Origin of the sequence: Escherichia sp. MOD1-EC6819 (assembly GCF_002965765.1) — a bacterium.
Taxonomy (GTDB): Bacteria; Pseudomonadota; Gammaproteobacteria; order Enterobacterales; family Enterobacteriaceae; genus Escherichia; species Escherichia ruysiae.
Map to the genome: position 1 here is coordinate 229,599 of NZ_PTRG01000007.1, position 42,449 is coordinate 272,047.

Sequence of the window (42,449 nt, forward strand, 5' to 3'; positions counted from 1 at the left end):
CCGATAGCCTTATTAGCGCCTTTGTCAGCGATCTTGAACGCCTGGCGGCGTTGCTCGACAGCGGTATTAACGACGCGGTGTATGCGGAAGTGGTGGGTCACGGTGAAGTGTGGTCGGCGCGCCTGATGTCTGCGGTGCTTAACCAACAAGGACTGCCTGCGGCCTGGCTTGATGCCCGCGAGTTTTTACGTGCTGAACGCGCCGCACAACCGCAGGTTGATGAAGGCCTTTCGTACCCGTTGCTGCAACAACTGCTGGTGCAGCATCCGGGCAAACGTCTGGTAGTGACCGGGTTTATCAGCCGTAACAACGCCGGTGAAACGGTGCTGCTGGGGCGTAACGGTTCTGACTATTCCGCTACCCAAATCGGTGCGCTGGCGGGTGTTTCTCGCGTAACCATCTGGAGCGACGTCGCCGGGGTATACAGCGCCGACCCGCGTAAAGTGAAAGATGCCTGCCTGCTGCCGTTGCTGCGTCTTGATGAGGCCAGCGAGCTGGCTCGTCTGGCGGCACCTGTCCTCCACGCCCGTACTTTACAGCCAGTTTCTGGCAGCGAAATTGACCTGCAACTGCGCTGTAGCTACACGCCGGATCAAGGCTCTACACGCATTGAACGCGTGCTGGCTTCCGGTACAGGAGCGCGTATTGTCACCAGCCATGATGATGTTTGTTTGATTGAGTTTCAGGTGCCCGCCAGCCAGGACTTCAAACTGGCGCATAAAGAAATCGACCAGATCCTGAAACGCGCGCAGGTGCGCCCACTGGCGGTTGGCGTACATAACGATCGCCAGTTGCTGCAATTTTGCTACACCTCTGAAGTGGTTGACAGCGCCCTGAAAATCCTCGACGAAGCGGGATTACCTGGCGAACTGCGTCTGCGTCAGGGGCTGGCGCTGGTGGCGATGGTCGGGGCGGGCGTCACCCGTAACCCGCTGCATTGCCACCGCTTCTGGCAGCAACTGAAAGGCCAGCCGGTCGAATTTACCTGGCAGTCGGATGACGGTATCAGCCTGGTGGCAGTACTGCGTACCGGCCCGACCGAAAGCCTGATCCAGGGGTTGCATCAGTCCGTATTTCGCGCGGAAAAACGCATTGGCCTGGTTCTGTTCGGCAAGGGCAATATCGGTTCCCGCTGGCTGGAACTGTTTGCCCGTGAGCAGAGCACGCTTTCGGCGCGTACCGGCTTTGAATTTGTGCTGGCAGGCGTAGTGGACAGTCGCCGCAGTCTGTTGAGCTATGACGGGCTGGACGCCAGCCGCGCGTTAGCGTTCTTCAATGATGAAGCCGTCGAGCAGGATGAAGAGTCGCTGTTCCTGTGGATGCGAGCCCATCCGTATGATGATTTAGTGGTGCTGGACGTTACCGCCAGCCAGCAGCTTGCCGATCAATATCTCGATTTCGCCAGCCACGGTTTCCATGTTATCAGCGCCAACAAACTGGCGGGAGCGAGCGACAGCAATAAATATCGCCAGATCCACGACGCGTTCGAAAAAACCGGGCGCCACTGGCTGTATAACGCCACCGTCGGTGCGGGGTTGCCGATCAACCATACCGTGCGCGACCTGATCGACAGCGGCGATACTATTTTGTCGATCAGCGGGATCTTCTCCGGCACGCTCTCCTGGCTGTTCCTGCAATTCGACGGTAGCGTGCCGTTTACCGAGCTGGTGGATCAGGCATGGCAGCAAGGGTTAACTGAACCTGACCCGCGTGATGACCTTTCCGGCAAAGACGTGATGCGCAAGCTGGTGATTCTGGCGCGTGAAGCAGGTTACAACATCGAACCGGATCAGGTGCGTGTGGAGTCGCTGGTGCCTGCTCATTGCGAAGGCGGCAGCATCGACCATTTCTTTGAAAATGGCGATGAGCTGAACGAGCAGATGGTACAACGGCTGGAAGCTGCCCGCGAAATGGGGCTGGTGCTACGCTACGTGGCGCGTTTCGATGCCAACGGCAAAGCGCGTGTTGGTGTGGAAGCGGTGCGGGAAGATCATCCGCTGGCATCACTGCTGCCATGCGATAACGTCTTCGCCATCGAAAGCCGCTGGTATCGTGATAACCCGCTGGTGATCCGTGGACCAGGCGCAGGGCGCGATGTCACCGCCGGGGCGATTCAGTCGGATATTAATCGTCTGGCGCAGTTGTTGTAAGTTCAGGAGCCCAATTAGGCATGATGCACATGCTTGTTGGGCTTATGGCCTTTAACACAATTTACCTAATTATCATTGAGTTGTAAGCCGGATAAGGTGTTCACGCTGCATCCGGCAAGAAACAATAAATCCGTCTGCTAGGTTTCTTGTAATTCCCATCCTGAATCTTTTTCATCTTCCCTGATTTTTCCTCACCATCATTGGTCATTTTTCGGTTGACGCCCCTCGGCTTTTCCTTCATCTTTACATCTGGACGTCTAAATGGATAGATGTTCACAACACAACATATAACTACAAGCGATTGATGAGGTAAGGTATGAGCTTTTTTCACGCCAGCCAGCGGGATGCCCTGAATCAGAGCCTGGCAGAAGTCCAGGGGCAGATTAACGTTTCTTTCGAGTTTTTCCCGCCGCGTACCAGTGAAATGGAGCAGACCCTGTGGAACTCCATTGATCGCCTTAGCAGCCTGAAACCGAAGTTTGTGTCGGTGACCTATGGCGCGAACTCCGGCGAGCGCGACCGTACACACAGCATCATTAAAGGCATTAAAGATCGCACCGGTCTGGAAGCTGCGCCGCATCTCACCTGCATTGATGCGACGCCTGACGAGCTGCGGACCATCGCCCGCGACTACTGGAATAACGGCATTCGCCATATTGTGGCGCTGCGTGGCGACCTGCCGCCGGGAAGCGGTAAGCCGGAAATGTATGCCTCTGACCTGGTGACGCTGTTAAAAGAAGTGGCGGATTTCGATATCTCCGTGGCGGCGTATCCGGAAGTTCACCCGGAGGCGAAAAGTGCCCAGGCCGATTTGCTTAACCTGAGACGTAAAGTCGATGCCGGCGCCAACCGTGCGATTACTCAATTCTTCTTCGATGTCGAAAGCTACCTGCGTTTTCGCGATCGCTGCGTCTCGGCGGGTATCGATGTGGAAATTATTCCGGGCATTTTGCCGGTCTCTAACTTTAAGCAGGCGAAGAAATTTGCCGACATGACCAACGTGCGTATTCCGGCGTGGATGGCGCAAATGTTTGACGGTCTGGATGACGATGCCGAAACCCGCAAGCTGGTGGGTGCGAATATCGCCATGGACATGGTGAAGATTTTAAGCCGGGAAGGGGTTAAAGATTTCCACTTCTATACGCTTAACCGCGCTGAAATGAGTTACGCGATTTGCCATACGCTGGGTGTTCGACCTGGTTTATAAGCATTGTGTCTTTTGTGAAAATCACACAGTGATTACAAATTTTAAACAGAGCACAAAATGCTGCCTCTAAATGAGGGTGGGAAAATAAGGTAGTCAGCCTTGTTTTCTCCCTTCTCCCTTGAAGGATGTGAAGCTAAAACACTTTTTTATAAAGTATTTGTCCTAAATCGGACATAATCAAAAAGGCTTAATTACGATCAATTTGATCTACATCTCTTTAACCAACAATATGTAAGATCTCAACTATCGCATCCGTGGATTAATTCAATTATAACTTCTCTCTAACGCTGTGTATCGTAACGGTAACACTGTAGAGGGGAGCACATTGATGAGCACGTCAGACGATATCCATAACACGACAGCCACTGGCAAATGCCCGTTCCATCAGGGCGGTCATGACCAGAGCGCAGGTGGGGGTACAACCACTCGCGACTGGTGGCCAAATCAACTCCGTGTTGACCTGTTAAACCAACATTCTAATCGTTCTAACCCGCTGGGTGAGGACTTTGACTACCGCAAAGAATTCAGCAAATTAGATTACTACGGCCTGAAAAAAGATCTGAAAGCCCTGCTGACAGAATCTCAGCCGTGGTGGCCAGCCGACTGGGGCAGCTATGCGGGCTTATTTATTCGTATGGCCTGGCACGGCGCGGGGACTTACCGTTCCATCGACGGACGCGGCGGCGCAGGTCGTGGTCAGCAACGTTTTGCACCGCTGAACTCCTGGCCGGATAACGTAAGCCTTGATAAAGCGCGTCGCCTGTTGTGGCCAATCAAACAGAAATATGGTCAGAAAATCTCCTGGGCAGACCTGTTTATCCTCGCGGGTAACGTGGCGCTGGAAAACTCCGGCTTCCGTACCTTCGGGTTTGGTGCCGGTCGTGAAGACGTCTGGGAACCGGATCTCGACGTTAACTGGGGTGATGAAAAAGCCTGGCTGACCCACCGTCATCCAGAAGCACTGGCGAAAGCACCACTGGGTGCAACCGAGATGGGGCTGATTTACGTTAACCCGGAAGGCCCGGATCACAGCGGCGAACCGCTTTCTGCGGCAGCAGCTATCCGTGCGACCTTCGGCAACATGGGCATGAACGACGAAGAAACCGTGGCGCTGATTGCGGGTGGTCATACGCTGGGTAAAACCCACGGTGCCGGTCCGACATCTAACGTTGGCCCTGACCCGGAAGCTGCACCGATTGAAGAACAAGGTTTAGGCTGGGCGAGCACTTACGGCAGCGGCGTTGGCGCAGATGCCATCACCTCTGGTCTGGAAGTGGTCTGGACGCAGACACCGACTCAGTGGAGCAACTATTTCTTCGAAAACCTGTTCAAATATGAGTGGGTACAGACCCGCAGCCCGGCTGGCGCAATCCAGTTCGAAGCGGTAGACGCACCGGAAATTATCCCGGATCCGTTTGATCCGTCGAAGAAACGTAAGCCGACGATGCTGGTGACCGACCTGACGCTGCGTTTTGATCCAGAGTTTGAGAAGATCTCTCGTCGCTTCCTCAACGATCCGCAGGCGTTCAACGAAGCCTTTGCCCGTGCCTGGTTCAAACTGACGCACAGGGATATGGGGCCGAAATCTCGCTACATCGGGCCGGAAGTACCGAAAGAAGATCTGATCTGGCAAGATCCGCTGCCGCAGCCGATCTACAACCCGACCGAACAAGACATTATCAGTCTGAAATTTGCGATTGCGGATTCTGGTCTGTCTGTCAGTGAGCTGGTATCGGTGGCCTGGGCGTCTGCTTCTACTTTCCGTGGTGGCGACAAACGCGGTGGCGCCAACGGTGCGCGTCTGGCATTAGCACCGCAGCGCGACTGGGATGTGAACGCCGCAGCCGTTCGTGCTCTGCCAGTTCTGGAGAAAATCCAGAAAGAGTCTGGCAAAGCCTCGCTGGCGGATATCATCGTGCTGGCAGGTGTGGTTGGCGTAGAGAAAGCCGCAAACGCCGCAGGGTTGAGCATTCATGTACCATTTGCGCCGGGTCGCGTCGATGCGCGTCAGGATCAGACTGACATCGAGATGTTCGAGCTGCTGGAGCCGATTGCTGACGGCTTCCGTAACTATCGCGCCCGTCTGGATGTTTCCACCACCGAGTCGCTGCTGATTGATAAAGCACAGCAACTGACGCTGACCGCGCCGGAAATGACCGCGCTGGTGGGCGGGATGCGTGTACTGGGTGCCAACTTCGATGGCAGTAAAAACGGCGTCTTCACTGACCGCGTGGGCGTATTGAGCAATGACTTCTTCGTGAACTTGCTGGATATGCGTTACGAGTGGAAAGCGACCGACGAATCGAAAGAGCTTTTCGAAGGCCGTGACCGTGAAACCGGCGAAGTGAAATACACGGCCAGCCGTGCGGATCTGGTGTTTGGTTCTAACTCTGTCCTGCGCGCGGTGGCGGAAGTTTACGCCAGCAGCGATGCCCACGAGAAGTTTGTTAAAGACTTCGTCGCAGCATGGGTGAAAGTCATGAACCTCGACCGTTTCGACCTGCTGTAATCTGACCTCCTTCAGCGACTGCCTTTCAGGCAGTCGCTGAAGTTTCTTTACCGGCGTATAGTGTCGCTAACAAAACTACTACACGCTGGATCTCTCATGCCTACTACGGGAAAGAGCAACCCACTGGCAATCAGTGGCCTGGTTGTGCTCACACTTATCTGGAGTTATAGCTGGATTTTCATGAAGCAAGTCACCAGCTACATCGGTGCCTTCGACTTTACCGCTTTACGCTGCATTTTCGGCGCTTTTGTTCTGTTCATCGTCCTTTTATTACGTGGTCGTGGAATGCGTCCGACGCCGTTTAAATACACCTTAGCCATTGCCCTGTTACAAACCTGCGGGATGGTTGGCCTGGCGCAGTGGGCGCTGGTCAGCGGCGGAGCGGGGAAGGTGGCGATCCTGAGCTATACCATGCCGTTCTGGGTGGTGATTTTCGCCGCGTTGTTTCTCGGTGAACGACTGCGGCGCGGGCAATATTTTGCGATTCTGATTGCCGCCGTTGGTTTATTGCTGGTGTTGCAGCCGTGGCAACTCGATTTTTCTTCGATGAAAAGTGCCATGCTGGCAATCCTCTCCGGTGTTAGTTGGGGGGCGAGCGCGATTGTTGCTAAACGCCTTTATGCCCGCCATCCGCGCGTGGATTTATTGTCGTTAACATCCTGGCAGATGCTCTATGCGGCGCTGGTGATGAGTGTGGTCGCTTTACTGGTGCCGCAACGTGAAATTGACTGGCAGCCCACCGTGTTCTGGGCGCTGGCCTACAGTGCGATTCTGGCGACGGCGCTGGCGTGGAGCTTATGGCTGTTTGTGCTGAAAAACTTGCCTGCCAGTATTGCCAGCTTAAGCACACTGGCCGTTCCCGTTTGCGGCGTACTCTTTTCCTGGTGGCTGCTCGGTGAGAATCCGGGGGCCGTTGAAGGTAGCGGTATTGTGCTGATTGTGCTGGCACTGGCGCTGGTGAGCCGTAAGAAAAAAGAAGCCGTCAGTGTAAAAAGGAGCTGAATTTTTTCTTCATGTGGGGCGATCTCTTATTTAACAAAATAACGATAATGCCCCACCATCCGCCAGCTAAACAGCACATCTTCTTCCTGCGCGCCTGCGCCAATGTTATGTATCACCAGCGGCGTACCGTCGCGGGCAATGCCATCTGACACAACACCGATATGTGCCAGCCCGTTATCTAATCGCCAGGAGACAATATCGCCCGCTTGATAGTCACTGGGGTTCTTGCTGGTGGGGCGTGTTTTATCGTGGCGGGTAAACCAGGTTTCCAGATTAGGCACCCGACGATGATCGATGTTGCTGTCCGGGCGCTTTAACTTCCACTTTTGCGGATAATCGGCAAAATTCTTCGCCATATCTTCATGCACCAGCTTCTGCAAATCGACCTTCTGGCTGCGCAATGCACGGATCACCACATCGGAACATACACCGCGTTCTTGCGGGACATCACCGCCAGGATAGGTAAGCTGCATATACGCCGGATCGTAAAATAGCGTGCTGCCGATTTGCTGTCTGGCACCGTCTGCGATGGCAAGGTTGGTGTTGGTCTGGATTTGTACCACGGTTGGTGGAACGGCGGGAGATTTTAAGGAGTGGCTGGTAAATCCCGTCAGAAGGCTGACCAACGCGAGTGAAGCTTTCATCTGTTTCGTCCGTGAAAATAATCGTCGCAGATTCGACCTTCCGGGCGTTTGAATGTTCTGTGGGGAAAATGTCCAGAAGCGGATAAAAAAACTCCGAACAACGCGGAATTTCAGATGGGTGACAAAGTAAAAAAGTGTCCGGACGGTTCCCTCACATCTTTGGGGAGAGGGCGAGGGGAACAGGCCAGCTCCGGCGCGAATATTTACCCTCACCCCGGCCCTCTCCCTGAAAGGGCGAGGGGGAAAACCGTGCCCTCAGTGACGAATGAGCCAGTTTGCCAGCAATTTCCAACACCTGGACAACGCAGGTGTTTCAGATGGCTGACAATGTATAAAACGTGCCCGGACGGTCCCCTCGCCCCTTTGGGGAGAGGGGAACAGACCAGCTCCGGCGCGAATATTTACCCTCACCCCGGCCCTCTCCCTGAAAGGGCGAGGGGGAAAACCGTGCCCTCAGTGACGAATGAGCCAGTTTGGCAGCAATTTCCAACACCCGGACAACGCAGGTGTTTCAGACGGGCGACAATGTATAAAACGTGCCCGGACGGTCCCCTCGCCCCTTTGGGGAGAGGGTGAGGGGAACAAACCAGCTCCGGCGCGACCCCGGCAAGGGGGAATACCGTGCCCACTTTGCCTGCAATCTCAAACTCCCGGACAAGCCGGGAGTTTGGCATAGGTTATTCCCACTCTTGCAGGAAACGCTGTCCGTACTGGTCGGCTACCAGCAGTGCGGCGTAAACCTGATCTGGCGTTGCGCCGCCTGGCATGTTGTGAATAGTTTCACCTTCTGCACAAGATGCTTCTGCGACAATCCGCATTTTCGCCGGAATATCTTCTTTAATATCCAGTTGCGCCAGGGTAATTGGCAGACCAACGGCATGACACAGCGCCGCTACGGTTTCGATTTCCTCAACCGGTGCGTTTTCCAGCACCAGTTGTGTCAGCGTACCGAACGCCACTTTTTCACCGTGATAATAGTGATGCGCGTCCGGGATAGCGGTCAGGCCGTTATGCACCGCGTGTGCCGCAGCCAGACCACCGCTTTCAAAGCCTACACCGCTCAAATAGGTATTCGCTTCAATCACGCGCTCCAGCGCCGGAGTTACCACATGCTGTTCGGCAGCAAGCATCGCTTTTTCGCCTTCTTCCAGCAGGGTGTTGTAGCACAGTTCAGCCAGCGCCAGCGCGGCCTGGGTGCACTTGCCGCCCGCCATCGTGGTCGCGCCACTACGAGAGCAGGCACGTGCTTCAAACCAGGTTGCCAGCGCATCGCCGATACCCGCCGCTAACAGACGTGCAGGTGCGCCAGCAACGATTTTTGTATCCACAATGACGCGTTCCGGGTTGTTCGGCAGCAGCAGATAGCGGTCAAACTCACCATCATCGGTGTAGATAACAGACAGTGCGCTGCACGGTGCGTCGGTAGAGGCTATGGTCGGTGCGATTGCTACCGGAACGCCCATAAAGTGCGCCAGTGCTTTGGCGGTATCGAGAGTTTTGCCACCACCGATACCGAGAATTGCGCCACACTGAGCTGTTTCCGCAATGCCGCGCAGACGGTCGATCTCATTTTGCGAACATTCACCGCCAAACGGCGCAATTTCTACTACCAGTCCAGCATCTTTAAAGCTTTTCTCGACAGTGGATTGAGCAAAGCCTAAAACAAATTTGTCACCCACCACTAACCAGCGTTCCGCCAGTGGCTTCAGGTATTCGCCCAGACGATTAATGACATCTGCGCCCTGGATGTATTTACCCGGTGATTGAATAATGCGGTCCATAATTGCTCCTTTAGAGATGAGTAGTGCCAAATGCGGCGTTCCAGTCGTGTTCGAACTTCTCTATTGCTGACTCTACCGCAGGCGTGTTGAGCATTTGTTGCGCTACATCTAAGGGCAGGGTGATGGATTCACATCCTGCCAGCAAACAATCCAGCGCCTGACGCGGTGTTTTAAAGCTGGCAGCCAGCACCATGCTTTCTGGCGCGTGCATTTCCAGCAATGCTTGCAACTCCTGAACCGTGCGAATACCGTCACCGCCCTGGGCGTCTACGCGGTTAACATACGGAGCAACATATTTGGCGCCTGCCAGCGCGGCTAATAACCCTTGTGCGGCGCTATATACAGCGGTGCCAAGCGTAGTAATACCTTCTTTTTTCAGTATTTTAATTGCTGCCAGACCTTCGGCGGTTACCGGGATTTTCACCACGATGCCCGGAATGGCGTCGCGCAGACGCTTCGCTTCTTCCACCATACCCTGCGCGTCACGGCTCATGGTCTGAGCAAACAGAATGCCCTCATCACCAATCGCTTTTTGCAGACGCGGCAGCACTTCCCAGATGGACTCCTTGCTGGCAGCGATGATGCTCGGGTTAGTTGTCACCCCGGCAATCGGGAATATGCGTGCCAGACGTTCGACTTCTGCGACGTTAGCGGTGTCCAGATACAGTTCCATGATGTTTCCTTTTACAGTTCCAGTTCATGTTGCAGCAGGCTGGCGATAGCGTCGGCAGAGGCGGCGTTAACCAGCGCGTTACGGAATTCTTCGTGCATGATGCGACGAGCGAGGCGCGAGAAAATGCGCATATGCTGATCGCCCGCAGCGTGTTTGTTCAGCGTTAACATAATGATGAATTGCGCTTCATCATCGCCCCAGCGCACCGGCGCTTGCAGACGCGCCACGCTGATGGTGGATTGCTCAATGTGTTCTGATTTGCTGTGTGGAATGGCAAAACTAAAGCCCAGACCGGTAGAGAAAACGGCCTCGCGCGCCCACAAGTCGGCTTCCAGTTTACGCGGATAGCGGCAGCGGCCTGCCAGCAGCAGGTTATCGGTCATGCCTTTGAGCACTTCTTCTTTGCTGCGCCAGTCGCTTTCCAGCGTGATGCACTCAGCGGTGACCAGCGGTGCGTCCTGTTGTGTCATGCGGAATTGTGCCAGCAGGTGTTCCACTTCCAGCGAAGTACGGCAGGCCATTGCCTGGTTGAGTAACTGGCGGCACTCACGGCTATCAAGTTGCGCCATTCGCGCTTTCGCCGCCGGAATTGACGGTGCGCTCATGCTGAGTTCATCCAGCCCTAAACCGACCAGCAACGGCAGCACTGAACCTTTCGCTCCCAGTTCACCGCACAGACCAATCCATTTCCCCTGGCGATGCACCGCCTGCACGGCGTAATCGAGCGCCCGCAAGAAGGCCGGATTCAGGCTGTTGTAGTGACGGGTAACTTTGGCGTTATCGCGATCTACTGCCAGCAGATATTGCGTCAGGTCATTACTACCGATACTAAAGAAATCAATCTCTTCGCAGCACTGATCGATGATGAACATCACCGACGGCACTTCCAGCATAATGCCGAGCTGGATCTTCTCATCAAACGGAATATGTTCGTTACGCAGTTGCTGTTTAGCTTCCGCCAGTTTTTCTTTCACCCATAAGATCTCTTCCATTGAGGAGATCATCGGGATCATGATTTTCAGGCTACCGTGAGCAGAGGCGCGCAGGATCGACCGTAGCTGCGTGGTAAACAGCGAGGCGTACTCTTCATAAATACGCACGGCGCGATAACCGAGGAACGGGTTAGCTTCTGCGGGAATGTTCAGATAATCAACGGGTTTGTCGCCGCCAATGTCCATGGTACGCACAATAATGCTGCGTCCGTTGGCGGACTCCAGCGCCTGACAAAAAATGTTGTACAGCTCGCTTTCGCCCGGTGCGCTGGTGCGATCCATATAGAGCATTTCAGTGCGGAACAAACCAACGCCTTCCGCACCATTGCCGAATGCGGCCTGCGCTTCCACGGAGTGAGCGATGTTAGCGGCAATTTCAATGCGGATACCGTCAGCGGTGCGGGCTTGCTGAGTCAGCCAGACACGTTGCTGCTCACGCAGGGCGTCCTGTACGCGGGCTTCTTGTTGATAATAACGCGCTACCGCGTCTGTCGGTTCGACCACAATCGCCCCGGCGTTGCCGTCGATATAAATCGTTTGCTGCTGCCACGGAGTAAGCGTGTCGATATCCACGCCAACCAGTGTCGGAATGTTGAACGAACGGGCAAGAATTACCGTATGTGAGGTGGTGCCGCCGCTTTTGAGTAACAAACCTTTGAGGTGATTTTTATCCAGTTCGAGGAACTGACTGGGGGTCAGTTCATCAGCCATACAAATGGCGGGCTGCGTCAGTTTGCCCGGTGCTGGAAAGCGTTGTTCACCGTAAATTTGCTGGAGTAACTGGAAGCAGACATCGCGCACATCCAGCGCACGTTCTTGCAGATAGCTGCTGCTGGAGCGGGCGAACTCTTCGCAAAAGTGATTCGCACTGGCGACAATCGCTTCGGCGCAGCTTAATCCGGCGCTGACACCTGCCAGTAAATGTTCGCGCAGGGAAGTATCGCCAGCCAGGGATCGGTGCGCTTCCAGAATCGCGCTGGTAGCACCGTCGCTATCCAGCAGACGAAACTCAATGTTTTTCAGTACCAGTGTCAGGCCGTTTTCCAGTGCGGATTGCTCGGCGTCAACGTCTTTGGCTGCGGGAAGATTACCCAGCGCGTTAAGATCTAAAGAAGAGATCGGCGTCAGAATGCCACCTGCGCTACCGCTGCATACGGTGCGGGCGCGGATAATTCTCGGATTCAGGTTGGTCAGTGAAACCGGCAACGGCTCCAGTTCGTCAGATTTAACTTCCGCCAGCGGCGCGTCGCAGTGGGGAAATTCATCGCGCAGCCATTGGCTTAAACGCTGGTGCGCTTCCTGTTCGTCGGCTCCGGAAATCAGTAACTGGCAGTTATCGCCCACCAGCGTGTCGGTGCCAATCAGCGCCAGTGCGCTTTTGGCGTTGCCTTTGCGATCGGTGCGCAGGTTATGCCACTCAATTTGTGATGAAAAAGTATTACACAGCGTTTCAACGTGGCTTGCCGGACGTGCATGTACGCCGTTAGGTAGCTCACAAATAAATTCTACAATCAGGGCCATTGCCTTTCTCCCGGTACGGTTTTCTGTTTACAGGATAAGAGCGCACGGCAACGGCCTGCCATGTGACAAATCTGCCAAAAGCTGGACAAATGTAATGTAACCGCCAATTTGCGACGCGTCTCACAAGACGCGCTACTCCGGCATGATTCCGAGTTAACGCAAGTTATGAGGCGGATCGCATTTTTGTACTGACATTACAAAAGTCCAGTAAATGGCCTTTTTATCCACTGTTTGACCTGCTTGCGATTGCCTATTGTTTCTCCCATCAAAAAATATGGACATAGGCTTGGGTAAGCCTGGGAGCGACTTATGAATGAGTTGGTACAGATCCTGAAAAACACTCGTCAGCACTTAATGACGGGCGTTTCACACATGATTCCCTTCGTGGTATCGGGCGGTATTTTGCTGGCGGTTTCCGTCATGTTGTATGGCAAAGGCGCAGTGCCGGATGCCGTAGCCGATCCGAATCTGAAAAAACTGTTTGATATCGGCGTTGCGGGTTTGACGCTGATGGTGCCTTTCCTCGCCGCTTACATTGGTTACTCCATTGCAGAGCGTTCTGCGCTGGCTCCGTGCGCTATCGGTGCCTGGGTCGGCAACAGCTTTGGTGCGGGTTTCTTTGGTGCGCTGATCGCCGGGATTATCGGCGGCATCGTGGTGCATTACCTGAAGAAAATTCCGGTGCATAAAGTTCTGCGTTCTGTCATGCCCATCTTCATTATCCCAATCGTCGGCACACTGATTACCGCTGGCGTCATGATGTGGGGGCTGGGCGAGCCGGTGGGTGCGTTGACTAACAGCCTGACCCAGTGGCTTCAGGGAATGCAGCAGGGCAGCATTGTTATGCTGGCGGTGATCATGGGATTGATGCTGGCGTTCGATATGGGCGGCCCGGTTAACAAAGTGGCTTATGCATTCATGCTGATTTGCGTTGCTCAGGGGGTTTATACCGTGGTGGCCATTGCCGCTGTGGGTATTTGTATCCCGCCGCTGGGTATGGGGCTGGCGACGTTGATTGGTCGTAAAAATTTCTCCGCTGAAGAGCGCGAAACGGGTAAAGCGGCGCTGGTGATGGGGTGTGTTGGCGTCACTGAAGGGGCGATTCCTTTCGCCGCCGCCGATCCGTTACGTGTGATCCCTTCCATCATGGTCGGTTCTGTTTGTGGCACGGTGACCGCAGCAATGGTCGGTGCGCAGTGCTATGCAGGCTGGGGTGGTCTGATTGTGCTGCCGGTGGTTGAAGGTAAGTTGGGTTATATCGCAGCAGTGGCTGTCGGGGCGGTTGTGACGGCAGTCTGCGTGAACGTGCTGAAAAGTCTGGCGCGTAAAAATGGGTCTTCGGCTGATGAGAAGGAAGATGACCTGGATCTGGATTTTGAAATTAATTAATTGAGGAACGAGCCATGACGAAAATTATTGCAGTAACCGCATGTCCTTCAGGTGTTGCCCATACCTATATGGCAGCAGAGGCGCTGGAAAGTGCCGCGAAAGCGAAAGGCTGGGAAGTGAAAGTAGAAACCCAGGGGTCAATTGGTCTGGAAAATGAACTGACAGCGGAAGACGTGGCGAGCGCCGATATGGTGATTCTGACCAAAGATATCGGCATCAAATTTGAAGAGCGTTTTGCTGGCAAGACTATCGTGCGCGTCAACATCAGCGACGCGGTAAAACGCGCTGAAGCCATCATGAACAAAATCGAAGCCCATCTGGCACAGACTGCTTAAGTTTTTAGCCCGCCTGAAACGGCGGGCTTGTTTTTTCCCTACAGGAGTTCCTCATGACGAATCGTATCTCTCGCCTTAAAACTGCGCTGTTTGCCAATACCCGTGAAATCTCGCTGGAGCGGGCGCTGCTTTATACCGCCAGCCATAAGCAAACCGAAGGCGAACCTGTGATTATTCGTCGGGCAAAAGCCACGGCGTATATCCTGGAACACGTTGAAATTTCGATTCGTGATGAAGAACTGATTGCCGGTAACCGCACCGTAAAACCTCGCGCCGGGATTATGTCACCGGAAATGGATCCTTACTGGTTGCTGAAAGAGCTGGAGCAATTCCCGACGCGACCGCAGGATCGCTTTGCTATCAGTGAAGAAGATAAACGTATCTACCGCGAAGAGTTGTTCCCGTACTGGGAAAAACGTTCGATGAAAGATTTCATCAACGGGCAGATGACGGATGAAGTAAAAGCCGCAACCAGCACGCAGATTTTCAGCATCAACCAGACGGATAAAGGTCAGGGGCATATCATTATTGATTATCCGCGCCTGCTGAATCACGGGCTGGGTGAGCTGGTGGCGCAGATGCAGCAACATTGTCAGCAACAGCCGGATAATCACTTTTATCAGGCCGCGCTGTTACTGCTGGAAGCTTCACAAAAACACATTTTGCGTTACGCCGAACTGGCGGAAACGATGGCGGCAAACTGCACCGATGCCCAGCGTCGCGAAGAATTGCTGACTATTGCGGAGATCTCCCGCCATAACGCGCAACATAAGCCGCAGACGTTCTGGCAGGCGTGCCAGTTGTTCTGGTACATGAACATCATTCTGCAATACGAATCCAACGCCAGTTCGCTGTCGTTAGGGCGCTTCGACCAGTATATGTTGCCGTTCTATCAGACATCATTAACCCAGGGCGAAGACCCGGCGTTCCTGAAAGAACTGCTCGAATCTTTATGGGTGAAGTGCAACGACATCGTGCTGTTACGCTCCACCAGCAGCGCGCGCTATTTCGCAGGTTTCCCGACCGGCTATACCGCGCTGCTCGGCGGTTTAACGGAAAACGGACGTAGTGCGGTGAACGTGCTTTCGTTCCTCTGCCTCGACGCCTATCAAAGCGTGCAATTACCGCAACCGAACCTGGGCGTGCGCACTAACGCCTTGATCGACACGCCGTTCCTGATGAAAACCGCAGAAACCATTCGCCTCGGCACCGGTATTCCGCAAATCTTTAACGATGAAGTGGTGGTGCCAGCGTTCCTCAACCGTGGCGTTTCGCTGGAAGATGCGCGCGACTATTCAGTGGTCGGTTGCGTGGAGTTGTCTATTCCTGGCAGAACTTACGGCTTGCACGACATCGCGATGTTTAACCTGCTGAAAGTGATGGAAATTTGTCTGCATGAAAATGAAGGCAATGCTGCGCTGACTTATGAAGGTTTACTGGAACAGATCCGCGCCAAGATTAGCCACTACATCACCCTAATGGTTGAAGGCAGCAATATTTGTGATATCGGCCATCGCGACTGGGCGCCAGTGCCGCTGCTTTCGTCGTTTATCAGCGATTGTCTGGAAAAAGGCCGCGATATTACCGATGGCGGCGCGCGTTATAACTTCTCCGGCGTACAGGGGATCGGTATTGCCAACCTGAGCGATTCTCTCCATGCGTTGAAAGGGATGGTTTTTGATCAACAGCGTTTAAGTTTTGACGAATTGTTGTCGGTATTAAAAGCCAACTTCGCAACGCCCGAAGGCGAAAAAGTTCGCGCTCGCTTAATTAACCGCTTTGAGAAATACGGCAACGATATCGACGAGGTGGATAACATTAGCGCCGAACTGCTGCGCCACTACTGCAAAGAAGTGGAAAAATACCAGAACCCGCGCGGTGGCTACTTCACGCCGGGGTCGTATACCGTTTCTGCTCACGTCCCGTTGGGATCGGTGGTTGGCGCGACGCCAGACGGTCGTTTTGCCGGGGAGCAACTGGCAGACGGTGGCTTGTCGCCAATGCTGGGCCAGGACGCACAAGGACCAACGGCGGTACTGAAATCAGTCAGTAAGCTCGATAACACGCTGCTGTCTAACGGTACATTGCTGAACGTGAAATTCACTCCGGCGACCCTCGAAGGTGAAGCGGGATTACGTAAACTGGCCGATTTCTTACGCGCATTTACCCAGCTTAAGTTGCAGCATATTCAGTTTAACGTGGTGAATGCCGACACGTTGCGGGAAGCGCAAAAGCGCCCACAAGATTATGCCGGGCTGGTGGTGCGCGTTGCCGGATATAGCGCCTTCTTTGTCGAATTGTCGAAGGAGATCCAGGATGACATCATCCGCCGGACAGCGCATCAGCTGTAACGTTGTGGAAACGCGCCGCGATGACGTGGCGCGCATTTTCAACATTCAGCGTTATTCGCTGAATGACGGTGAAGGCATCCGCACGGTGGTCTTTTTTAAAGGCTGCCCACATCTTTGCCCGTGGTGTGCTAATCCGGAGTCGATCTCCGGCAAAATCCAGACGGTACGCAGAGAGGCGAAATGTCTGCACTGCGCGAAATGTTTACGTGATGCGGATGAATGCCCCTCCGGGGCGTTTGAACGGATTGGTCGCGATATCAGCCTTGACGCGCTGGAGCGGGAAGTGATGAAAGATGACATTTTCTTTCGCACGTCCGGCGGCGGCGTCACGCTTTCTGGCGGCGAAGTGTTAATGCAGGCGGAATTTGCGACCCGTTTTTTACAGCGACTTCGGCTTTGGGGCGTCTCATGTGCCATCGAAACTGCCGGAGACGCGCCAGCCAGCAAGCTGTTACCACTGGCGAAATTGTGCGATGAAGTGTTGTTCGATTTAAAAATTATGGACGCGACTCAGGCGTGGGATGTGGTGAAGATGAACCTGCCACGCGTGCTGGAGAATCTGCGTTTGCTGGTAAGCGAAGGTGTCAACGTGATCCCGCGTTTACCGCTGATCCCTGGTTTCACACTCAGCCGGGAGAATATGCAGCAGGCGCTGGACGTGCTGATCCCGCTGAATATCAGGCAAATCCACCTGTTGCCGTTTCATCAGTACGGTGAACCGAAATACCGCCTGCTGGGGAAAACATGGTCGATGAAAGAGGTTTCTGCGCCCTCGTCAGCCGATGTGGCAACGATGCGCGAAATGGCAGAACGAGCCGGATTTGAGGTTACCGTGGGGGGGTAAAATGGCATACCTGGTGGCAGTAACCGCCTGCGTCAGCGGCGTGGCGCATACTTATATGGCGGCAGAACGGCTGGAAAAATTATGCCAGTTAGAGAAGTGGGGCGTCAGCATTGAAACCCAGGGGGCGCTGGGAACGGAGAATCGTTTAGCGGACGAGGATATCCGTCGGGCGGATGTTGCGCTGTTGATTACGGATATCGAGCTTGCTGGTGCCGAGCGATTTGAGCATTGCCGCTATGTGCAATGCAGCATCTACGCATTCCTGCGTGAGCCGCAGCGGGTAATGAGCGCGGTGCGCAAAGTGCTTTCTGCGCCGCAGCAAACCCATCTTATTCTGGAGTAGTCGGTTTTTCTGTCAGTTGGCTGTGGTATTGCCGACGATATTCTGACGGCGAGCGTTCGGTGTTTTTACGAAACAGGCGGCAGAAGTAGTTGCTGTCGACAAAGCCGCAGGCGTGCGCCACTTCTTTTACCTTCAGGTCATAGCCTTTCAACAACGTTTTTGCATGTTCCAGCCGTGTATGATTCAGGTATTCGTTAAAGCCCGTCGCACCCGTTTTTTGAAACAGGTGGGAGAGGTAATTGGGCGAAATATAGAATGCTTGCGCGACAGATTCACGGGTTAGCGCGGAGGCATAGCGTTCATCGATATAATCGCGAATCGCTTCAAATAGTGCCTGGCTGCGTGAGGCGGTCTGGATTTGACTGCCGAGCAAGTCGCGGCAGTGGCTAAGCAGGCTGGCGACGATAAGCCTTGCCGTTTGCTGCTCCTGTGGCTGCATTTGCATTTCATTGAGTGTTTGCAGCAAGAATGAACCAATGCGCGGGCCGCGTCGGGCGACGTGCTGCTTTGCCAGATTTTGGTATTGCTTGCCATCCCATTGTACGACGCTGAAGCCGAGTTGCTGTTTGCCAAACAGCACGCTAAAGGTGGTAGCGGGTGTTTGCCATTGCGGGAAGTTCCAGCCGCCAGCAGGGACGTACAGTACATCGCCGGGAACTAACGTTGCGCCAGCGCCGGTATCAACAAACTCGCCTTCCAGCACAATTTCCAGCCGTGGAAAATCGACCTGATATGCAAGATCGGGCGCCGGGCCGTTGCTACTGGCAAAGTAAATCTGGCGCAGGGACAGCGGGCCGTTGATCAGGCGGGAGAGCAGATAGCTGACGTCGTGATACATGTTATTCCCTTAGGTATGTAGATGGGAAAACAGTAACTGGCATTATGAAAAAAGGCCACCTGAAAAGTGTGGCCTGATGAGAGTTCGATGTAAACATTGCGGCAGTATCGCATCCGGCAAATAGCGCCAGACGCGATACAAAGGTCATTTACTGATTACCCACCTGATCGCCATACGGCAGAGTGTCGTAATCGATCAGCGCGTTTTTCTTGTACGGGTTGCCAATCCAGCGGGTGGTTTCTTTGAACTGCGGGTTCACCACCGAACGGGTTGGATCGTAACCGTCGTAAGATAAGCCCGCCAAATCCGACCAGGTGTGGATCAGTTCCGCCAGGCTGTATTTACGATCAACATCCTGTGAGAAATCACGCGGATGAGTCGCTTGCCATTTTTCCGACGTCCACAGCAGGAACGGAATGGTGTACATATGACGCGTCGGGTTGTCTTCGTTACGCCCCTGAGTTTTGTGCGGCGGCGTGTCGTAAACCTCTTCACCGTGGTCAGAGAAGTAAACCAGGAAACCGTTCGGGTCTGCTGCTTTAAAGTCTTTAATCAGGCTGGCAACCACATGATCGTTATACAAGTTAGCGTTGTCATAATCGTTATATGACTCCAGTTCTTCTGCGCTTAATCCCGGCGGAACATGATCGGTATTGCCATCAAACTTGCCCTGATTTTCCGGGTAGCGGTATTTGTATTTGATATGCGTACCCAGCAGATGAACGATGATCAGTTTCTTCGGCGCAGGGTCATTCAGCACTTCCTGGAACGGCTTCAGCACGTTGGTGTCGTATTCACGCGCACTCTGCGTACGTTGCTGGTTCATGTAGTACTGCTTGTCGGTCTGGCGCGAAAATACCGTCAGCATGGTATTGCGGGCGGTCATCGTCTGCTGGTTGGTGATCCAGAAGGTTTTATACCCCGCCTGTTTCATCATGTTCATCAGCGACGGTTGCGTCAGATACAGGTCAGGGTTCTTTTCGTTGGCAAAAGTCAGCGCCTGTTGCAGGATTTCAATGGTGTACGGACGAGACGTAACCACGTTATTAAATACGGTCAGATTCGGATCGGTTTTATGCAGCGCATCCAGTTCTGGCGTGGTTTCACGCGGATAACCATACAGACTCATACGTCCACGCTGGGTTGACTCGCCAATCACCAGTACCAGGGTGCGTGGTTCGTTGCCCGATTCATCTTTGAAATTAGCCAGCGGCGGTAATGCATTATTTTCATTCAGCAGCTTCGTCAGCGAGTTAAGTTGCTGGCGATACTGATAATAACCAGTCAGGAATTGCCACGGGGCGGCAGGCTCCATGCGCGATGCCAGGTTATTCAACGTTTTCTCAAACGGCTTGTTTTTGATAAACGTATTCATGGCGATCGGATGCAGAATCAAACCGTAAAGCAGGGCAAAAGAGACGATATAACGCCACGGCTTCGGAATATAGACCGGGCGCAGGCGTGTCCACAGCAGAACTGCCACCGCCGTATAGGCCAGCGCGATAAGCACAATCTTCAGGCTGAAATACTGGCTTAAATACTCGCTGGCTTCGTTGGTGTTGGTTTCAAACATCACAAACAGAACGCTCTGCGAGAACTCCTGACCGTAGATGACGTAGTAGCACAGCGCCGCCAGAGAGGCCGCCCACAGCACCACGCCGATCACTGCGGCAATAATTTTAATCCGCTTCGGAAAGAGGAATACCGGGATCAACCACAGCGAACTGAACAGCAGTGAGTCGCGAATGCCGTTGGTGCCGCTGTAGCCGCTGATGTAAATAATGGCCTGTAACAGGGTAGAGAAAAACCAAAAGTAGAGCAGTGCCCAACCCAGGGCTTTCCAGCTAAAAAGGGGTTTAGTCTGGACTTCAGTGGAATGCATAGTAAGAACCCGTTTTGGATAATAGCGCCGAATGTAAGGACAAAACCTTAAGGATATCTGAAGGGATATCCAGAATCTGGGTGAAATGCAGACAGAAATATATTGAAAACGAAGGTGTTAGAACAGAAGTATTTCAGAAAACCCTCGCGCTATTGCACGAGGGTTGATAGAGGATGGGGGTTAGCCGGTATTACGCATACCTGCTGCAATTCCGGCAATAGTGACCATCAACGCTTGTTCGACGCGGGGATCCGGCTCCTGGCCTTCTTTTTCTGCCTGGCGGGAGCGGTGCAGCAACTCTGCCTGCAGTACGTTCAGCGGGTCAGTGTATATATTTCGTAGCTGAATAGACTCGGCAATCCACGGTAGATCGGCCATCAGATGGGAATCGTTGGCAATTGCCAGCACCACTTTGATGTCTTCTTCTTGCAGATTGCGTAACTCTTTACCTAACGGCCACAGCTCTTTGTCGACCAGGCGTTGGTCATAGTATTCCGCCAGCCACAGGTCTGCTTTGGCGAAGACCATTTCCAGCATTCCCAGACGCGTTGAGAAGAACGGCCAGTCGCGGCACATGGCTTCCAGTTCGCTCTGTTTGCCATCTTCCACCACTTTTTGCAGCGCAGTACCCGCGCCCAGCCAGGCTGGGAGCATCAGGCGGTTTTGTGTCCAGGCAAAAATCCACGGAATTGCGCGCAGTGATTCGACGCCGCCGGTCGGGCGACGTTTCGCCGGACGTGAACCTAACGGCAGTTTGCCCAGTTCCTGTTCCGGCGTGGCGGAGCGGAAGTATGGAACAAAGTCTTTGTTTTCACGCACATAACCACGGTAGAGATCGCAGGAGATGACCGAAAGTTCATCCATAATGTGACGCCAGCTCTCTTTCGGCTCAGGCGGTGGCAGCAGGTTGGCTTCCAGAATCGCCCCGGTGTACAGCGACAGGCTGCTGACCGTGATTTCTGGCAGACCGTACTTAAAGCGGATCATCTCGCCCTGTTCGGTCACGCGCAGGCCGCCTTTCAGGCTTCCTGGCGGTTGCGATAGCAGCGCCGCATGAGCCGGTGCGCCGCCGCGACCAATAGAACCACCGCGACCGTGGAACAGCGTCAGTTCAATACCCGCTTTTTCGCAGGTTTTGATTAACGCATCCTGTGCCTGATATTGCGCCCAGGAAGCCGCCATCACGCCTGCATCTTTTGCCGAGTCGGAATAGCCAATCATCACCATCTGTTTGCCCTGAATCAGGCCGCGATACCAGTCGATATTCAGCAACTGGGTCATGACATCGTTGGCGTTGTTCAGGTCATCGAGAGTTTCAAACAGCGGTGCGACTGGCATCGCAAATCCAATACCTGCTTCTTTCAACAGCAGGTGAACGGCCAGTACGTCGGACGGCGTTTTCGCCATCGAGATCACGTAGGCGGCAATCGAACCTTGCGGTGCTTCGGCAATCACCTGACAGGTATCAAGCACTTCGCGCGTTTCGGCGCTTGGTTGCCAGTTGCGTGGCAGAAGCGGACGTTTGGAGTTCAGTTCGCGGATCAGGAACGCCTGTTTGTCGGCCTCTGACCAGCTTTCGTAGTCGCCGATGCCGAGATAGCGGGTCAGTTCACCCAGTGCTTCGGTATGACGGGTGCTCTCCTGACGGATATCAATACGCACCAGCGGTACGCCGAAACATTTCACGCGGCGCAGGGTGTCGAGCAGATCGCCGTTGGCGATAATACCCATGCCACACGCCTGAAGGGACTGGTAGCAAGCGTAGAGCGGCTCCCACAGTTCTTCGTTCTGCGTCAGCAGACCTTCCGGCTTCGGCAGTTCTTCGCCTTTCAGACGCGCTTCCAGCCAGGCCTGTGTTGCCATCAGGCGGGAACGCAGGTTTTTCATCAGATAGCGATACGGTTCTGCGGCACCTTCTTCGCCGACCAGCGCCAGCAGTTCAGGGGTTGCTTCAACCATCGACAGTTCAGAAACCAGAACCTGAATATCTTTCAGGAACAGGTCGGTTGCTTTCCAACGGCTGAGCAGCAGGACGTGGCGGGTGATATCGGCAGTGACGTTCGGGTTGCCGTCGCGGTCGCCGCCCATCCACGAGGTAAATCGCACCGGAACAAATTCGACGGGCAGTTTGTAGCCGAGATTCTCTTCCAGTTGTTCGTTCAGTTCGCGCAGGTAATTCGGTACGCCTTGCCACAGGCTGTTTTCTACTACGGCAAAGCCCCATTTGGCTTCATCTATCGGGCTTGGGCGCAGCTTACGGATTTCATCGGTATGCCATGACTGGGCGATCAACTGGCGCAGGCGGCGCATCAGTTGGTTGTGTTCGTAGTCGGCGATATCTTTGTTGTCGAGCTGTTTTAAGCACGCGTTCACTTCCACCATTTTGTGGATCAGTGTACGACGAGTAATTTCGGTTGGGTGCGCAGTGAGTACCAGTTCCAGCGACAGTGATTCCACCGCTTTTTTGATGGTGTCTTCGCTCAGTTCCGGCTGGTTTTTCAGTTTACGCAGGGTGCGGGCGATCACTTCCGGGTTGCTGGCAGCCTCGCCTTTCGGCGAAATGCTGTGGTATTGCTCGGCGGTGTTTGCCAGGTTCAGGAACTGACTAAACGCACGCGCAACGGGCAGCAGCTCGTCGTTCGACAAATTTTGTAAGGTGGTGAGCAACTCCTGGCGGTTAGCATCATTGCCAGCGCGTGAAGATTTGGACAACTTACGGATAGTTTCTACGCGTTCAAGAATGTGTTCTCCCAACGCATCCTTGATGGTTTCTCCCAGCACTTTGCCGAGCATACTGACATTACTACGCAATGCGGAATATTGTTCGTTCATATAACCCCAGACACCCCATCTTATTGTTTGAAGCCCGGTATCCTTCACGTCGCATTGGCGCGAATATGCTCGGGCTTTGCTTTTCGTCGTCTTTTATAAAGCCACGTAAAAGCGGTGACGTCAAATGCTGCGAAATCGCTTCAGCAAACGAATAATTAGCAGGAATTTACGCCATTAAATTCACGATGATTTAAATAAGCGTAACTTATGGAAATGTTAAAAAATCACCATACATAACAACAAAGGTGTAGGTCGGATAAGATGCGCAAGCATTGCATCCGACATTATTGCGGCGCTGGCGTTTGACAACAGTGCCGGATGCGGCGCAAGCGCCTTATCCGGCCTACGGTTGGGCACCGTTTGAGTCACTGTAGGTCGGATAAGATGCGCAAGCATCGCATCCGACATTATTGCGGCGCTGGAGTTTGGTAACAGTGCCGGATGCGGCGCGAGTGCCTTATCCTGCCTACGTTTTAATGCCAGCAGAAATGGTGAATGACCTGGGTGATCAGTTCGCGGGTGGGTTTAATAAACCGCGTCTCCAGATATTCATCAGGCTGATGAGCCTGATTAATTGAGCCTGGACCCAACACTAGCGTCGGGCATAACGTCTGAATAAACGGCGCTTCGGTACAGTAGTTCACCACTTCGGTCTTTGCACCGAGTAATTTCTCAACCACTTCAACCAGTTGATGGTTCGGCGGGCACTCGTAACCAGGGATCGGCGGATGCAGCTCTTCGACCGTCAGACGACCCGGCCAGCGTTCGCTTACCGGAGCCAGCGCGTCGTTGAGTAAGCCATTAAGTTCATTGAGCGTCATGCCAGGCAACGGACGAATATCCATATGCAACTCGCAGCAAGCGCAAATACGGTTAGAGGCGTCACCACCGTGAATATGCCCAAGGTTGAGCGTGGGATATGGCACGGTAAACGCTTCGTAGTGATAACGCTCTTTCAGGTTATCGCGCAATTGTAAAATATGACCGATGGCGTCGTGCATCAGTTCGATAGCGTTAACTCCGCGCGACGGATCGCTGGAATGCCCCGACTGACCCAGAATGCGAATGGCATTGGAGATGTGGCCTTTATGCGCGCGTACCGGTTGTAGCGACGTCGGTTCGCCAATGATGGCGCAATCCGGGCGCAGGGCGGTGGTTTCGGCAAAATAACGCGCTCCGGCCATACTGGTTTCTTCATCGGCAGTCGCCAGAATGTAGAGCGGTTTTTTCAGTTTCGTGACGTCGACGTCGCGTAGCGCATCGAGGATAAACGCAAAGAAGCCTTTCATGTCGGCGGTGCCTAAGCCGTAAAGCTTGCCGTCATGCTCCGTCAGCGTAAACGGATCGCGCGTCCAGCGACCATCATCAAACGGCACCGTATCGGTATGACCCGCCAGCAGCAAGCCGCCAGCACCCTGTCCGCAACTGGCCAGCATATTAAATTTGTTGCGAGTTCCTGGCACAGGCTGCACTTCCACATTGAAGCCCAAATCTTTAAACCAGCCCGCCAGCAGAGTGATTAAATCTGCATTGCTTTGATCGAGTGCCTCTTCCGTGGCGCTTATTGAAGGTGTGGCAATCAGAGCACGGTAAATCTCGATAAATGGCGGTAATTTGTTTTTCATTGTTGACACACCTCTGGTCATGATAGTATCAATATTCATGCAGTAATTGTGAATAAAAATACACTAACGTTGAGCGTAATAAAACCCACCAGCCGTAAGGTGAATGTTTTACGTTTAACCTGGCAACCAGACATAAGAAGGTGAATAGCCCCGATGTTGAATACGCTGATTGTGGGTGCCAGCGGCTACGCTGGCGCAGAGCTAGTGACCTATGTAAATCGCCATCCGCATATGAACATAACCGCTTTGACTGTTTCAGCGCAAAGCAATGATGCGGGAAAGTTAATCTCCGATTTGCATCCGCAGCTAAAAGGCATCGTTGATCTGCCGTTGCAGCCGATGTCGGATATCAGCGAGTTTAGCCCAGGGGTGGACGTGGTGTTTCTCGCCACCGCCCATGAAGTTAGCCACGATTTAGCACCGCAATTTCTTGAAGCGGGCTGCGTGGTGTTTGACCTTTCCGGCGCGTTTCGTGTTAACGACGCTGCCTTCTATGAAAAATATTACGGCTTTACCCATCAATACCCGGAACTGCTGGAACAGGCCGCTTATGGTCTGGCGGAGTGGTGCGGCAATAAATTAAAAGAAGCGAACTTAATTGCGGTGCCGGGATGTTATCCGACGGCGGCACAACTGGCGCTGAAACCGTTGATTGATGCCGATCTTCTCGACCTCAGTCAGTGGCCGGTGATCAACGCCACCAGCGGCGTGAGCGGTGCAGGACGTAAGGCAGCGATTTCAAATAGTTTTTGTGAAGTTAGCCTGCAACCGTATGGCGTCTTTACCCATCGCCATCAACCAGAGATCGCCACACACCTCGGTGCTGACGTTATCTTCACCCCGCATCTGGGCAATTTCCCGCGCGGCATTCTCGAAACCATTACCTGCCGCCTGAAACCGGGTGTGACCCAGGCGCAAGTCGCGCAAGCGTTACAGCGGGCGTATGCGCATAAACCGCTGGTACGGCTATATGACAAAGGCGTTCCGGCACTGAAAAATGTCGTCGGGCTGCCGTTCTGTGATATCGGGTTTGCCGTTCAGGGCGAGCATCTGATTATTGTGGCGACCGAAGACAATTTATTGAAAGGTGCGGCGGCACAAGCGGTACAGTGCGCCAATATTCGTTTCGGTTATGCGGAAACGCAGTCTCTTATTTAAGGGTGCAATGATGAATCCATTAATTATCAAACTGGGTGGCGTACTGCTGGATAGTGAAGAGGCGCTGGAACGTCTGTTTAGCGCACTGGTGAATTATCGTGAGTCACATCAGCGTCCGCTGGTGATTGTGCACGGCGGCGGTTGCGTGGTGGATGAGCTGATGAAAGGGCTGAATCTGCCGGTGAAAAAGAAAAATGGCCTGCGGGTGACGCCTGCGGATCAGATAGACATTATCACCGGAGCACTGGCGGGAACGGCAAATAAAACCCTGCTGGCATGGGCGAAGAAACATCAGATTGCGGCCGTAGGTTTGTTTCTCGGTGACGGCGACAGCGTCAAAGTGACCCAGCTTGATGAAGAGTTAGGCCATGTTGGACTGGCGCAGCCAGGTTCGCCTAAGCTTATCAATACGTTGCTGGAAAACGGTTATCTGCCGGTGGTCAGCTCCATTGGCGTAACGAACGAAGGACAACTGATGAACGTCAATGCTGACCAGGCGGCGACGGCGCTGGCGGCAACGCTGGGCGCGGATCTGATTTTGCTCTCCGACGTCAGTGGCATTCTCGACGGCAAAGGGCAACGCATTGCCGAAATGACCGCCGCGAAAGCAGAACAACTGATTGAGCAGGGCATTATTACCGACGGCATGATAGTGAAAGTGAACGCGGCGCTGGATGCTGCGCGCACGCTGGGGCGCCCGGTGGATATCGCCTCCTGGCGTCATGCGGAACAGCTTCCGGCACTGTTTAACGGTATGCCGATGGGTACGCGGATTTTAGCTTAAGTTTTGTTAGCCGGAGGCGTAGCTTTCCGGCATTGAATTTCAAAATAAGGAAACAGAGTTATGGCACTTTGGGGCGGGCGTTTTACCCAGGCAGCAGATCAACGGTTCAAACAATTCAACGACTCACTGCGTTTTGATTACCGTCTGGCGGAGCAGGATATTGTTGGCTCTGTGGCCTGGTCCAAAGCCCTGGTAACGGTCGGTGTGCTGACCGCAGAAGAACAGGCGCAACTGGAAGAGGCGCTGAACGTGCTGCTGGAAGATGTTCGCGCCAGGCCACAACAAATCCTTGAAAGCGACGCCGAAGATATCCATAGCTGGGTGGAAGGCAAACTGATCGACAAAGTGGGTCAGTTAGGCAAAAAACTGCACACCGGGCGTAGCCGTAATGATCAGGTAGCGACTGACCTGAAACTGTGGTGCAAAGATACCGTTAGCGAGTTGCTGACGGCTAACCGGCAGCTGCAATCGGCGCTGGTGGAAACCGCACAAAACAATCAGGACGCGGTAATGCCAGGTTACACTCACCTGCAACGCGCCCAGCCGGTGACGTTCGCTCACTGGTGTCTGGCGTATGTTGAGATGCTGGCGCGCGATGAAAGCCGTTTGCAGGATGCGCTTAAGCGTCTGGATGTCAGCCCGCTAGGCTGTGGCGCGCTGGCGGGAACAGCCTATGAAATCGACCGTGAACAGTTAGCAGGCTGGCTGGGCTTTGCTTCGGCGACCCGTAACAGTCTCGACAGCGTTTCTGACCGCGACCACGTGCTGGAACTGCTTTCTGCTGCCGCTATCGGCATGGTGCATCTGTCGCGTTTTGCCGAAGATCTGATTTTCTTTAACACCGGCGAAGCGGGGTTTGTGGAGCTTTCTGACCGCGTGACTTCCGGTTCATCATTAATGCCGCAGAAGAAAAACCCGGATGCGCTGGAGCTGATTCGCGGTAAATGCGGTCGAGTGCAGGGCGCGTTAACCGGCATGATGATGACGCTGAAAGGTTTGCCGCTGGCTTACAACAAAGATATGCAGGAAGACAAAGAAGGTTTGTTCGACGCGCTCGATACCTGGCTGGACTGCCTGCATATGGCGGCGCTGGTGCTGGACGGCATTCAGGTGAAACGCCCACGTTGCCAGGAAGCAGCGCAGCAGGGTTATGCGAATGCTACTGAACTGGCGGATTATCTGGTGGCGAAGGGCGTACCGTTCCGCGAGGCGCACCATATCGTGGGTGAAGCGGTGGTGGAAGCCATTCGTCAGGGTAAACCGCTGGAAGATCTGCCGCTGACCGAGTTGCAGAAATTCAGCCAGGTGATTGGCGAAGATGTCTATCCGATTCTGTCGCTGCAATCGTGCCTCGACAAGCGTGCGGCAAAAGGCGGTGTCTCACCGCAACAGGTGGCGCAGGCGATTGCTTTTGCAAGGGCGCGTTTGGGGTAACCTTGTTATTTTGCTCCCCTGAGAATGGGGAGTTTGCCTGATGTGCTTTGTTTATCATGTCTACGTAGTGTTGCACTTGTAGGCATGATAAGACGCGACAGCGTCACATCAGGCAGTATTCTGTTGACCTTAAATTTAACGCCCAACCAGAACCATTATTTGTCACATGCCTTTTTATTCTTGCTTTACTCTCCCTATAAAAATCATTTTTAAATACACCAGGCGATACACAGTTTAATTAATTGAATATAATTAATTTCTATTGTTGTGTTTATTTTTAAGATTGATGGTGTTTATTATGTGATTATTTAACGCGTTGTTTTAACGATGATGATTAATAGTGTAGGTCAAATTTGAGGATATTTTTGTTCTCCGCCGGAAATTTTTGTTTTTAATGTGATCACGGTTGAATAATCACTCTTTCTCTCTTGTATGGTAGTAGGCGCGTAATTAAGTTTGAAGCGTCTATTTACAACACAGGAGATTGCAATAATGAAAATTATTGCTGCGGACGTTTTTGTTACTTGCCCCGGGCGTAATTTCGTTACGCTTAAAATAACCACTGAAAGCGGACTTTGTGGATTAGGAGATGCCACGTTAAATGGCCGCGAATTGTCGGTCGCTTCTTATCTGAAAGATCATCTTTGCCCACAATTAATTGGCCGCGATGCCAGCCGTATCGAAGATATCTGGCAATTCTTTTATAAAGGCGCTTACTGGCGACGTGGTCCCGTCACGATGTCGGCCATTTCTGCCATTGATATGGCATTGTGGGATATCAAAGCTAAAGCAGCCAATATGCCGCTGTATCAACTGCTTGGCGGTGCTTCTCGTGAGGGCGTGATGGTTTATTGCCATACCACCGGGCGCACGATTGATGAAGTTCTTGAGGATTATGCAAAGCACCAGCAGATGGGCTTTAAGGCGATTCGTGTGCAGTGCGGTGTGCCTGGGATGCAAACCACCTATGGCCTGGCGAAGGGCAAAGGACTGGCGTACGAACCGGCAACCAAAGGCCAGTGGCCGGAAGAGCAGTTGTGGTCGACGGAGAAGTATCTCGATTTCACGCCGAAGTTATTTGAGGCGGTGCGCAATAAGTTCGGTTTTAACGAACATCTGTTGCATGACATGCACCATCGCCTTACCCCCATCGAAGCGGCGCGCTTTGGAAAGAGCATTGAGGATTACCGCCTGTTCTGGATGGAAGATCCAACGCCTGCCGAGAATCAGGAATGTTTCCGTTTGATTCGCCAGCATACCGTGACGCCAATTGCGGTCGGAGAAGTGTTTAACAGTATCTGGGATTGCAAGCAGTTAATCGAAGAGCAGTTAATTGACTATATTCGCACGACGATTACCCATGCAGGCGGCATTACCGGGATGCGGCGGATTGCCGATTTTGCATCACTTTATCAGGTACGTACCGGTTCGCACGGTCCTTCTGATTTATCGCCCATTTGCCATGCGGCGGCGCTGCATTTTGACCTCTGGGTGCCAAACTTCGGCGTGCAGGAGTACATGGGCTATTCCGAACAAATGCTTGAAGTCTTCCCGCATAGCTGGCGCTTCGAGGAGGGGTATATGCATCCGGGCGATGAACCGGGGCTGGGTATTTCTTTCGATGAGAAACTGGCGGCGAAATATCCGTATGACCCGGCGTATCTCCCCGTCGCACGACTGGAAGATGGCACATTGTGGAACTGGTAATAACGGTTCGCTTAATTATTTTCTGAATAGTCATCAAATCGATTAATTCCGCTCAAGGAGCTAAAAATGGACGTTGATGTGTCAACCAGTGTTGCGGGTAATAAACCGCAACGGATTCGTCGTATTCAGACAGTGACGCTGGTTTTATTATTTATGGCGGGGATCGTTAATTTCCTCGACCGTTCGTCACTGAGTGTGGCAGGCGAAGCGATTCGTGGCGAGTTAGGATTATCGGCGACAGAGTTTGGCGTTTTGCTTTCTGCATTTTCTCTGTCTTATGGTTTTTCACAACTTCCTTCCGGTATTTTGTTAGATCGTTTTGGTCCACGAATAGTATTAGGCGCAGGTTTGATATTCTGGTCATTAATGCAGGCATTAACAGGAATGGTTAATTCTTTTAGCCACTTTATTTTAATGCGTATTGGTCTGGGTATTGGCGAAGCGCCATTTATGCCAGCGGGGGTGAAATCTATTACCGACTGGTATGCACAAAAAGAACGCGGCACGGCGCTGGGAATTTTTAACTCATCTACCGTTATCGGTCAGGCCATCGCGCCTCCTGCTCTTGTATTGATGCAGTTGGCATGGGGCTGGCGGGCGATGTTCGTTATCATCGGCGTAGCGGGGATTCTGGTTGGGATTTGCTGGTACGTGTGGTATCGCAACCGGGCGCAGTTTGTCCTGACCGACGAAGAACGGACGTATCTCTCCGCGCCGGTTAAACCGCGTCCACAGCTGCAATTTAGCGAGTGGCTGGCGCTGTTTAAGCACCGGACAACCTGGGGGATGATTTTAGGTTTCTCTGGGGTTAACTATACCGGTTGGCTCTACATCGCGTGGTTACCCGGTTATTTGCAGGCCGAGCAAGGTTTCAGTCTGGCGAAAACGGGCTGGGTGGCGGCGATTCCTTTCCTCGCGGCGGCGGTCGGGATGTGGGTTAACGGTATTGTTGTCGATCGACTGGCGAAAAAAGGCTACGACCTGGCGAAGACGCGTAAAACGGCTATTGTCTGCGGTTTGATGATGTCGGCATTAGGAACGTTGCTGGTCGTGCAATCTTCCTCGCCTGCGCAAGCGGTGGCGTTTATCTCAATGGCGCTGTTCTGCGTGCATTTTGCGGGAACATCTGCATGGGGACTGGTTCAGGTGATGGTGTCAGAAACAAAAGTGGCTTCCATCGCCGGGATTCAAAACTTTGGTAGTTTTGTCTTTGCTTCCTTTGCTCCGATCGTAACCGGCTGGGTGGTGGATACCACGCACTCGTTTAATCTGGCGCTGGTTATCGCGGCCTGTGTGACCTTCACTGGTGCGCTGTGTTACTTCTTTATCGTCAAAGATCGCATTGAGTAAGTATTGCAGCCTGGCCCTCCGCTGGAGGGTCGGAAGAAATAAAAAAAAGCGGATCCTGGAGATCCGCAAAAGTTCACGTTGGCTTTAGTTATTCGAGTTGAGAAACTCTCGAAACGGGCAGTGACTTCAAGGGTTAAAGAGGTGCCGCTCCGTTTCTGTGAGCAATTATCAGTCAGAATGCTTGATAGGGATAATCGTTCGTTGCTATGCTACCTATCGCCATGAACTATCGTGGCGATGGAGGATGGATAATGAATATTCGTGATCTTGAGTACCTGGTGGCACTGGCCGAACACCGCCATTTTCGGCGTGCGGCAGATTCCTGCCACGTTAGCCAGCCGACGCTTAGCGGGCAAATTCGTAAGCTGGAAGATGAGCTGGGCGTGATGCTGCTGGAGCGAACCAGCCGTAAAGTGTTATTCACCCAGGCGGGAATGCTGCTGGTGGATCAGGCGCGTACCGTGCTGCGTGAGGTGAAAGTCCTTAAAGAGATGGCAAGCCAGCAGGGCGAGACCATGTCCGGGCCGCTGCACATTGGTTTGATTCCCACGGTCGGGCCTTACCTGCTACCGCATATTATCCCGATGCTGCACCAGACCTTTCCAAAGCTGGAAATGTATCTGCATGAAGCGCAGACCCACCAGTTACTGGCGCAACTGGACAGTGGCAAGCTCGACTGCGTGATCCTCGCGCTGGTGAAAGAAAGCGAAGCATTCATTGAAGTGCCGTTGTTTGACGAACCAATGTTGCTGGCTATCTACGAAGATCATCCGTGGGCGAACCGCGAATGCGTACCGATGGCCGATCTGGCAGGGGAAAAACTGCTGATGCTGGAAGATGGTCACTGTCTGCGCGATCAGGCGATGGGCTTCTGCTTTGAAGCCGGGGCGGATGAAGATACACATTTCCGCGCCACCAGTCTGGAGACGCTGCGCAACATGGTGGCGGCAGGTAGCGGGATCACTTTACTGCCTGCGCTGGCTGTACCGCCAGAGCGCAAACGCGATGGCGTTGTTTATCTGCCGTGCATTAAGCCGGAACCACGCCGCACTATTGGCCTGGTATATCGTCCTGGCTCACCGCTGCGTAGTCGTTATGAACAACTGGCAGAGGCCATCCGCGCACGAATGGATGGCCATTTCGATAAAGCGTTAAAACAGGCGGTTTAAGCCGTTTAGTGCCGCTACCCGATAGGCTTCCGCCATGGTCGGGTAGTTAAAGGTGGTGTTAACGAAGTACTCAATGGTGTTGCCGCCACCTTTCTGTTCCATAATCGCCTGCCCGATATGAATAATTTCGGCAGCGCGCTCGCCAAAGCAATGAATCCCAAGAATCTCTTTTGTTTCCCGATGGAATAAGATTTTCAGCGTACCCACGTTCATGCCAACGATTTGCGCTCGCGCCAGATGTTTGAACTGGGCGCGACCCACTTCATACGGCACTTTCATCGCGGTCAGTTGCTGTTCGGTTTTACCGACTGAGCTGATTTCCGGGATGGTGTAGATGCCGGTAGGGATATCTTCAATCAGATGCGCGGTGGCTTCACCTTTCACCAGCGCCTGTGCGGCGATGCGCCCCTGGTCATAGGCCGCCGACGCCAGGCTCGGATAACCAATCACGTCGCCCACGGCATAAACATGCGGCTGTGCGGTTTGATACATGCTATTGACCTTAAGCTGGCCACGACTGTCAGTTTCCAGACCAATATTATGCAGCGCCAGCGAATCGGTATTACCGGTGCGGCCGTTGGCATAGAGCAGGCAGTCGGCTTTTAGTTTCTTGCCTGATTTCAGGTGCATGATTACACCGTCGTCACAACCTTCAATCTTCTCGTATTCTTCGTTGTGACGAATTACCACACCGCTGTTCCAGAAGTGGTACGAGAGAGAATCTGACATCTCTTGATCAAGAAACGCCAACAAACGATCGCGGGTGTTGATCAGATCCACTTTCACATCCATTCCACGGAAGATCGATGCGTATTCGCAGCCGATCACTCCGGCACCGTAGATAAGCACGTGGCGTGGTTCGTGATGCATGCTAAGAATTGAGTCGCTGTCGTAAATGCGCGGATGGGTAAAATCAACGTCCGCCGGATGATATGGACGAGAGCCGCAGGCAATAACAAATTTTTCTGCGGTCAGCGTTTCGACCGTGCCGTCCGGGCAATCAAGCGCCAGCGTGTGCTCGTCAACAAAGCGAGCGTTCCCCTGCAATATTTCGCAGTGATTACGTTCGTAAAATCCCTGACGCATACGTGTTTGTTGATTAATCACATTATCGGCATGGTTAAGGATATCGGCAAAAGAAGAGCGGAGCAGTCGCGAATGGTCGCTGTAAAGTGGGTTTTGATTGAATTCTATAATGCGGCTGACGGCGTGACGGAGAGCTTTCGACGGGATGGTGCCCCAGTGGGTGCAACCGCCGCCAACATTTTGATAACGCTCGATAACTGCGACGCGCGCACCTTGCTTAACCAGACCCATTGCAGCGCCTTCGCCGCCGGGGCCGGAACCTATTACTATGGCATCGTAATCGTAGGAATGTGGCATGGTAGGGCTTACCTGTTCTTATACATAAAAGCAACAGAATGGTAACATTTTATCGCGGGTAAGCCAATTGATCCCCGTCATTTATCTGGCTATATCGTGAGCGGCCTTTGCTTTGTCTTCCTCCTTCTTATTTTATTTATTCACTATTAATCGCTTTTTCTTGTGACTGGCAGTTTTATCTTGATGAAGTGTGCTTTTTTGTTATTGTCTTTGTGAAATTTTCTTATAAAACAAATATATAAATATTTTATATTGATGGGGTATTTGTATTTATACCATCAATAAAATCCGTCAATTAGCCTGTTTATCTATAAATAAGGGAATAGCAGATGATCGAACACTATATTCGTGGGTTTGAGGAAGAACTGCGCGAGATTCGCCATCAGATCCATGAAAACCCGGAGCTGGGGTTACAGGAGTTTCAAACCAGTGCGTTGGTAGCAGAAAAGCTGCGCCAGTGGGGCTATGAGGTAGAGCAAGGGCTGGCGACGACCGGCGTGGTTGCCACCTTAAAAGTGGGCGACGGAGAGAAAAGTATTGGTTTGCGGGCGGATATGGATGCGTTACCGATTTATGAAAATAGCGGCAAACCCTGGTCCAGCAAACAACCTGGTTTGATGCACGCCTGTGGGCATGACGGGCATACCACAATATTGCTGGGTGCCGCGCGCTATCTTGCCGAAACCCGCCGCTTTAACGGCACGTTGCGTCTCATCTTCCAGCCAGCTGAAGAGATGATCAACGGCGGTGAGATTATGGTTAAAGAAGGTCTTTTTGACCGTTTCCCCTGCGATGTGATTTTCGGTATGCACAATATGCCGGGTCTGCCGGTTGGCAAGTTTTACTTTCAGCCAGGGGCGCTGATGGCGTCAATGGATCAGTTCCACATTACGGTTCGTGGCTGTGGTGGACATGGTGCGATTCCCCACAAAGCCATCGACCCGGTGCTGGTCGCGGCACATATCACCACCGCATTACAAAGTATTGTGTCGCGCAATGTCGATCCGCTGGAAGCGGCGGTCATTACCGTCGGCAGCATTGTTGCGGGTGAGGCCGCTAACGTCATTCCAGATAGTGCCGAGATGAAAATCAGCGTCCGCTCGCTTAGCCGTGAAACCCGGCAACTTCTTCTGACCCGTATTCCTGCTCTGGCACAAGCCCAGGCCGTCAGCTTTGGCGCTACGGCTGATGTGACGCATGTTAACGGCACTCCGGTATTAGTGAATGATGAGGCGATGGCGAGATTTGCCTGCCAGGTGGCCTGCGAAACGTTTGGTGAAGACAGGGCGGAGTTTGGCATCAAGCCTCTGATGGGCAGTGAAGACTTCTCTTTCATGCTGGAGGCCCAGCCAAAAGGCGCTTTCCTGTTGTTCGGTAATGGTGATGTCGGGGAAGGTTCCTGCATGGTGCATAACCCCGGGTACGACTTCAACGATGCAAGTCTGGTGCCGGCAAGTAGCTACTGGGGCGCGCTGGTAGAAGCCTGGTTGCAATAAATAAAACAACACACAACAACACTTTCTGGCAAGGAATATGGAATGACGGCGATCGTAAATGAATCGGTGGGCGTAAAGAAAAAGCCCAGCGGTAAGCGGGTGATTTTTGCCTCGGCGTTTGGCAATGCGCTCGAATTTTTTGATTTTGGCGTTTACAACTTTTTTGTGGTCTATATCAGTACACTTTTCTTTCCTCCCAGTGCCGATCATAACGTCGCGCTGTTACTGGCATTTGCAACGTTTGGCGTGAGTTTTTTTATGCGCCCGCTCGGTGGGATTATCGTTGGCGCCTGGGCCGATCGTTTCGGACGCAAACCCGCGATGGTGTTCACCATTGCCCTGATGAGCCTTGGTACACTGATGATCGGCATCGCGCCGACCTATGCGACGGCGGGCTATTGGGGAACGGCAACGCTGGTGCTGGCGCGCCTGATCCAGGGCGTTGCGGCAGGTGGTGAAGTCGGCGCCTCAATGTCTTTGCTGGTTGAGTCTGCGCCGGCAAATCGTCGCGGCTTTTACAGCAGTTGGTCGCTGGCGACCCAGGGGCTGGCAACGACCTTTGGTGGCATCGTCGCTTTAGGGTTGAGTGCATGGCTGCCGTTTGCCACAGGTTCAGAGACCGTAATGGCGGAATGGGGCTGGCGAGTGCCGTTTTTTATTGGTGTGCTGTTAGCACCCATCGGTTGCTGGCTGCGCCTGAGTCTGGAAAATGATGCGCCTGAAGTGGCGAATAAGAAGAGTGCTGCTGCCAGCGAAAGTACGTTTTCCCTGCTTTTGCAACATAAAGCGACTCTCGCTAACGGTGTTTTACTCGCGATTGGCAGTACGGTAGCAACCTATATCTCCCTCTTTTACTACGGCACCTGGGCGGCGAAGTATCTGGCGATGCCTCAACATTATTCTCATGCAGCGATGTTACTGGCTGGCGTTATTACTTTTGTGGGGGCGCTGCTGGTGGGGATGCTGTGTGATTCGGTCGGGCGTAAAAAGCTGATTTTAATCTCCCGTGTGATGGTGCTTCTCTGTAGCTGTCCTTCGTTCTGGCTGTTGGTGAATTACCCAAGCCCTGGCATGTTGCTGACGGTGGTTTTCGTGATGGTCAGCTTTACTACGCTTGGCGGTGTGCCGGTAATGTTGTTGATTTCCGAACTATTGCCGAAACGGATCCGGGCATTGGGCTTCGCGCTGGTTTATAGCATTGGTGTGGCAATTTTTGGTGGTTTTGCACAATATTTCGCCACGCAATCTATCGTGTTACTGGAGAGTCTGACGGCTCCGGCGTGGTATCTGGGCGGCGGCACGTTGCTGTCGATGCTGGCGTTGTTGTTTGTGAAAGAACCAGCCAAAGAGCTGCAGTAAATGTGTTTTATTGCGTTACCGTTCATTCACAACACTGGAGCAATCCAGTATGTTCATTCTCTGGTATAGTGCCAGCAGTACTTTTGGCAAGGATTCAGACATTGTGATGGGCGTAAGAGCGCAACAAAAAGAAAAAACCCGCCGTTCGCTGGTGGAAGCCGCATTTAGCCAATTAAGTGCTGAACGCAGCTTCGCCAGCCTGAGTTTGCGTGAAGTGGCGCGAGAAGCGGGCATTGCTCCCACCTCTTTTTACCGGCATTTCCGCGACGTAGACGAACTTGGTCTGACCATGGTTGATGAGAGCGGTTTGATGCTGCGCCAACTCATGCGCCAGGCGCGTCAGCGTATTGCCAAAGGCGGGAGTGTGATCCGTACCTCGGTCTCCACATTTATGGAGTTCATCGGTAATAATCCGAACGCCTTCCGGTTATTATTGCGGGAACGCTCCGGCACTTCCGCTGCGTTTCGTGCCGCCGTTGCGCGTGAAATTCAGCACTTCATTGCGGAACTTGCGGACTATCTGGAACTCGAAAACCACATGCCTCGTGCGTTTACTGAAGCGCAAGCCGAAGCAATGGTGACGATTGTCTTCAGTGCGGGTGCCGAGGCGTTGGACGTCGGCGTCGAACAACGTCGGCAATTAGAAGAGCGACTGGTACTGCAACTGCGAATGATTTCGAAAGGGGCTTATTACTGGTATCGCCGTGAACAAGAGAAAACCGCAACTATTCCGGGAAATGTGAAGGACGAGTAATGAAACAAGCAAATCAAGATAGAGGTACGCTGCTGCTGGCGTTGGTTGCTGGCTTATCGATCAATGGTACGTTTGCGGCGCTGTTTAGCTCCATTGTGCCATTTTCTGTATTCCCGATTATTTCTCTGGTGCTGACGGTTTACTGCCTGCATCAACGTTATCTTAATCGCACCATGCCGGTAGGCTTGCCGGGGCTGGCTGCCGCCTGTTTTATTCTCGGTGTTCTGCTGTACAGCACGGTGGTTCGTGCGGAATATCCGGATATCGGTTCTAACTTCTTCCCGGCAGTGCTGTCCGTCATTATGGTGTTCTGGATTGGCGCGAAGATGCGTAACCGTAAGCAGGAAGTTGCTGAGTAATCAGTAACATGCCGGATGCTGGCGCATCCGGCATGGGTTTTACTTCGCCGTCAGTAACACGCCGCACTCCATATGGTGCGTGTAGGGGAACTGATCAAACAGAGCCAGACGTTCAACTTTGTGCGTCTGGCTTAATGTTTCCAGATTCTTGCATAACGTTTCCGGGTTGCAGGAGATGTACAAAATACGCGGATACGCCTGCACCATTTTCTCGGTTTCACTGTCCAGACCGCTGCGCGGCGGATCGACAAAAATGGTTTCGCACTGATAACTCTTTAAATCGATCCCTTGCAGGCGGTTAAACTCGCGCACACCATTCATCGCCTGGGTAAACTCTTCCGCCGCCATACGAATAATTTGTACGTTATCAATATGGTTAGCAGCAATATTGTATTGCGCGGCAGCGACCGATGGCTTAGCGATTTCGGTAGCTAATACTCGATCAAAATTGCGCGCCAGAGCTAATGAAAAATTACCGTTGCCGCAGTACAGCTCCAGTAAATCACCTTTTGAACCTTTGGTTACATCCAGCGCCCATTCCAGCATCTGAATATTCATCGCCGCGTTCGGCTGAGTGAAGCTGTTCTCCACCTGACGGTAGATCATCTCTTTCCCTGCAACCGGCAGACGTTCGTCGATGTAATCTTGATCCAACTCGATTTTGGTTTTTGTTGCCCGACCAATCAGATGCACATTCAGATTCTGCGCTCGCAGTGCATCGCGCAGGGCTTCTGCCTGCTGGCGCCACTCGTCATCCAGCTTTTTATGGTACAGCAGAGAAACGACCGCCTGATTGCTTAGCGTGGTGAGGTAATCAATCTGGAACAACTTTTGGCGCAGAACGGGATTATTGCGCACACCCGCAATCATCGCGCCCATCAACTGGTTGATAAGTTCACTGGCGGCGGGGAAGCTATCCACGCGGATGCGGCTTTTGGTTTGTTGATCGAAAATGATGTGATACAGGTCATCGCCATCGTGCCAGATGCGGAACTCTGCACGCATCCGGTAATGACTGACCGGCGAGCGAAAAACTTCCGGAACCAGGTCAGAAAACGGCGCCATCATACTTTGCAAACGTACCACTTTTTCGGCTAACTGCGCTTCATACTGTTCTGTTGGAAGGTGTTCGGGGGTCATGATGTATCCTGAAAATGAAATGTACGCGGCGATTGTAGGGATTGCTCATCAGATGTCCAGATCTTGATAGATTCCTATTTGTGAGCTACGTCTGGACAGCAACTTGTTACAACCTGTAGCATCCACTCGCCGGTCCTGTGAGTTAATAGGGAATCCAGTGCGAATCTGGAGCTGACGCGCAGCGGTAAGGAAAGGTGCGATGATTGCGTAATGCGGACACTGCCATCCGGTGGGAAGTCATCATCTCTTTGTATCCTCAGATACCCCTCCAAGCCCGAAGACCTGCCGGCTAACGTCGCATCTGGTTCTCATCATCGCGTAATATTGGTGAAACCTGCGGCATCCTTCTTCTATTGTGGATGCTTTACAATGATTAAAAAAGCTTCGCTGCTGACGGCGTGTTCCGTCACAGCCTTTTCCGCTTGGGCACAGGATACCAGCCCGGATACTCTCGTCGTTACTGCTAACCGTTTTGAACAGCCGCGCAGCACTGTGCTTGCACCAACCACCGTTGTGACGCGTCAGGATATCGACCGCTGGCAGTCGACCTCGGTCAATGATGTGCTGCGCCGTCTCCCTGGTGTGGATATCACCCAAAACGGCGGTTCAGGTCAGCTCTCATCTATTTTTATTCGCGGTACAAATGCCAGTCATGTGTTGGTGTTAATTGATGGCGTCCGCCTGAATCTGGCAGGGGTGAGTGGTTCTGCCGACCTTAGCCAGTTCCCTATTGCGCTTGTCCAGCGTGTTGAATATATCCGTGGGCCGCGTTCCGCCGTATATGGTTCCGATGCAATAGGCGGGGTGGTGAATATCATCACGACGCGCGATGAACCCGGAACGGAAATTTCAGCAGGGTGGGGAAGCCATAGTTATCAGAACTATGATGTCTCTACGCAGCAACAACTGGGGGATAAGACACGAGTAACGTTGTTGGGCGATTATGCCCATACTCATGGTTATGATGTTGTCGCTTATGGCAATACCGGAACGCAAGCGCAGCCAGATAACGATGGTTTCTTAAGTAAAACGCTTTATGGCGCGCTGGAGCATAACTTTACTGATGCCTGGAGCGGCTTTGTGCGTGGCTATGGCTATGATAACCGTACCAATTATGACGCGTATTATTCTCCCGGCTCGCCGCTGCTCGATACTCGCAAACTCTATAGCCAAAGCTGGGATGCCGGGCTGCGCTATAACGGCGAACTGATTAAATCACAACTCATTACCAGCTATAGCCATAGCAAAGATTACAACTACGATCCCCATTATGGTCGTTATGATTCGTCCGCAACGCTTGATGAGATGAAGCAATACACCGTTCAGTGGGCAAACAATGTCATCGTTGGTCACGGTAGTATTGGTGCGGGTGTCGACTGGCAGAAACAGACTACGACGCCGGGTACAGGTTATGTTGAGGATGGATATGATCAACGTAATACCGGCATCTATCTGACCGGGCTGCAACAAGTCGGCGATTTTACCTTTGAAGGCGCAGCACGCAGCGACGATAACTCACAGTTTGGTCGTCATGGAACCTGGCAAACCAGCGTCGGTTGGGAATTCATCGAAGGTTATCGGTTTATCGCTTCTTATGGTACGTCGTACAAGGCACCTAATCTTGGGCAACTCTATGGCTTCTACGGTAATCCGGATCTGAACCCTGAGAAAAGCAAACAGTGGGAAGGGGCGTTTGAAGGCTTAACTGCTGGAGTGAACTGGCGTATTTCCGGATACCGTAACGATGTTAGTGACTTGATCGATTACGATGATCACACCCTCAAATACTACAACGAAGGGAAAGCGCGGATTAAGGGCGTCGAGGCGACCGCCAATTTTGATACCGGACCGCTGACGCATACGGTGAGTTATGATTATGTCGATGCGCGTAACGCGATTACCGACACGCCGTTGCTACGTCGCGCTAAACAGCAGGTGAAATATCAGCTCGACTGGCAACTGTATGACTTCGACTGGGGTATTACTTATCAGTATTTAGGCACTCGCTATGATAAGGATTACTCATCTTATCCTTATCAAACCGTTAAAATGGGCGGTGTGAGCTTGTGGGATCTTGCGGTTGCGTATCCGGTCACCTCTCATCTGACTGTTCGTGGTAAAATAGCCAACTTGTTCGACAAAGATTACGAGACAGTCTATGGCTACCAAACTGCAGGACGGGAATACACCTTGTCTGGCAGCTACACCTTCTGAACCACGTCCCACCGTGCTGGTGTTTGACTCCGGCGTCGGTGGGCTGTCGGTCTATGACGAGATCCGGCGTCTCTTACCGGATCTCCATTACATTTATGCTTTCGATAATGTCGCTTTCCCGTATGGCGAAAAAAGCGAAGCGTTTATTGTTGAGCGCGTAGTGGAAATTGTCACTGCGGTGCAAGAGCATTATCCCCTTGCACTGGCTGTGGTGGCCTGCAACACCGCCAGCACCGTTTCGCTTCCTGCATTACGCGAAAAATTTGACTTCCCGGTTGTCGGTGTCGTGCCGGCGATTAAACCCGCAGCGCGTCTGACCGCTAATGGCATTGTTGGATTGCTGGCAACTCGCGGAACAGTTAAACGTTCTTATACCCATGAACTGATTGCGCGTTTCGCCAATGAATGTCAGATAGAAATGCTCGGATCGGCAGAGATGGTTGAGCTGGCTGAAGCGAAACTGCATGGCGACGAAGTTTCTCTGGATGCGCTAAAGCGTATCTTGCGTCCGTGGTTAAGAATGAAAGAGCCACCAGATACTGTTGTTCTAGGGTGTACTCATTTCCCTCTATTACGAGAAGAACTGTTACAGGTGCTACCAGAGGGAACACGGCTGGTAGATTCTGGCGCAGCAATTGCCCGCCGAACGGCCTGGTTGTTAGAACATGAAGCCCCGGATGCAAAATCTGCCGATGCGAATGTTGCCTTTTGTATGGCAATGACGCCGGAAGCAGAACAATTATTGCCCGTTTTACAGCGTTACGGTTTCAAAACGCTCGAAAAACTGGCAGTTTCAGGCTGATTTGGTTGAATGTTGCGCATTCGGAAAATTATTTTAAATTTCCTCTTGTCAGGCCGGAATAACTCCCTATAATGCGCCACCACTGACACGGAACAACGGCAAACACGCCACCGGGTCAGCGGGATTCTCCTGAGAATTCCGGCAGAGAAAGCAAAAATAAATGCTTGACTCTGTAGCGGGAAAGCGTATTATGCACACCCCGCGCCGCTGAGAAAAAGCGAAGCGGCACTGCTCTTTAACAATTTATCAGACAATCTGTGTGGGCACTCGAAGATACGGATTCTTAACGTCCTCGGACGATAAATGAATACCAAGTCTCAAGAGTGAACACGTAATTCATTACGAAGTTTAATTCTTTGAGCATCAAACTTTTAAATTGAAGAGTTTGATCATGGCTCAGATTGAACGCTGGCGGCAGGCCT

General features: G+C 52.8%; 31 protein-coding genes and 1 riboswitch (1 of these 32 only partly in view). Of the genes, 21 read left to right on the forward strand and 10 right to left on the reverse strand.

Annotation, left to right across the window (positions count from 1 at the left end; genetic code table 11):
- The 4 genes from metL to yijE form a co-directional block, all read left to right on the forward strand.
- Positions 1-2,150, forward strand: partial view of a bifunctional aspartate kinase/homoserine dehydrogenase II gene (gene metL / locus A7Z06_RS12320; RefSeq protein WP_000110780.1) — the 3' portion only. 283 nt of this gene lie to the left of the window's left edge; the window shows 2,150 of its 2,433 coding nt (coding positions 284-2,433); its start codon lies beyond the left edge, outside the window; the stop codon is at positions 2,148-2,150.
- A gap of 316 nt (positions 2,151-2,466) precedes the next feature.
- Positions 2,467-3,357, forward strand: a complete 891-nt coding sequence (gene metF, locus A7Z06_RS12325; protein WP_000007526.1) for a methylenetetrahydrofolate reductase — start codon at positions 2,467-2,469, stop codon at positions 3,355-3,357.
- A gap of 328 nt (positions 3,358-3,685) precedes the next feature.
- On the forward strand, positions 3,686-5,866 hold the full coding sequence (gene katG, locus A7Z06_RS12330) for a catalase/peroxidase HPI (protein WP_010348174.1): 2,181 nt from the start codon (positions 3,686-3,688) through the stop codon (positions 5,864-5,866).
- Between the two features lie 96 nt (positions 5,867-5,962).
- Positions 5,963-6,868 (forward strand): cystine transporter YijE, encoded by a 906-nt coding sequence (gene yijE, locus A7Z06_RS12335; protein ID WP_001143320.1) that lies wholly within the window; start codon positions 5,963-5,965, stop codon positions 6,866-6,868.
- A gap of 26 nt (positions 6,869-6,894) precedes the next feature.
- On the opposite strand, the gene A7Z06_RS12340 is transcribed toward yijE, so the two are convergent.
- The 4 genes from A7Z06_RS12340 to ptsP all read right to left on the reverse strand — a co-directional run bounded on the left by A7Z06_RS12340 (position 6,895) and on the right by ptsP (position 12,479).
- Complete coding sequence (locus A7Z06_RS12340; protein WP_000647913.1) at positions 6,895-7,512, reverse strand: DUF1287 domain-containing protein; 618 nt, start codon at positions 7,510-7,512, stop codon at positions 6,895-6,897.
- 677 nt (positions 7,513-8,189) lie between these two features.
- On the reverse strand, positions 8,190-9,293 hold the full coding sequence (gene gldA / locus A7Z06_RS12345) for a bifunctional L-1,2-propanediol dehydrogenase/glycerol dehydrogenase (protein ID WP_000373988.1): 1,104 nt from the start codon (positions 9,291-9,293) through the stop codon (positions 8,190-8,192).
- Positions 9,294-9,303: 10 nt separating this feature from the next.
- Positions 9,304-9,966: a fructose-6-phosphate aldolase gene (gene fsa / locus A7Z06_RS12350; RefSeq protein WP_000424833.1), complete on the reverse strand. Its 663-nt coding sequence runs from the start codon at positions 9,964-9,966 to the stop codon at positions 9,304-9,306.
- 11 nt (positions 9,967-9,977) lie between these two features.
- Complete coding sequence (gene ptsP, locus A7Z06_RS12355; RefSeq protein ID WP_105279441.1) at positions 9,978-12,479, reverse strand: phosphoenolpyruvate--protein phosphotransferase; 2,502 nt, start codon at positions 12,477-12,479, stop codon at positions 9,978-9,980.
- Positions 12,480-12,788: 309 nt separating this feature from the next.
- On the opposite strand from ptsP, the gene A7Z06_RS12360 reads away from it, so the two are divergent.
- The 5 genes from A7Z06_RS12360 to A7Z06_RS12380 are packed head-to-tail and all read left to right on the forward strand — an operon-like array spanning position 12,789 to position 17,741.
- Positions 12,789-13,868: a PTS fructose transporter subunit EIIC gene (locus tag A7Z06_RS12360; RefSeq protein WP_001004465.1), complete on the forward strand. Its 1,080-nt coding sequence runs from the start codon at positions 12,789-12,791 to the stop codon at positions 13,866-13,868.
- Between the two features lie 14 nt (positions 13,869-13,882).
- Positions 13,883-14,203, forward strand: coding sequence for a PTS fructose-like transporter subunit IIB (locus tag A7Z06_RS12365; protein ID WP_000161267.1), 321 nt, complete (start codon positions 13,883-13,885; stop codon positions 14,201-14,203).
- A 53-nt stretch (positions 14,204-14,256) separates the two neighbouring features.
- On the forward strand, positions 14,257-16,554 hold the full coding sequence (locus tag A7Z06_RS12370) for a formate C-acetyltransferase (RefSeq protein ID WP_000184792.1): 2,298 nt from the start codon (positions 14,257-14,259) through the stop codon (positions 16,552-16,554).
- Positions 16,520-17,398: a [formate-C-acetyltransferase]-activating enzyme gene (locus A7Z06_RS12375; protein ID WP_000204110.1), complete on the forward strand. Its 879-nt coding sequence runs from the start codon at positions 16,520-16,522 to the stop codon at positions 17,396-17,398. Before A7Z06_RS12370 ends, A7Z06_RS12375 begins: the two co-directional genes overlap by 35 nt.
- Position 17,399: 1 nt before the next feature.
- A complete protein-coding gene (locus A7Z06_RS12380) occupies positions 17,400-17,741 on the forward strand; it encodes a PTS fructose-like transporter subunit IIB (RefSeq protein ID WP_000323849.1) in 342 nt (113 codons plus the stop codon).
- On the opposite strand, the gene A7Z06_RS12385 is transcribed toward A7Z06_RS12380, so the two are convergent.
- The 4 genes from A7Z06_RS12385 to argE all read right to left on the reverse strand — a co-directional run bounded on the left by A7Z06_RS12385 (position 17,728) and on the right by argE (position 24,918).
- On the reverse strand, positions 17,728-18,579 hold the full coding sequence (locus tag A7Z06_RS12385) for an AraC family transcriptional regulator (RefSeq protein ID WP_000274614.1): 852 nt from the start codon (positions 18,577-18,579) through the stop codon (positions 17,728-17,730). The two genes, A7Z06_RS12380 and A7Z06_RS12385, sit on opposite strands and share 14 nt — an antisense overlap.
- A gap of 148 nt (positions 18,580-18,727) precedes the next feature.
- Positions 18,728-20,461, reverse strand: coding sequence for a phosphoethanolamine transferase CptA (locus A7Z06_RS12390; protein ID WP_000556328.1), 1,734 nt, complete (start codon positions 20,459-20,461; stop codon positions 18,728-18,730).
- A 180-nt stretch (positions 20,462-20,641) separates the two neighbouring features.
- Positions 20,642-23,293, reverse strand: coding sequence for a phosphoenolpyruvate carboxylase (gene ppc / locus A7Z06_RS12395; protein ID WP_001005563.1), 2,652 nt, complete (start codon positions 23,291-23,293; stop codon positions 20,642-20,644).
- A 473-nt stretch (positions 23,294-23,766) separates the two neighbouring features.
- The gene (gene argE / locus A7Z06_RS12400; protein WP_010346357.1) at positions 23,767-24,918 is read right to left on the reverse strand and encodes an acetylornithine deacetylase; all 1,152 of its coding nucleotides are present in this window, start codon (positions 24,916-24,918) and stop codon (positions 23,767-23,769) included.
- Positions 24,919-25,071: 153 nt separating this feature from the next.
- Here argE and argC point away from each other — a divergent pair, with 153 nt between their 5' ends.
- From argC to oxyR, 6 genes are all read left to right on the forward strand, one after another.
- Entirely contained in the window at positions 25,072-26,076 is a 1,005-nt protein-coding gene (gene argC / locus A7Z06_RS12405) for an N-acetyl-gamma-glutamyl-phosphate reductase (protein ID WP_000935358.1), read from the forward strand.
- Positions 26,077-26,083: 7 nt separating this feature from the next.
- Positions 26,084-26,860, forward strand: coding sequence for an acetylglutamate kinase (gene argB / locus A7Z06_RS12410; RefSeq protein ID WP_077629745.1), 777 nt, complete (start codon positions 26,084-26,086; stop codon positions 26,858-26,860).
- Between the two features lie 60 nt (positions 26,861-26,920).
- On the forward strand, positions 26,921-28,294 hold the full coding sequence (gene argH / locus A7Z06_RS12415; protein WP_001230092.1) for an argininosuccinate lyase: 1,374 nt from the start codon (positions 26,921-26,923) through the stop codon (positions 28,292-28,294).
- 492 nt (positions 28,295-28,786) lie between these two features.
- On the forward strand, positions 28,787-30,001 hold the full coding sequence (gene manD, locus A7Z06_RS12420; RefSeq protein ID WP_000690943.1) for a D-mannonate dehydratase ManD: 1,215 nt from the start codon (positions 28,787-28,789) through the stop codon (positions 29,999-30,001).
- Positions 30,002-30,067: 66 nt separating this feature from the next.
- On the forward strand, positions 30,068-31,351 hold the full coding sequence (locus tag A7Z06_RS12425) for an MFS transporter (RefSeq protein WP_000382178.1): 1,284 nt from the start codon (positions 30,068-30,070) through the stop codon (positions 31,349-31,351).
- A 251-nt stretch (positions 31,352-31,602) separates the two neighbouring features.
- Entirely contained in the window at positions 31,603-32,520 is a 918-nt protein-coding gene (gene oxyR / locus A7Z06_RS12430; RefSeq protein ID WP_001025936.1) for a DNA-binding transcriptional regulator OxyR, read from the forward strand.
- Here oxyR and sthA read toward each other — a convergent pair.
- The gene (sthA, locus tag A7Z06_RS12435; protein ID WP_001120821.1) at positions 32,503-33,903 is read right to left on the reverse strand and encodes a Si-specific NAD(P)(+) transhydrogenase; all 1,401 of its coding nucleotides are present in this window, start codon (positions 33,901-33,903) and stop codon (positions 32,503-32,505) included. The two genes, oxyR and sthA, sit on opposite strands and share 18 nt — an antisense overlap.
- Positions 33,904-34,232: 329 nt before the next feature.
- On the opposite strand from sthA, the gene A7Z06_RS12440 reads away from it, so the two are divergent.
- From A7Z06_RS12440 to A7Z06_RS12455, 4 genes are all read left to right on the forward strand, one after another.
- Positions 34,233-35,399, forward strand: a complete 1,167-nt coding sequence (locus A7Z06_RS12440) for a M20 aminoacylase family protein (RefSeq protein WP_000569581.1) — start codon at positions 34,233-34,235, stop codon at positions 35,397-35,399.
- A gap of 42 nt (positions 35,400-35,441) precedes the next feature.
- On the forward strand, positions 35,442-36,758 hold the full coding sequence (locus tag A7Z06_RS12445; RefSeq protein ID WP_000125448.1) for a citrate-proton symporter: 1,317 nt from the start codon (positions 35,442-35,444) through the stop codon (positions 36,756-36,758).
- Between the two features lie 103 nt (positions 36,759-36,861).
- Positions 36,862-37,512 (forward strand): HTH-type transcriptional repressor FabR, encoded by a 651-nt coding sequence (fabR, locus tag A7Z06_RS12450; protein WP_123007655.1) that lies wholly within the window; start codon positions 36,862-36,864, stop codon positions 37,510-37,512.
- A complete protein-coding gene (locus A7Z06_RS12455; RefSeq protein WP_000806411.1) occupies positions 37,512-37,871 on the forward strand; it encodes a YijD family membrane protein in 360 nt (119 codons plus the stop codon). The genes fabR and A7Z06_RS12455 overlap by 1 nt, the downstream gene beginning before the upstream one ends.
- 39 nt (positions 37,872-37,910) lie before the next feature.
- On the opposite strand, the gene trmA is transcribed toward A7Z06_RS12455, so the two are convergent.
- Positions 37,911-39,011, reverse strand: a complete 1,101-nt coding sequence (gene trmA / locus A7Z06_RS12460) for a tRNA (uridine(54)-C5)-methyltransferase TrmA (protein ID WP_000186994.1) — start codon at positions 39,009-39,011, stop codon at positions 37,911-37,913.
- Positions 39,012-39,124: 113 nt separating this feature from the next.
- Positions 39,125-39,315: riboswitch (cobalamin riboswitch) on the forward strand.
- A gap of 65 nt (positions 39,316-39,380) precedes the next feature.
- Between trmA and btuB the strand changes: the two genes are divergently transcribed.
- Together btuB and murI are read left to right on the forward strand one after the other, a co-directional pair.
- A complete protein-coding gene (gene btuB / locus A7Z06_RS12465; RefSeq protein WP_000591347.1) occupies positions 39,381-41,225 on the forward strand; it encodes a TonB-dependent vitamin B12 receptor BtuB in 1,845 nt (614 codons plus the stop codon).
- On the forward strand, positions 41,170-42,027 hold the full coding sequence (gene murI, locus A7Z06_RS12470; protein WP_000201834.1) for a glutamate racemase: 858 nt from the start codon (positions 41,170-41,172) through the stop codon (positions 42,025-42,027). Before btuB ends, murI begins: the two co-directional genes overlap by 56 nt.
- Positions 42,028-42,449 lie beyond the last annotated feature (422 nt).

Coding starts and splice junctions, on each gene's coding strand:
- metF (WP_000007526.1), top strand. CDS start 2,467: ATGAGCTTTTTTCACGCCAGCCAGCGGGATGCCCTGAATCAGAGCCTG.
- katG (WP_010348174.1), top strand. CDS start 3,686: ATGAGCACGTCAGACGATATCCATAACACGACAGCCACTGGCAAATGC.
- yijE (WP_001143320.1), top strand. CDS start 5,963: ATGCCTACTACGGGAAAGAGCAACCCACTGGCAATCAGTGGCCTGGTT.
- A7Z06_RS12340 (WP_000647913.1), bottom strand. CDS start 7,512: ATGAAAGCTTCACTCGCGTTGGTCAGCCTTCTGACGGGATTTACCAGC.
- gldA (WP_000373988.1), bottom strand. CDS start 9,293: ATGGACCGCATTATTCAATCACCGGGTAAATACATCCAGGGCGCAGAT.
- fsa (WP_000424833.1), bottom strand. CDS start 9,966: ATGGAACTGTATCTGGACACCGCTAACGTCGCAGAAGTCGAACGTCTG.
- ptsP (WP_105279441.1), bottom strand. CDS start 12,479: ATGGCCCTGATTGTAGAATTTATTTGTGAGCTACCTAACGGCGTACAT.
- A7Z06_RS12360 (WP_001004465.1), top strand. CDS start 12,789: ATGAATGAGTTGGTACAGATCCTGAAAAACACTCGTCAGCACTTAATG.
- A7Z06_RS12365 (WP_000161267.1), top strand. CDS start 13,883: ATGACGAAAATTATTGCAGTAACCGCATGTCCTTCAGGTGTTGCCCAT.
- A7Z06_RS12370 (WP_000184792.1), top strand. CDS start 14,257: ATGACGAATCGTATCTCTCGCCTTAAAACTGCGCTGTTTGCCAATACC.
- A7Z06_RS12375 (WP_000204110.1), top strand. CDS start 16,520: ATGACATCATCCGCCGGACAGCGCATCAGCTGTAACGTTGTGGAAACG.
- A7Z06_RS12380 (WP_000323849.1), top strand. CDS start 17,400: ATGGCATACCTGGTGGCAGTAACCGCCTGCGTCAGCGGCGTGGCGCAT.
- A7Z06_RS12385 (WP_000274614.1), bottom strand. CDS start 18,579: ATGTATCACGACGTCAGCTATCTGCTCTCCCGCCTGATCAACGGCCCG.
- A7Z06_RS12390 (WP_000556328.1), bottom strand. CDS start 20,461: ATGCATTCCACTGAAGTCCAGACTAAACCCCTTTTTAGCTGGAAAGCC.
- ppc (WP_001005563.1), bottom strand. CDS start 23,293: ATGAACGAACAATATTCCGCATTGCGTAGTAATGTCAGTATGCTCGGC.
- argE (WP_010346357.1), bottom strand. CDS start 24,918: ATGAAAAACAAATTACCGCCATTTATCGAGATTTACCGTGCTCTGATT.
- argC (WP_000935358.1), top strand. CDS start 25,072: ATGTTGAATACGCTGATTGTGGGTGCCAGCGGCTACGCTGGCGCAGAG.
- argB (WP_077629745.1), top strand. CDS start 26,084: ATGATGAATCCATTAATTATCAAACTGGGTGGCGTACTGCTGGATAGT.
- argH (WP_001230092.1), top strand. CDS start 26,921: ATGGCACTTTGGGGCGGGCGTTTTACCCAGGCAGCAGATCAACGGTTC.
- manD (WP_000690943.1), top strand. CDS start 28,787: ATGAAAATTATTGCTGCGGACGTTTTTGTTACTTGCCCCGGGCGTAAT.
- A7Z06_RS12425 (WP_000382178.1), top strand. CDS start 30,068: ATGGACGTTGATGTGTCAACCAGTGTTGCGGGTAATAAACCGCAACGG.
- oxyR (WP_001025936.1), top strand. CDS start 31,603: ATGAATATTCGTGATCTTGAGTACCTGGTGGCACTGGCCGAACACCGC.
- sthA (WP_001120821.1), bottom strand. CDS start 33,903: ATGCCACATTCCTACGATTACGATGCCATAGTAATAGGTTCCGGCCCC.
- A7Z06_RS12440 (WP_000569581.1), top strand. CDS start 34,233: ATGATCGAACACTATATTCGTGGGTTTGAGGAAGAACTGCGCGAGATT.
- A7Z06_RS12445 (WP_000125448.1), top strand. CDS start 35,442: ATGACGGCGATCGTAAATGAATCGGTGGGCGTAAAGAAAAAGCCCAGC.
- A7Z06_RS12455 (WP_000806411.1), top strand. CDS start 37,512: ATGAAACAAGCAAATCAAGATAGAGGTACGCTGCTGCTGGCGTTGGTT.
- trmA (WP_000186994.1), bottom strand. CDS start 39,011: ATGACCCCCGAACACCTTCCAACAGAACAGTATGAAGCGCAGTTAGCC.
- btuB (WP_000591347.1), top strand. CDS start 39,381: ATGATTAAAAAAGCTTCGCTGCTGACGGCGTGTTCCGTCACAGCCTTT.
- murI (WP_000201834.1), top strand. CDS start 41,170: ATGGCTACCAAACTGCAGGACGGGAATACACCTTGTCTGGCAGCTACA.